The organism is Shewanella indica (genome assembly GCF_002836975.1).
GTDB lineage: Bacteria > Pseudomonadota > Gammaproteobacteria > Enterobacterales > Shewanellaceae > Shewanella > Shewanella indica.
In genome coordinates this window covers 114,193-164,611 of the sequence record NZ_NIJK01000022.1, presented here as the reverse complement: position 1 = coordinate 164,611, position 50,419 = coordinate 114,193, and the positions used below count along the sequence as shown (strand labels likewise).

Sequence of the window (50,419 nt, the reverse complement as noted above, 5' to 3'; positions counted from 1 at the left end):
ACCGAACTGCCACATAGAAAGCTTTAGTTGCCGCTAAAGCCTGGGTCTCACTTTACCCTTTTGGCTTGGTTATTATCCATATAAAGCATTCAAGAGGGATTCACAACGCTTGGCAGTTTTGGTTTGAATCAGCTTTAGTGTTTACGGCACAATAGCTCAGGTTGGGTGGTGGCGTTGTTCACCCCTTAATGCGGCGTTAAATTCCAGGAATAAACGTGAAGTCTATAGATGTATCGCAATTGTCCTATCCGCCAATGAAAGAAGTGGTAGGGAAGGTGAGCGAACTTGCCAAAAGCGGTGAAAAACCAAAAACTGCCATGAAAGGTGGGATTTGGGTTATAAGAGAGGGAATTACCCCTGTCGAGCTTTACTGCTACTTAAATGCGAGATTTGGTCGTCCAAATGGGATGCAAATGCTTCTTCGTTCAGATGATTCAGATAATCTAATCCACTGGCATTACACGTTACATTATAAAGATGAAACGCTTGAAATCATGTGTATGACTTTTAGGTTGGAAGTTATGCATAGTATTGATTTTGATGATCCCTCAATAGCGAAAAACGAGTTTATTAAAGACATAAAGAAAGACTTCTCTACATATGGTAAGAATATTTCAGAATTCAGAAAAAATATAGAGAGATGGCAGCTCTTTATAAATCCATTTTTTAGAATTAAAAGTGTTATTGAGCACCAGCTAACAAAGCTTGAAGCATTGAAAATTGAGGAGCTAGAGCCACTCTCGTATCCCAGTTCAGCAAAAGATTTGGAAAACCTTAAGGACAGGATTAGTCATGTTGGAGAGTTATATACGGAAGCCACAGCGTTAGGATTGAATATAAGAATGCTTGCTCCTGTATATGCCGAGTCTTTCGTTAACCTAATAATATTTTTGCTTGCTGAAGACGATGTGAAAAATGACAAAAGAATGTATGACTCTGTTGTTCGCCAACAAATAGACATTAGAATAAAAGGGCTGCATAGACACTGCAAAGGCTTTTTTCAAGCGGTTGATTATAACAATATAGATGCATGCAAAGAATTTCACACGCTAATGAATAACCGGAATGATTTGTTGCATGGAAATGTAGACCCTAAAAAACTTGCTTATGAAATAGTCTACTTCGATGGAAAAATCCCACTATTTAACGACTACAGAAACTTTAGCTTTTATTCTTGGGAAGCATCAATAAGAAATGTCACACCAGAGCTGGCCATTGGCGATTATCAAGTAGTGCAGAACTTGATTGCCTATATACTTGTCTGCTTGGAAGATAACGTTAGAGGTGAAGTGAGTCGGTTCTTGGAAACCAAAGATCCTGGCTGGAATGAATCCACTAAGAGGCCAGGGGTTTTATTTCCTTCTTATATGGTAGATATGTTTCCAAGATTTGAAGATGAAGAATTTAACAAGCGCGTCAATTAGGACACTCTGACAGTCGGACTTTGGCGAGTAAGTGTCGGCGGTTGACCTTGCACTCTCTTGAATAGAGCCGCGCGAGTCATGAGCCTTGCTGATTTTTAATGAGTTTATCGAATGAACGCAGGTTGGTTGGGATTGTGCCATGGTAATGCACGGTCTCAGCAGACTTATCAGAAACCCAGGCCACGTCAGTGGTCTCCTTGTGTACGTCCAACCCGATAAAAAGTGTGTTAGCTTTAGACATGTCGGCCTCCTATGATTGTTTGCCTATTGGATCAACAAACAGTGTGGCTCTGGTTTAACTAATCCACGAGAAAACACGGAGGCCGACACCTGCACAGGGAATCATTATGTCTAGTTTCAAAGGAGATATCTTGAAGGGCATACCAAGTACACCAACAGACAATATTTATAAATTTATGGCTATATCAGGCTTGTGGTTTATTGCAGGTTTCATTGCGCTATATATCTGGTTGGTAAATACACAGATTCAAATAGATAAAGAAGCGCTGAATTCACAAGCTTACTTCTTCTCAGTAAACATGGAGAGAAAAATAAAAAATCGATTGGACTCAATCGAAAAAGGGAAGCTCGATGAAAATAGGCTTGATTGGGTTCCCGCTTCCTATACTCCAGAACAAGAAGAAATGTTTTTATCAAAAGCGCTTGAGAATCACCAGGAAACAATTAAGAAGAACAAAGATGCCTTAAATAGTGACACTGGGGAAGAGCTTAAACTTGTGGAGCGTTGGGACGTGAGGATTGCGGGTGCTCTGTATATCTTATTTATGGTCGGATTAACTTGGTTTGGATTTTCTAGGTGGGTAAAAAATCACATTATTGATGAAACCGTAAAAACACTAGATCGCGAGATAAAAGAAAAATCCTTAAAAAAGCTTGAACTGGAAATCCAACAATTAAAACTAACAAATCAATCAACTTCGCGCCTACGGCGCCGGACGCGCTAAAGCACGCCTGGCAACTGCAATTCTGCATGAATCTTCGAAAGTGAGCGTCTCAGATAGTCTCATTCCCAAAAACTGTCGTTATTTATCAGAGACTGACCCCTGCAACGATCTCCCTTGCAGCTCAGAAAGTGTTTAGGATGTCCTGTGTATTGTAGAGTAGCTTGAAACATCTGAAGTGTCAGGGCCTCAAATATGACAAATATAGGACAGCCATACCTTTTTGATGTTTCACACAGCTTTGACTAGGCTTTGAAATACCCATCAAAGCTCAGTCGAGGTTGGTTATGACCGTTGCCCGTCGCCAGTTGATAGACGCTGAAAGTACGCCCTTTTACCACGTGATTAACCGTTGCGTTAGAAGGGCATTTTTGTGTGGTGAAGATGCACTGTCGGGGCGCAGTTACGAACATAGACGTGGCTGGATCGTGGATAAAATCAGGCAGTTGTCGTCAATATTCTGCATCGACGTTTGCGCTTATGCGGTTATGAGTAATCACTACCATTTGGTGCTCAAAATCGACCTTGCTACGCAACAATCGTTGTCGTCATTTGAAGTCATTGAGCGTTGGACATTGCGATTTAGTGGCAATCCTGTGGCGGCAAAGTTCCTTAAGCGACTTTTCCCCCGAATTTAAGACCATGTCCTTTCCTTCATTTCAAGTTAGTTTAGTATTTATGGCACAATGGTTTAGGTTCGGTGTTAGCGTTATTCACACCTTAATTTGGCGTTAGTTTTTCCTTAGGAACCTTCAAGTAATGTTAAATACAATAGCTTCTATTCTTTCAGGTAATGCAGGTACCCTTATAGGTGCGCTTATTGGAGCCTTTATTGGAATTGCCTTCATATTAAAGGACTCGGCAGAAAGTAATTGGCGTAAACGCTTTAGGGGAACGGAATACAGGACAGCCATATCTTTTTGATGTTTCGCACAGCTTTGGCTAGGCTTTGAAATACCCATCAAAGCTCAGTCGAGGTTGGTTATGACCACCGCCCGCCGCCAGTTGATAGATGTTGAAAGTACGCCCTTTTACCACGTGATTAATCGCTGCGTGAGAAGGGCATTTTTGTGTGGTGAAGATGCACTGTCGGGGCGCAGTTACGAGCATAGACGTGGCTGGATAGTGGATAAAATCAGGCAGTTGTCGTCAATATTCTGCATCGACGTTTGCGCTTATGCGGTTATGAGTAATCACTACCATTTGGTGCTCAAAATCGACCTTGCTACGCAACAATCGTTGTCGTCATTTGAAGTCATTGAGCGTTGGACATTGCGATTTAGTGGCAATCCTGTGGCGGCAAAGTTCCTTAAGCGACTTTTCCCCCGAATTTAAGACCATGTCCTTTCCTTCATTTCAAGTTAGTTTAGTATTTATGGCACAATGGTTTAGGTTCGGTGTTAGCGTTATTCACACCTTAATTTGGCGTTAGTTTTTCCTTAGGAACCTTCAAGTAATGTTAAATACAATAGCTTCTATTCTTTCAGGTAATGCAGGTACCCTTATAGGTGCGCTTATTGGAGCCTTTATTGGAATTGCCTTCATATTAAAGGACTCGGCAGAAAGTAATTGGCGTAAACGCTTTAGGGGAACGGAATACAGGACAGCCATATCTTTTTGATGTTTCGCACAGCTTTGGCTAGGCTTTGAAATACCCATCAAAGCTCAGTCGAGGTTGGTTATGACCACCGCCCGCCGCCAGTTGATAGATGTTGAAAGTACGCCCTTTTACCACGTGATTAATCGCTGCGTGAGAAGGGCATTTTTGTGTGGTGAAGATGCACTGTCGGGGCGCAGTTACGAGCATAGACGTGGCTGGATAGTGGATAAAATCAGGCAGTTGTCGTCAATATTCTGCATCGACGTTTGCGCTTATGCGGTCATGAGTAATCACTACCATTTGGTGCTCAAAATCGACCTTGCTACGCAACAATCGTTGTCGCCATTTGAAGTCATTGAGCGTTGGACCGGGCTCTTTAGTGGCAATCCTGTGGCGGCAAAGTTCCTCAAGGGCGATAGTCTCTCAGAAGGCGAGCGAATACTGTTGGATACGCTGATTAGCGATTGGCAGGAACGCCTTGGTAGTATCAGTTGGTTTATGCGCTGTTTAAACGAAGATATCGCCCGCAAGGCCAATCGAGAAGATGGTTGCAAGGGCGTATTCTGGGAAGGGCGTTTTAAGTCGCAGGCGCTGCTCGATGAACAGGCGCTGCTGGCCTGCATGATGTACGTGGATTTAAATCCCATTCGCGCAGGTATTGCAGATTCGCTGCAAACTTCTGATTACACATCCATTCAGGAGCGAATAGAAGAAGTTGCTGAGCCAGCAACTGCCAACGCTTCACTTAAGCCACTGCTGCAATTTGATGGTGCAGCCACTGCCACCGAACAAAGCGGCATCCCATTTCACTTTGCCGACTATCTGGAGCTGATTGATTGGACAGGCCGGGCGGTGCGGGAAGACAAGCGTGGCTTTATTGCTTCTTCCAGGCCTAAACTGCTGCTTGAGCTTGGTATCAGCGACGATGCCTGGATAACTTCTGCCAAGGAGTTTCGCCGTCAGTACAGTGGCATGAGTGGCCGATGGGATGCCATGTGTGCGATGAAGGCCAAATATGGTGGTAAATGGTGCCGGGGTAAGCAACAAAGCCAAGCAATACATCCCCATTAACCTTAAACCCTTGGTGATTTTGCAGAAACAGGCTTAAGCCTGCCTTTGGCATGCCTGGCAACCGCTGTTTTTGTATGAAGCACGCAGATTACTCGTCTTAGAGAGTCTACTTCTAATAACTCATCGTCATTTATAAGCGATTGAGACCGAATGATAGGCTTCCTCGTGGCTCGCAAAGTGTTTAGGATGTCCTGTATATGCTAACTGCACGCGGACGCTATCACAAGCGGCAACAAAGACGCCTGTTTATTCTTGTCCCGCTGGCTGGTCTGTTTCAGGGAGCGCTTGTAATCGAACACTCACTGCCCCCATAACCTACAGCTGTCCAACGGGGTGGACGCAAAATGGCGCTCAGTGTAGTCGTGCCCGTCAAGCCAGCTATGTGATGGTTTATGATAAGAATGGCAATATCACCCAGGATGGCAGTCGCCGTTTCACTTACAGCTCTTACGATTTGGTCACCAACATTACTCAAGGTGGGGAATCTACCCGCTTTAAGTATGATGCCAACCGGCAACGCTTCGAGCGTTACGATGTTAAAGTTGAAGCGGGAGTGACAAGCTATCTCACCACCTTATATGTCGGGGGGTATGAGAAAGTTACCCGTAGCGGCGGCAACAAACCGGCACTCACCGAGCAAAAATTGTATGTCGGCAATTTGGTGATAACCAAGCGTAGTAATAACACTGTTGACGAGTTTTACCTGCACAAAGATCATCAAGGCTCAACCACGACGATTACCAATAAGTCTGGTAATGTAGTGCAGCAGTTTACCTATGACCCTTGGGGTAAACAAACCGCCGCCTATAGCCATTCACTGTTGAATGATTATATCGCGCCCGCGGCATCCAAAGGTTATACCGGGCATGAAGGTATAGATAACCTGAATCTTATCCATATGAATGGGCGTATCTATGACCCCACCATAGGACGTTTCTTGCAGGCCGATCCGCATATCCAAGCGCCAACCGATACACAAAGCTATAACCGTTATAGTTATGTTTTGAATAACCCTATGAGTTATACCGATCCGAGTGGGTTCTTCTTCGATAAACTCTGGAAGGCGATTAAGAAATATTGGCGAGTAATAGTAGCTGCAGTTGTTACTTATTTTACAGCAGGCGCAGCATCGGGTTGGGCGGCTAGCTGGGGGGTTGCTGCAGGGACTGCGGGAAATGCAATAGTTGCAGGAGGTATCACTGGTTTTATAGGTGGAGCTGTTGCTACTGGTAATTTACGAGGGGCATTATGGGGTGCATTTAGCGGGGCTGTATTTGGAGCTTTAGGAAACCAAATTCATGGAGCGGAGGGGACTTCTAATGCTTGGTCAACTGGGGAGCAGATGTTAGCTCATGGTTCAACAGGAGGAGTCATTAGTGTCTTACAAGGTGGAAAGTTTGGTCACGGGTTTATCTCTGCTGGAATCATGAAGGGGATTGGGAAAATTCAAACGAGTGCGTCTTTTGGTCGAGTAATGATTCAGACCGTAGCAGGTGGAACAGTATCCAAACTTACAGGAGGTAAGTTTGCAAATGGAGCGATAACATCTGCAATGCAATATGTAGTAAATGAAGTGGCAAATGTTTTAAAAAGTAGAACAGATGTCCTAGAACCTAAAAAACAGAAACCTGAGGTTGTATCTATTCAATCTAGAACTGTTTATTCTAAGTGGATAGGAGATCCGCCTCCAGGTTTAAAGGCTGGGCCTGAAGTAGCATGGAGGTTGGTTGATTCATCTGTATACACTGAATATGAGATTACATATGTAACTACTCAGGTTAAAACTACGCAGGATACAATATTTACACTATGGGAGGAAGATGCTTCTGGTAACGTGAGTGATTTTATAGGGCAACGGGTTACATCAGAAACGTTGAGAACCGATTTTAATGAGTCAGTACATATAAGGTCGATAGGTATAGTTGGTGTTACAAGGTTGCCGGAAGGGGCTAAAATTGTTGATTTACTTTGTATACAGAATAACATGCGGGGGTGCTAGTGAAAGTTCTAATAAGAATATTTTTATACATTTTTGTTGGAGTCGTTATAGGGTATTTTTTGTTTTATAAAGAAAATGTTGAGCCAGTAGGAAAACAATATGGAGTACTAAGAATTCCTATGTTAAGTGGCTGTCCCTTGAAGCCTGACGGGCTTCATGTGGAGGGGGTTGTTAAAGTAGAAGCAATAGACTTTAACTTAAAGGTTGATGGTGTTTTTTCATCTGGGTTTTGGAAAGTTTATCATACAGGTACACCAGTAGAAGCTCTACGGGGAGTTTATGGTTACATCGGGGAGTGTATACCTAGCATGAGTTCTGAGTACCTTGGTGAAGGGGTTTTTGAAAAGGATTTATCCCGTTATTTTGCAATGTCTAATGAATTTGATGTCTACGTTCATATTGATGGAGGGAAAGCTAAAGTGATCTATTTTAAAGAGTAGAAATACAAGATGAGGTGTGGGGTGGAATATGGTAAAAATGGGACACCCAGCATTAATGGTGCAGAGGTTAGCCTCCAACTATGCTTTGTTTACGCAAATGGGTGGAAGATATGAAGAACACGGAAAACAGGACCACACGGAAAACAGGAACGGAAAACAAACGGAAAACAGGACAGCCATATCTTTTTGATGTTTCACACAGCTTTGACTAGGCTTTGAAATACCCATCAAAGCTCAGTCGAGGTTGGTTATGACCACAGCCCGCCACCAGGGAATGGGGTAGTGTTAAATTCCCTGTTAGCGCACAAGGCAATTGAAAATTGCTACGGATAAGTACTCTGATAGCAACTTTGCCACTTAAAATTTAGCCCTTAATAGGCTGTTTTTTATGACTGATTGCCTTGTTTTGGTTTAACCCCGAACACTTCAATGGAGTGTTGTTTACCCTTTAACTTGACCGGTCCTAAATTGGTGAGCTGATACTCGCTGTCATCATTTTCCAGCCTAGCTACCAGCGCGCCGGAGAGCAGCATCCTTTGTCCTAAGGGGTTACACTGATCCTGTAGTCGCGCTAGGGTGTTGAGCACGTCGCTGAAGAAGCTGATCTCCTGTTTTTGCACCCCGACCACAGCTGCAACCACTTGGCCACAGTGAGCAGCCGCCTTGAATTTGGGGACAAAGCCATAGTGTTCTTCAAAATAGCGTCGCTGCCAATTGAGCTGCTGGCTGAATTCAAAGTAGATATTCATACATCTGTCGTTAATGATGCCGTCTTCCAGCGGCCAATGGATGAGCACGGCATCACCCATGTAACGATAGATCTCGGCATCATTGTTGGTGACTGTATCGGAAAGCAAGCTGAAACTGTCCTGTATCAGCCGGGCAAAGCGGTAATCCCCCAGAGATTCGGCATGGGTAGTGGAAGCTACCATATCGAGATAGAGAAATAGCCGCTGTTCATATCTGGGCTTGTGATACTTACCCAGACCTATGTTTAACAGGATCCTGGGGCCTACCAGTAGTCCCATCTGTTCAATAAAGGCGAGCCCGACCCTGACTACCACCAGATAAATAATTAACGCCTGGAATGAGGGACTATAGAGGATATGCACTGTCAGCATCTGCCTCAAGGTTGCCATATGGTTCTCTATGGCCCACATATTCAGGTACTGGGTCATATAAGCCAAAGTGGTGGCACCCAAGAGCAGAAACAGCCCTTTAAAGATGACGGAGAAGACATAGGGCAGGCGATTGATGGCACTGAAGTCGGCTATCAGGTTTGACATCCAGTGCAAGCTACCGAAAATAATTCCCATGTAGGCGGCCAGCGTCGCGAGATCCGCCGAGCCGACAGCCCACTGAGGTAGCTCAGTGGTTTGGGCATAGCGAAAAAATACAAAAGCTGCCATAGCTACTGTCCATGCCATTATGGCAAACAGAAGCTTTTTGGCCTGGCGACGCGCTCTCACGGGGTAACTTCTATCCTAAATTAACGGGCCTTCTCAGGATGCGCTAGTTTATAGAATATACCCCTCTGATTTCCAGTGGTAATTGTGATCTTAATCAAGGCAAGTGCCGATTAGAGGCGATATCAGCCAAAAAAGCGCTCAAGTAACCCTTTTGTGAACTGAGTTTTGAGATAAAAGCCCCTGGGGTTGGTCATCTGGATACTGCCATCCTCGGCAATACTCTCGGTTAACACCTTACTGTTGGCCGCCTTTGGCCTTAACTGTAATACTTCACCGTGCCTGGCCGTGATCTTGCTGACCTTACCCATGCTGATAAGCTCCATGATTTCTTCCCAATCCTGGCGCAATAGCCTGTCTTCCTCGGCGCTTGGTTCCCATAAAAGCGGCGAGCCGATACGTCGGACACCCGGGGGAAGATCCCTGTCCCCCTGAACCGGGATCCACAGTACCCGCTGCAATTTGTGATACACCAGACTCTGTTCCCAGCGCAGTCCTGAAATATTGGTTAGCGGCGCGACACAGACATAGGTGGTTTCCAGCGGCATACCGCGTTCATCTATTGGAATGCTCTTCAGTTCTACCCCAATGTGCAGAAAGTCCTGTTCGGGCTTAGAGCCTGCGGTCGCTCCCAATGCCAGCTCCAGTAGTTGTCCGGTCCAGCCTTTATCACGGCGAAAGTCTTTGGGCACGGCTACCCCTAAAGATTCGGCGAGCTGTCCCAGAGTCAGCCCGGCGATATCGTCGGCGCGCTTTAGCAGTTGTGCCAAGGAGCTTGGCGGCAAGATATTGGTTTTCATGGCGTTGATTTTACCTGAGCGGGATTGGATAACAAGTTTGTGCAAAAAATGGTCATTGCGATGTCGGGTGAAGTCATCCCCAAAATTAATTTTTCTATCATTATGTTTTTATTAACTAAAGTTTTCATCTTCAACTATAGGGGAATGGATTTCCTGAGTTACTCGCCGATTTCCCCTGTGTTGCCAACAAACTTATCCACAGCATTTTGGGATAACTGAACAATTATGGCCGCAATAAAACAAATAATGGTCGGTGTCAACCGGGTTTTGACGCTGTTTTTCAGCTTGAAAGTCGAGTTTTTGTCCGTAGGGTGTGAATAAAGTTTTGTGACATTGCCGAGAAATTGCTTCTGATCGAGTGCGGGTCAAAAAGTGTACTATTGGTGGTTTGGTTGTGGTTGCATTCGTTTTTGTGCTTTGTATCATTATGTATTTTAAGTGTTTTTGTTGGGTTTGTGTCTTTGTCAATTAGGAGGGGAAGGTTGTAAAAAGCAGCGTTTCCAGAAGTTCAGCCGAGTTTCAAACAGAGATATCCACAGTTTTTGTGGATATCCACTCAAGCAGAGATGGTTAATTGTTGATAAAGTGGAAAAGCTTATTTGATTATCCAAAGAAAAAGCCGTAAATAGAGAATTGCTGCCGACGTGGGATTGTGAAACAATCGAATCATTGAAATTTATCGCTTTTTCGGAGTCCATGTGATTGACAGCGACGGTTTTCGCGCAAATGTGGGCATCATTATCTGTAACAGATTTGGCCAAGTAATGTGGGCCAGGCGTTTTGGTCAGCACTCCTGGCAGTTTCCCCAAGGGGGATTGGATGACGGTGAATCCGCCGAAGATGCCATGTATCGAGAGCTGTATGAAGAAGTCGGGCTCAGGCCGGAACATGTGCAGATATTAACATCCACCCGCTCCTGGTTGCGATACAGATTGCCAAAGCGTTTGGTGCGCCAAGACAGCAAGCCTGTCTGTATCGGTCAAAAGCAGAAATGGTTTTTGCTGCAGCTCAAGAGTCAGGATAGTGCCGTTAACTTGAATTCGTCCGGCCATCCTGAATTCGATGACTGGCGCTGGGTCAGTTATTGGTACCCTGTGCGTCAGGTCGTATCTTTTAAACGTGACGTCTACCGGAAAGTGATGAAAGAGTTCGCCACCACGGCTCTGGCATTGCAGACCCGGGAGCCTTCACGCCGAAGGGGACGACAAAGAGCAGCAGGCTGAGGTTTGATATCGAAAGGGGGAACAGGTGTTAAACACGCTCAGGGATATTACTCAGGCAGTTGCGGCCGCAAGGGATCTTGAGGCTGCCCTTGAGCTATTGGTCGGCCAGATAAAGGCCGCCATGAGCACTCAGTGTTGTTCTATCTATATTCTGGATAAAAATGAGTTGGTCCTCTCGGCCACTGATGGTCTTAAGCCCAGTGCCGTTGGCCAGGTTCGCATGCCGTTGACCGAAGGTCTGGTGGGCTTGGTTGCTGAGCGTGAAGAAGCCATCAACCTTGCCGATGCCAGAGCACATCCCAGATTCAAACTCTTTCCCGAAGTGGCTGAAGAGGAATATCGAGCTTTTCTCGCCGCGCCTATTATCTATCAGAAACAGTTGCTTGGCGTTATAGTGGTGCAGCAGCCCAGTGCCCGTCAGTTCAGCGAAGGGGAAGAAGCCTTTCTTATGACGCTGGCGGCGCAGTTGGCCATGGCTATTCGCGGCCTCAAACAAAAGGCCAGCGTCAAGGAAGATCAGCTGCAAATCTTGTTTCAGGGCACACCGGCTTCCAATGGTATCGCCATTGCCCATGCTTTGGTGCTGGGTGGTCAGATATCCCTGGAGCAGCCGAATCAAACCGCAACAGATATCCCCAATGAGCTTGAACGCCTCAAGGCGGCAATCGAGCGTTGCCGTAACACTCTGAGCACCCTGGCACAGCGTTTTGACCGCGAGCAGGATGAAGAGGTGGTGTCTATCTTCTCGGCGCTGCAGCTCTTGCTGGAAGAGGCCAGCCTTGGGGGCGAATATCGCGACGAAGTGCTTGCGGGTTGGTGCGCCGAGTCGGCGGTCAGCCGCGTGTCTTTGCGTTATATCACCCAGTTTATGGCGATGGAAGACCCCTATCTCAAGGAGCGGGCCAGCGATATCCGTGACTTGGGGCAGAAGGTGCTGCGCCAGTTGATTGAGCCGGAACGGTTGGAGCTCAATGCGGATAAGCCGGTTATTCTGGTGACCCGTGAAGCTGATACCACCTTGCTGGCCGAGTTTCCGCGGCAAAAGTTGGCCGGGATAGTGACAGAACTTGGCGGGGTCAACTCCCATGCTGCTATTCTGGCCCGGGCGCTGGGTGTGCCGGCTATCACAGGGGTCGACCAGGTTTTGGCTGCCGATATCGACAAGAAGCTTTTGGTGCTCAATGCCACCCGCGGTCAGCTGATGGTGTCGCCGTCTCCGGCCGTGGTCGGTGAGTACCGCAGTTTGTTGTCCGCCGAGAGAGCGTTACAGCGGCAATACGCCAGAGAACTGAACCTGCCGGCCGAGACGGTCGATGGCAAACGTATTCATCTATACATGAATGCCGGCTTACTCAGTGGTTTGGCCTCGGAAATTGCCGAAGGCGCCGATGGTATTGGGCTATATCGCACCGAAATCCCTTTCATGTTGCAGCAGCGTTTTCCCAGCGAGTCTGAGCAGGTCAAGGTGTATCGCCAGGTGTTGGAGGCGGCATCGGGGCGCCTCGTGGTGATGCGCACCCTGGATGTGGGCGGAGACAAACCCTTGCCTTATTTCCCCATCAAGGAGGAAAACCCATTTTTGGGCTGGCGTGGCATTCGTTTGTCGCTGGACCATCCAGAGCTGTTTCTGGTGCAAATTCGCGCCATGCTCCAGGCCAGCGGCAGCGGCGAGCAGCTGCATATTCTGCTGCCCATGGTCAGTAATCTCGATGAGATAGATCAATCGCTTGAATATATCGAACAGGCTTATTCCGAGCTTAAGTCGGATGTGAATCCTGAGCTGAAAAGACCCAAGGTGGGCATTATGTTGGAGGTGCCGGCGCTGCTGTTTCAACTGGATGAAGTTGCCAAGCGGGTCGATTTTGTTTCGGTCGGCAGCAACGATTTGACCCAATATCTGTTGGCGGTGGATCGCAACAACCCCAGGGTCAGCGCCCTGTTTGACAGTTATCATCCGGGGATATTGCGTTCGCTGAAACAGGCGCGGGAGACCTGCCGTCTATATGGCCTCGCTGCCAGTGTCTGTGGCGAGTTAGCCGGTGAACCCGGTGGTGCCTTGCTGCTGGTTGCTATGGGCTACAACCGCTTGAGTATGAACCAGGGGAGCTTGGCCAGAATAAATTATCTGCTGCGGCGAGTGCGCAGCGATGAACTCGAGCAGTTATTGGCCGAGGCATTGACACTCAAAAGCGGCAACGAAGTGCGGCAACTGGTGCACGATTATTTGGGGCAAAGAGAACTGGCAGCCATTCTCAATTGAACCTGCTATGTCGGGTATGGAATAACAACAAGAATTAAGGAACCTCTGTGGACGCATTTCTCTGGGTATTTGGTGTTTGTCTGGCGTTGGGAGCTTTTGTCGGCTTTATGGCCGGTTTGTTGGGGATAGGCGGCGGCCTTATCGTGGTGCCGGCGCTGCTGTATATTTTACCCAAGGTGGGGGTTCCTGCCGCGCAGTTGCCCCATGTCGCCATTGCTACTTCGTTGGCGGCCATTATTTTGACCTCTTTTTCATCCGCCCGCGCCCACCACAGCCGCGGCAATATTCCTTGGCCGCTGTTTAAATCCATGTTGCCGGGTCTGGCACTGGGGGCCTTGTGTTCGGGTTTTATTGCCGAGTTGATCCCGGCCGATGATCTGCGCCGTGCCTTTGCGGTGTTTGTTATTCTAATGGCCGCCCAGATGGCATTTCCTTTCCGTCCATCAGCGAAAGAGGGCTTGCCGCCATTTCCCGTGTTGCTTATCGTCTCGGCGATGATTGCCATTATTGCCGCCTTGATGGGGATAGGCGGTGGGGTGCTCTTGGTGCCTTTCCTCACTTGGTGTGGGTTGCAGATGCGTCAGGCGGTGGGTTTTTCATCGGCTACCGGCCTTATTATCGCCCTTTGGGGCAGTTTAGGGTATGTTATCGCAGGCTGGAATGCCCCTGATATGCCAAGTGGTACTTTGGGATATGTCTATCTGCCGGCTTTGCTGGGTATTATTGCTTCCTCAATGTTGGTTGCGCCTGTGGGGGTCAAAGCGGCCAGCACCTGGCCGACGCCTGTACTGAAGAAAATATTTGCACTTTTATTGGTTGTTGTGGGTCTTAAACTTATTCTGGCCTGATCTGCGCCTTGGTTAATTTAGGAATCGTCTTTCTGTTATGGCTTTAGAATTTCCCAATATTGATCCTGTGATCGTCTCTTTTGGCCCCTTTGAGCTGTTCGGCCAGACTTTTGAACCGGCTTTGCGTTGGTATGGTTTCATGTACCTGCTGGGCTTTTTGGCCGCTATGATACTGCTCAACCGTATGGCTGACAGATCCAAGGGGTTATGGAGCCGCGAGCAGGTCTCTGATCTGCTGTTCTATGCCTTTCTCGGGGTGATCCTGGGGGGCCGCATAGGTTATGTGCTCTTTTACCATCTGGATTACTTTATTGCCGACCCCTTGTACCTATTCAAGATCAGCGAAGGCGGCATGTCTTTCCATGGTGGTTTGATGGGGGTTATTCTGGCCATGCTCTACATCGCCTGGAAACAGAAGCGCAGCTTCTTTGCGGTGGCGGATATGGTGGCCCCTGTGGTACCTATCGGCTTGGGGGCCGGGCGTTTGGGTAACTTTATCAATGGTGAGCTTTGGGGCCGGGTGACAGATGTACCTTGGGCCATGGTGTTTCCTTCCGGTGGCCCTGAGCCTCGTCATCCTTCACAACTGTATCAATTTGCCCTCGAAGGCGTTGCGCTGTTTATTTTACTGCAATGGTTCAGCAAACGCAGTCCCAAGACCGGAGCCGTGTCCGGGATGTTTTTGCTCGGCTATGGTATCTTCCGCTGCATAGTGGAAACGGTCAGGCAGCCGGATGCTCAACTCGGGCTTTATTTGGGCTTTTTGACCATGGGGCAAATACTGTCAGTGCCCATGATCCTCTTTGGACTCTATCTGTTAATGCGTAATGCGCCGCAGGCCGGCGTGGTGAAGGACAAGCAGTAATGCAGCAATATCTTGATTTAATGCAACATATTTTAGATGCCGGTACCGAAAAAACTGACCGTACCGGCACGGGAACCCGCTCTGTATTTGGCTATCAGATGCGTTTTGACCTCAGTAAGGGGTTCCCCTTGGTGACCACCAAGAAGTGCCATTTGCGCTCCATTATTCATGAGTTGCTCTGGTTCCTGAAAGGGGACACCAATGTTGCTTACCTGCATGAAAATAAAGTGACGATTTGGGATGAGTGGGCCGATGAATCCGGTAATCTGGGACCGGTTTACGGCGCTCAGTGGCGTAGCTGGCCAACGCCCGATGGCGGTCATATCGATCAGATTACCCAGGTGATAGAACAGATCAAATCACAACCTGACTCCAGACGTTTGATTGTCTCCGCCTGGAATGTCTCCGAGCTCGACAAGATGGCGCTGGCGCCTTGCCATGCCTTCTTCCAGTTTTATGTGGCCGATGGCAAGTTGTCCTGTCAACTGTATCAGCGCAGCTGTGATGTGTTCCTGGGGCTGCCGTTCAATATTGCCAGTTATGCGCTGTTGACCATGATGGTAGCGCAGCAGTGCGATCTCGAATTGGGCGATTTCGTCTGGACCGGCGGTGATACCCATCTTTATTCCAATCATATGGAACAAACGGCGCTGCAACTCAGTCGTGAACCCAAGTCTTTGCCACAAATGAAAATTATTCGCAAGCCTGAGTCTATTTTTGACTACCGATTCGAAGATTTCGAGTTGTCAGGTTACGATCCTCACCCTCATATCAAAGCACCAGTTGCCATTTAAAAACAGTTTTTAGCGAAATACCTCGTATATTTCGAGGTGTTTCGCAGAAACTTTCGATTATTCTTACCTAAATCCATCTACTACACTCAAATCAATTATGTTTTTGGGAGTTTAGTATGGAAAAGGCACTTCGGAATTTCCTGAGTCAGGAATCTGCCGGCGGCATCTTGTTATTGATTGCTGTAGCCTTGGCAATGGTCTTGGCTAATTCACCACTAGCCGGCGTTTATCAAGGTTTTTTGGATACCCCGATGCAGTTGCGTCTCGGGGCGCTGGATATCAACAAGCCCTTACTGTTGTGGATCAACGATGGTTTGATGGCGCTGTTCTTTCTGTTGATCGGTCTTGAAGTTAAGCGTGAATTGCTTGAGGGAGCGCTGTCCAGCGTTTCCAAGGCATCTCTACCCACTTTTGCTGCTATAGGCGGCATGCTTGTTCCGGCCGCAGTCTATCTGCTGTTTAATGCCAATGACCCTGTGACCCAGGGGGGCTGGGCTATTCCGGCCGCGACCGATATCGCCTTTGCGCTGGGGATAATGGCACTTTTAGGCAACCGGGTTCCTGTTGCGCTCAAGGTGTTTTTATTGGCGCTGGCAATCATAGATGACCTGGGTGTAATCGTTATTATTGCGCTGTTCTATAGCAGTGATCTGTCGATGATAAGCCTTGTGATTGCTGCTGCTGCGGTTATAGGTTTGATTATTCTGAACCGCCGCGGTGTAACTGCGCTTGGCGCTTATGGCGTGCTTGGGGCCATTCTTTGGGTTGCCGTACTCAAGTCCGGGGTTCATGCCACTTTGGCCGGGGTGATCATCGCCTTCTGTATTCCGCTGCGCGACAAGCAAGGTGGTTCACCGTCCGAGCATTTGGAGCATACGCTGCACCCTTGGAGCACTTTCCTGATCCTGCCGGTATTTGCTTTTGCCAACGCCGGGGTAGCCTTGGGCGGTATGTCGCTGGAGAGCCTGGTATCGCCTGTACCTCTGGGGATCGCTTTGGGTCTGTTGCTCGGTAAGCCGATTGGTGTGGTGTTGTTCAGTTTTATTGCAGTTAAGTTGCGTCTGGCAGAGTTGCCTGAGGGCATTGCCTGGCGCCATATCATGCCTGTGGCTGTGATGTGCGGTATAGGATTTACCATGTCGATGTTTATTGCCTCGCTGGCATTTGAACATGGTGGCGTTGTCTATAGCGATTTGGCCAGGTTGGGGATCCTGATCGGATCTATGTTGGCGGCAGTCGTGGGCTATTTCTGGCTGTCAAAAGTGTTACCTGAAAAAGGAGAAAAGGAATGAAAACAAGCATAATGGCAGGACTCATTCTGGCGGGCTTAGCCCCTTTGGTTCAGGCGTCACAGATAGAAGCCTGTGTTGCAGACAAGGAAGCTGTCCTGTGTCAGAGTTACCTTGAGGGTGTTGTTGATGGTGCGCTTATGTATAAGCCTCAGGCGGTAGGTGCCCGCCTGGACAGCAACGGTTATGAAGCCCGCGCGCTTAAATATCGGGGTGGTAAGCGTTTTCAGGAAGCCAATCGCAAGTATTGCCTGGAGAGGATCCCGGATAGGGAGCAACTGGTACAGGGGATCAGCGAAGCTTTTGAAAGCGGCGAGGTCAAGGATATAGAGACACTGCAGCTTGCCGTGAATAATTTGCTGGACTGTCAGCGTTTGAAGTAAGGAGTCGGGGCAGCCTATGTCTCATTTGAACTATAACCACCTGTATTACTTTTGGATGGTGCATAAGCAAGGCTCAGTGACCAAGGCTGCCGAGACACTCTGTTTAACCCCACAAACCATTACCGGCCAGATACGCACTCTGGAAGAAAGGCTTAAGGGGAGTCTGTTCAAGCGGGTGGGGCGTAATCTGGCCCCCACTGAATTGGGCGAGTTGGTGTTTCGCTACGCTGATAAAATGTTCAGCCTCTCCTATGAGATGCTCGATGTGCTCAACTATCGCAAGGATGAGTCCATTCTGTTCGAGGTGGGCATTGCCGATGCTCTCTCCAAGGCGTTGGCTAGTCGAGTTTTGATGTCGGTTATCCCAGCCAATAGCTCCATGCATCTTGCCTGTTATGAATCGACTCACGAGAGTTTGATGGCCAGGCTCAGAGAACACAAGCTGGATATGATACTGTCGGACTGTGCCGGTGAGTCTCTCAAATATCCGGAAATTCTTTCCAAGAAACTGGGTGAGTGCGGTATTGCCTTCTTCTCGGCGCAGGAGTTCAAAAGTGGCTTTCCTGAATGTTTGGAAGAGGGGCCCCTGCTGATCCCGAGTCGGCGCACTTCCCTGGGCCAGCAGCTCTATCGCTGGTTTGATGAGAAACGCCTTAATGTCACGATTCTCGGCGAGTTTGATGATGCGGCTATGATGAAGGCCTTTGGCTACTTCCGTAAGGGGATATTTGTCGCCCCCTCCATCTATCAGCAGGATATTCTCGAGCACAACATACGTCTGCTCGGTGAAACCATGGAGATCAAAGAGGAATATCATGTGATGTTTGCCGAGCGAATGATCCAGCATCCGGCGGTGCAGCGTTTGCTGGAAACCGATTTTGGTGAGCTATTCGCCGGTCGTGATCTTCAGGTGCAGCAGTTCTGATACGAGTGGATGATTAAGGCGGATATTCGACAGCGCTGACGCCAGAATGTAAACTTGCGACAAAATTCTTGATTGGAGCATGATAGGTGTCTGACTTGATGAGTACCCCCAGGGTAAAGTGGGCATGTCGCCGTGGTATGCTGGAGCTTGATGTACTGTTTCAACCCTTTGTGGAACAGCATTACGAGACTCTGAGTCCTGAGGATAAGGCCTTGTTTGTTCGTCTGCTTGAGTGTGAAGACCCGGAACTGTTTGCCTGGTTTATGGGGCATGAGCAATGTCCGGATCCGCAACTGGCACAGATGGTAGTGCGCGTTCGTGGCCGGGCAGCGCCATAGATTTCAGCTCAGTTCTTCCTTCAGCCAGTATCTGAGTCTAACTGTGCTGGCTGCTGTTTGCCTGAGCAGCTTTTTTGTCTGGCCGGCGCTGGATTATCCTTTTTATTTATCGTTCAAATACCTATGTTTACTGCTAATGCTGGCAGGCTTTGGCCTTGCGCTGTTGCGTTTGCGCCGCTGGCAACTCTGTTTCTGGCTCAATGATTTGGGTGAAGGACAGTTCGTACCCGGTTCGAGTTTTAAGCTCAGTGGCAAACCTTGGGTCAGCCCCTTTGTGGTGACTTTTACTTATCAGGGGGAGGATAACTGCGGGCGTTGCTGGCTGTTTGCCGATATGTTTGACGACACAGACTATCGTCATCTGTGTCGTCTATTGTTGCAGCGCTCAAAGTCCGCTAACTAAACTGATTCCAGCCAAGTTACTCCGGCTGCAGAATGGTAGGCTGCGGATTATCCAGTTTCTGCGGATGATCGATATTACAGTGCAGGCCGCGGCTTTCCTTACGGGCCATGGCGCAGCGGATGATCAACTCGGCCACCTGCACTAGGTTGCGTAATTCCAGCAGGTTGTTTGTGACGTGGAAGTTGCTGTAATACTCCTGGATCTCCTGTTGTAGCATGGCGCAGCGGCGCAGGGCCCGCTCCAAACGCTTGTCTGAGCGCACAATGCCGACATAATCCCACATAAAGAGTCTCAGCTCGTGCCAGTTGTGAGCAATAACCACTTCCTCATCCGAGTTACACACCTGGCTTTCATCCCAGGCCGGGATATTACCGGGCATGGCTATTTTACCTAGTTGGCTTTGAATATCGGTCGAAGCGGCGCGAGCGAATACCAGACACTCCAGCAAGGAGTTACTCGCCAGGCGGTTTGCGCCGTGCAGTCCGGTATAAGCCACTTCACCTATGGCATAGAGACCATTGAGATCTGTCTGGCCATGAAAATCTGTCATTACCCCGCCGCAGGTATAGTGAGCGGCAGGCACCACAGGGATAGGTTCCTTGGTGATATTTATCCCTAAGTCCAGGCAGCGCTGGTAAATGGTGGGGAAATGCTTGATGACAAATTCCGGATCCTTGTGGCTGATGTCCAGATAGACGCAATCGGCGCCGAGGCGTTTCATTTCATAGTCTATGGCCCTGGCTACAATGTCTCTGGGCGCCAGTTCGGCGCGTTCATCGAAGTCAGGCATAAAGCGACTGCCATCGGGACGGCGCAGATAGGCGCCTTCACCGCGCAGGGCTTCGGTCAGCAGGAAATTACGGGCATCTGAATGGTATAGACAGGTCGGATGGAACTGATTGAATTCCATGTTGGCTACCCGGCAACCGGCACGCCAGGCCATGGCAATACCATCACCACTGGCGATATCCGGGTTGGAGGTGTACTGGTAAACCTTGGAACTGCCGCCGGTCGCCAGCGCGACAAACTTAGCCTTGATGGTTTCCACCTGCTCAAGGTTACGGTTCCAGACATAGGCGCCCAATACCCGGTTGCCCGGACGGCCCAGTTTACGGGTGGTGATCAAATCTATGGCGTTGTAACGCTCAAGCACCAGAATATTGGGGTGGGCCTGGGCCATCTCCTGCAGTGTGGTCTGTACCTCTTTGCCGGTGGCATCGGCGGCGTGCAGAATACGTCTGTGGCTGTGGCCGCCTTCACGGGTCAGATGGTAGGCGCTGTCATTGATGCTGCCATCGGGGTTTTCTTCCTTATCAAAGGCAACACCGCATTCAATCAGCCATTGCATGGCGGCGCGGGCATTCTCGGCCGTATAGGTTACCACGGCTTCATCACAGAGTCCGGCGCCGGCGACCAAGGTGTCGGCCACGTGGGATTCTATGGTATCCTCCTCGTCGAAAACCGAGGCTATGCCCCCTTGGGCATAATAGGTCGAGCCTTCGTTGAGAGGACCTTTGGAGAGTAAAATGACTTTGGTTTTTTCAGCCAGGTGAAGGGCGAGAGTCAAGCCCGCTGCACCACTGCCTATGACCAGGACGTCAGATTGGTGTTCAACTACTTGTTTCATCGGGTATCATGAGATGTGACTGGGGGTTCGGTTATGGTAAACCAACTCGCAAGGGATGGATACAACTCAGCTCAGGTTATTCGCAGTACATTTTTTGCAAAACATCAGAACTTTTTCGAAGCACGCTAGTCTACATAAGTGAATATGATTCGAGCGACTGAGAAATCAGCATTATAAGATTTGGGAGAAGTCGGCTCGGATGAGTGGACAAACAAGTGATCAACAACTGGTTGAGCGCGTACAACGTGGCGATAAAAACGCTTTTAACCTGCTGGTACAAAAGTACCAGAGTAAGGTCATCAATCTGATATCCCGTTATGTACGGAATCAGGCTGATGTAGCAGACGTGGCGCAAGAAGCTTTTATCAAGGCTTATCGGGCGTTACCTAATTTCCGCGGTGAGAGTGCCTTTTATACCTGGTTGTACCGAATAGCAGTAAATACGGCCAAGAATCATCTGGTGTCACAGGGGCGCAGAACACCTGCGAACGATGTTGATGCCGATGAAGCCGAATTTTACGATGGCAGTGATGCCCTGAAAGAATTCGCCTCTCCTGAGCGGTTGATGCTTTCAGACGAGATAAAGAAGACTGTTTTCGACACTCTCGAATCGCTGCCGGAAGAGTTAAAGATGGCTATCTCCTTGCGTGAGCTTGATGGTATGAGCTACGAGGATATTGCCAATGTGATGGATTGCCCTGTAGGTACTGTGAGATCCCGTATCTTTCGCGCCCGGGAAGCCATCGATAAGAAGCTCCAGCCTTTGCTGGAAAGATGACCCTTTAATAGAGACAGGTGAGTAATGGATAAATTAGGTCAGGAGTGGGTTTCTGCGGCAGTGGACGGCGAAACCGACGCTCAGACGCTGGCAGAACTGGCTGGTGACACTGCTTCTCACGACAAGTGGCGTAACTATCATCTTATCGGTGATGCCATGCGTGGCGAGTTGCCTTCTGCTATCCCCTTGGATCTGTCCGCCAGTATTGCGGCCGCTATCGACAAGGAGCCGGCGATTGTTGCGCCTGTCACCTCAACTCAGGTACTTGAGGACGTTGAGCCCCAACGTCAGCTTGCTTCCGGCGGTAGAGTGATTCCCATGTTCAAACAGTTTGGCCAGTATGCGATTGCGGCCACTGTTGCCATGGTTGCCATTGTTGGTGTTCAGAACTACAACCAGACACCTGAAAGCCAGGATCCTGCATCCCCAGTGCTTATTACCCGTCCATTGGTGGGCAGTGCTTCACCTGTTAGCCTGCAAACCGGACCGGTTCAGCAGCCACAGGGGTATACCAATGAGCAGTTGATTGAGCAACGTCGCAGGATTAACAGCTATATTCAGGATCATATGTTGCAACAGAGATTGAATGCCGGTGTGGTTATGGATAACAATAGTGAGGTCGTTCCTGTTCCTATGAATCGTTAAGGAAATCTCTTGCGCCTTTTCCTCTTGGCCCTTCTGGCCTTCGCAGTGCCTGCCTTCGCGCAGGATGATATGTCCGCCAAAGCCTGGCTTGAAAAAATGAGTCAGGCTTTGCGCGAAAAAGAATACAAGATTTCGCTCATCCAACTTCAGGCCGATAATATTCGGCCTTTGGTATACCTGCACGGTAAAGTCAACGGTGAGGAAGTGGCCTTTCTCGAACACCTCAATGGGCCGCCGAAAAATGCGGTTCGTGTCGGTAATATAGTGACCTTTATCGAACACGAACAGCCCGCCTATAGTATTAATGCCAAGCGTATTCAAGGAGTGATGCCTGCGGCCTTCTTCGGTGACAGCGGCAATATCGAGGCCGGATATCAATTGGTGTTGGGGGGGCGTAGCCGTATCGCCGGCCGTCCAGGACAGATGATCCGTATTTTGCCCAATGATGAATACCGCTATGGTTTTCAGGTGTGGATGGATATGGAAACCTTCCTGCCGCTGCGCTATGACATGCTGAATCAGGACAAGCAGTTGCTGGAGCAGTTGTTAGTCATCGAATTGATAGAACTGCAAGAGACCGCGCCTCTGCTGGTGGAGGCCTACAAGCAGGAATGGCCGGCGGTGATGAATCCATCAGAGCGGGAAGATGGCCAGAACTGGCAATTTGATTGGCTGCCGCCCGGTTTTCAGGTGGTGGTTCGCGATCATCATCGCCTGATAGGCAGTCATGAGCCGGTGGAATACATTGCCCTCACCGATGGCCTCAGCAATATCTCCGTCTACGTTGCCCGCGCCGGTGATGCGCCCATGCCGGAAGAACTGATGACCCGTAATGGCCTTTCCATGGCGGCTGACCGAGTCGGTAATCTGGAAGTGGTTGCAGTCGGTAAGGTGCCGACACAAACGCTTATCCGTATCGCTTCGGGTTTAAGACTGGAGTGAGGACAGGGTTATGATGGAGCAGGTGGCTAAGGTTATAGGCACAGACAGTGACGGTTGGGTCAAGGTGCAGGTGGAGTTGAAGAGTGCCTGCAATCACTGTTCCAGCAGCGAATCCTGCGGCACTTCGGCAGTTGCCAAGGCGTTTGGCAGTCGGTTGCAGGAGTTTTCCCTGCCCAGCACTGAAACTTATCCCGAAGGCACTTTGCTGCGTTTGGGCTTGCCGGAAAGCGTAGTGCTCAAGGCGGCTCTGCTGGTTTACATGCTGCCTTTGGCCGGGTTGTTTATGGGCGGGTTATTGGGGCGCTTTGTTGCCTCGCTCGCCGGGTTCAGTACAGATGGCGGTGCCATATCCATGGCGATCGCCTTTGCCTTGCTGGCTTGGCAACTGGGCAAGTCTCAGGCACGCAGGATTGAAAACCGGGCTCAACCCGTCATTCTCGCCAATCTTGGCCAAGCCATGGAGAGCGCTTCAGAAACTCACTGCCACTAATCCTGTCCTTCCCACAAAGGCTCAAAGTGTGAATCTAATTGGTATTGGCCCAGCAATCGGGTACAATTTCGCACCTTTGAGCACAGTCTCCCATTAGAATTTAGTCATTGCAGCATAATGAAACATATTAGAAACTTTTCGATTATTGCCCATATCGACCATGGCAAATCTACCCTCTCAGATCGCCTGATCCAGGTTTGTGGCGGCTTAACCGACCGTGAAATGGCTGCTCAGGTGCTGGATTCAATGGATCTGGAGCGCGAACGCGGTATCACCATCAAGGCCCAGAGCGTTACACTCGACTATAAGGCAAAAGACGGTGAAACTTATCAGCTGAACTTCATCGATACCCCAGGGCACGTTGACTTCTCCTATGAAGTTTCCCGCTCGCTGGCGGCTTGTGAAGGAGCCTTGCTGGTGGTTGATGCCGGTCAAGGGGTTGAGGCCCAGACACTGGCGAATTGTTATACCGCGCTGGAAATGGATCTGGACGTTGTTCCTGTACTCAACAAGATTGACCTGCCACAGGCTGAACCCGAGCGGGTGGCGGCCGAGATTGAAGATATAGTTGGCATTGAAGCCAAAGATGCAGTGCGCTGCTCTGCCAAGACAGGTATCGGCATAGACGAAGTGCTGGAAACCATAGTGGCACAAATCCCACCACCGGAAGGTGACCCGGAAGGGCCGCTGCAGGCACTGATTGTTGACTCTTGGTTCGACAGCTACCAAGGGGTTGTGTCCCTGGTACGGATCAAGAATGGCGTGCTCAAGAAGGGCGATAAGTTCAAGGTCATGAGCACAGGCCAGACTTACAACGCCGACAAGGTGGGGATCTTCACTCCCAAGCAGAAAGAAAAAACTGAACTGAGAACCGGTGAAGTAGGCTTTGTTATTGCCGGTATCAAAGAGATCCACGGGGCCCCCGTGGGGGATACCCTGACCCATGCCAAACACGGCGCGGAAAAACCGCTGCCGGGCTTCAAGAAAGTGAAGCCTCAGGTATACGCTGGTGTGTTCCCCATCTCTACCGACGACTATGAAAACTTCCGTGATGCGTTGAATAAACTGAGCTTGAACGATGCTTCACTGCAGTTTGAGCCGGAAAACTCCACTGCTCTGGGATTTGGTTTCCGTATTGGTTATCTGGGACTTCTGCATATGGAGATCATCCAGGAGCGATTGGAGCGGGAATATAACCTGGATCTGATCACCACGGCACCGACTGTAGAGTATGAAGTTGAGCTGACCAATGGCGATGTTGTTTATGTGGATAACCCATCGGAGTTGCCGGCACTCAACTATATCGAAGAGATGCGTGAACCTATCGTTGAAGCCAATATTCTGGTGCCCAAGGATTACCTGGGCAATGTGATCACTCTGTGTGTTGAAAAACGCGGTGTACAGAAGAATATGGTTTACCACGGCAACCAGGTAGCACTGACCTATCATATTCCGGCGGCTGAAGTCGTGATGGACTTCTTCGACAGGCTTAAGTCCACCAGTCGTGGCTATGCTTCGCTCGAGTATAACTTTGTCTACTTCCAGGCAGCCGACATGGTGCGTTTGGATGTGTTGATCAACGGCGACAGAGTCGATGCACTGGCGATGATCATCCACAGGGGCAACATACGCCACCGTGGTATTGCCCTGGTGGAGAAGATGAAAGAGCTGATCCCGCGGCAGATGTTTGATATTGCAATCCAAGCCGCAGTGGGCAGTCAGATTGTGGCCCGTTCGACCGTGAAAGCACTGCGTAAAGACGTAACCGCCAAATGTTACGGTGGTGACGTTTCCCGGAAGAAGAAACTGCTGCAGAAGCAGAAAGAAGGTAAGAAACGGATGAAGCAGCTCGGTAACGTGGAAGTTCCACAGGAAGCCTTCCTGGCGGTATTGAAACTGAACGAGTGATCCTGTGGCGCCGCGGCGCCCTGGATAGCTACATCTCATTTGCGCCGCATTTTGCGGCGCTTTAGTTAGTTTAAGGGGAGACCTGTCCCTGGAACGGCAAATATGGGTAAACTAACTAAAGCTGACAAGACTTATTCCAATTTAATACAAGGCAGGAGTTAAATAACCAATGGCAGCCTATTTTTCCATTATTCTGGTGCTGGTGACCTTGGTCAGCGGCCTTATCTGGGCGCTCGATTCCTTTGTGCTGGCCCCCAAGCGTCAGGCTAAACTGGCACTGGCCCAAGCGCAAAATGGCACCCTGACCGATGAAGTCACTGAAAAAATCATCCAGGAGCCAGGTTATGTGGAAACCTCCAAGTCCATTTTCCCTGTGATAGCCTTTGTGCTAATCCTGAGATCTTTTTTGTATGAGCCGTTTCAGATCCCTTCCGGCTCCATGATGCCAACACTGCTGGTGGGTGACTTCATTCTGGTGGAAAAATTCAGCTATGGCCTGAAAGATCCTGTATGGCGCAGCAAGCTGGTGGAAACCGGCGAGCCGGAGCGCGGCGACATCATAGTATTTAAATACCCTAAAGATGAGCGGGTCGATTACATCAAGCGGGTTATCGGTTTACCAGGCGATAAGATCATCTATCGCAACAAGGAACTCTATATTCAGGAGGCCTGTAAAGAGCAACAACCTTGTCCAGGTCCTAAACTGGTATTGAGAGCACCGGTCAATAAAGGCGAGTTCCAGGATGATGGCGTGGATCTGCTGCGTTTTCGCGAGCAACTGGGTGAGGTGACTCACGATATTCTGATTAACCCGGCCCGCCCTGAGCCATCGGCCTTCTATTACCGTGAGCCAGGCTTTGGCCAAGGGGAGTTTGTCGTACCAGAAGGCCATTACTTCGCCATGGGCGATAACCGTGACAACAGTACCGATAGCCGTTTCTGGGGCTTTGTACCCGAAGCGAATCTGGTGGGTAAAGCCGTGGCAATTTGGATAAGTTTTGAGTTTGAGCGCCAGCCTCAGGATTGGTTACCTACCTGGGTGCCAAGCGGTGTGCGTTTTGAACGTGTAGGTGGTTTGAAGTGAGAGAACCTGTGAAGAATTTTGCCCGTCTGTGTCGTACTCTGGGGTATGAATTCAATAACATGGCACTGCTGGAGCAGGCCATGACTCACAGAAGTGCGGCTAATAAGCATAACGAGCGGTTGGAGTTTCTCGGAGACTCTATCCTGTCGATAGTGATTTCCGATGCCTTGTATCATCAGTTCCCCAGGGCGACCGAAGGCGATCTCAGCCGGATGCGTGCCACCTTGGTACGCGGTGATACCTTGGCGCAAATCGCCAAGGAGTTTAAGCTGGGTGACTATCTGACCCTGGGTCCGGGCGAACTCAAGAGCGGCGGTTTTCGCCGCGAATCCATTCTCGCCGATGCGGTGGAGGCCATCATAGGCGCCATCTACCTGGACTCAGATCTGGAAACCTGTCGGCCACTGCTCTTGGGCTGGTACCAGCAGCGACTGAAGGCGATTCAACCCGGGGTCAGCCAGAAAGATGCCAAGACCCAGTTGCAGGAATACCTGCAGGGTTATAAGAAACCCCTGCCTGAGTATAAAGTGGTGGCGGTTTCCGGCGAGGCGCACGATCAGACCTTTACCGTAGAATGCCGTATCGAAGAGCTGGAGCAAGCCGTATCCGGTACCGGCAGTTCACGCAGAAAAGCCGAGCAGCAAGCCGCTGCTGGGATATTGGAGTTACTGAAAAAATGAGTAAGACCCCAGAGGTACCGGCCCAGGAGCCGAGCCTGGATGAACTGCTGGCCAAGATGAACCAGCCGTCACCGACACCCGCCTATGATGTCACTTACTGCGGTATGGTGGCCATAGTCGGTCGCCCCAATGTCGGCAAGTCCACCTTGCTCAACCGTTTGCTCGGCCAAAAGGTGAGTATCACCTCCCGTAAGCCGCAAACCACCCGCCACAGGATCATGGGGATCCACACCGAAGGCCCATCGCAGATAGTCTTTATCGACACCCCTGGATTGCACATAGAGGAAAAGCGCGCCATCAACCGTTTGATGAACCGCGCCGCCGCCAGCTCGCTGGCCGATGTTTGCATGGTGATCTTTGTGGTCGATGGTCTCAACTGGACCGCCGATGACGAAATGGTGCTCAATAAGCTGCGTCATGGCGGCAATGAGCGCAAGACAGTGCTGGCGGTGAACAAGGTCGACTATATCAAGGATAAAGAGACACTGTTTCCGCACCTGGAAGCCCTGGGGCAGAAATATGCCTTCGATGAAATTGTGCCCATCTCAGCCAAGTCGGGTACCAACGTTGGTCGCTTGATGTCGCTGGCGAAAGAATCACTGCCCGAGAGCGTGCACTATTTCCCGGAAGACTATATTACCGACCGTTCACAACGCTTTATGGCTTCTGAAATCGTCCGTGAAAAACTGATGCGTTTTCTCGGTGATGAGCTGCCTTATGATGCCACGGTGGAAATCGAGCAGTTCAAGATGATGGAGAATGGCGTCTATCAGATCAATGCGCTTATTCTGGTTGAACGTGACGGTCAGAAACGCATGGTGATCGGCAAGAAGGGCGAGCGAATTCGTACTATCGCCACCGAGGCCCGCAAGGACATGGAGCAGTTATTTGATAACAAAGTGTTCCTGGAAGTCTGGGTCAAGGTGAAGTCGGGCTGGGCCGATGATGAACGCGCCCTTCGCAGTCTGGGTTACGGCGAAGACTGAGGCCGACTATGCTGCGAGGCTATGTGCTGCACGCCCGGCCCTATCGGGAATCCAGCATGTTGTTGAACCTGTTGGTGGATGGCTTTGGTCGGGTCGACGCCGTTGCCAGAGTCGGCAGTGGCAAGCGCTCGATAAAGAGCATAGTGCAGCCGTTTCAGCCGCTGCTGTTCCAACTTACTGGCCGCAGCGACCTCAGAACCCTGACTCAAATTGAAAGTGCGTCCCCGGCAGTACCCCTGTCCGGGGACGCTTTATATGCGGCCATGTACCTCAATGAACTCTTGGTGCGGGTACTGGGTAACCACCAGAGTGGCGAAGCGCTGTTTTTCAGTTATCATCAGAGCCTGCTGGCGCTGGCCAAGGGCTTTGAGCAGACAACACTGCGCTATTTCGAGCTCAGACTCTTATCCGAGCTTGGCTGCATGCCCTCGCTACTGAAGGATGCCGATGGCGCCGAGATCCAAGCTGATGGCTGCTACAGATTCATTCCCGAACAGGGATTTATTCCCTTTGTTGGTGATGTCAAGCGGCAAGAGGCATTCCCGGGAAGCACTCTGTTGGCATTGGCAGAAAATCGCCTTCAGCAAGAGGATTGGCAAGCCGCCAAAGCCTTGACCCGGCAATTGCTCCGGCCTCTGCTCGGCGATAAGCCACTGCTCAGCAGGCAGTTGTTTGCCCGCCGGGGGGGAAATTTGCCAAGGGAGCCACAGCCGCAAAACCGAGGGGATAAATGAGCTCTTCAGCCCGCTTTTTTCAAATGCTGCCGTTACAATGGGCAGAGAATAGAAACTGCTTTTATACCGCCGAACAGGCCGGTGCATTCCATGAATTATCAAGGAGTTACAGATGAATCGAATCTTGTTAGGGGTGAACATAGATCATATCGCCACCTTGCGGCAGGTGCGTGGCACCCATTACCCGGATCCTGTGCATGCAGCGGCCGTGGCAGAGCACGCCGGCGCTGAGGGGATCACTATCCATCTGCGTGAAGACAGACGCCACATAGTGGATCGCGATGTCTATCTGCTGGCCAAGACGCTCAAGACCCGGATGAATCTGGAAATGGCGGTCACCGAAGAGATGCTGGATATCGCCTGTGAGGTTAAGCCTGCCTATGTTTGTCTGGTGCCGGAAAAACGTGAGGAGCTTACTACAGAGGGCGGTTTGGACGTTGCCGGTCAGCAGCCGAAAATCGCCGCGGCGGTTAAACGTCTGGCCGAGCAGGGCATTAAGGTATCACTCTTTATCGATGCCAACCGCGAGCAGATAGATGCTGCCGTTGCCGTGGGGGCGCCCGTGATAGAAATTCATACCGGCCGCTACGCCGACGCCCACAGCGCTGAAGAGGAGAGCGAGGAGTTGGCCCGTATCACGGAAATGGCTGCCTATGCTCATGGCAAGGGCCTGGTGGTCAACGCTGGGCACGGGTTGCACTATCACAATGTGAAGCCAATAGCGGCCATTCCCGAGCTGCATGAGCTGAATATCGGCCACGCCATCATAGCCAGGGCGGCGATAGACGGCCTGGACAAGGCGGTCAGAGATATGAAGCAACTCATGCTGGAAGGTCGCAGAGGCGAGTAATGGCTGTGCTGGGACTGGGAACCGACATAGTGGAAATCGCCCGCATTGAAGCTCAGTTGGCACGGGGCGGCGATAGGCTGGCCAAACGGGTGCTGACCGAGGCCGAATATGCCCGCTTTGAGACGTTAAGCGAACCGGCGCGATTTCTGGCCAAGCGCTTTGCGGCCAAGGAAGCGGCTGCCAAGGCGCTGGGAACTGGAATTGGCCGCGGAGTCTCGTTTCAGCATATTCATATCAGCAACAATGCCGATGGTGCGCCCCAGCTTGAATTCAGTGATGGGGCGTGCCAACGCCTGGAAACACTGGGCGCCAAGCGGGCACTATTGTCCATTGCCGATGAACGTCACTATGCGGTGGCGACTGTTGTTCTGAGCGACTGAGCTTCAGTCGGAACAGTAAGCTCAGTTTGACAAGTCGCTCAATCCATTCATTCTAACGGCATACTCGCTCGATTGATGGTGACTGAGGCCAGAGGTAGGTTATTAACTTGCCTCTGGCCTTTTTGCATCAAGATTCGCTTCTTATCAGTCCAGCGATTTCAGCGGCCGATAATGACCAAGGCTGGATGGCAGGGCTATGCCCTGGCTTCGCAACTGGTTGACCCGGTTTTGATAGGCGGCACCTACGAGCAGTTGCAGTGCCAAGTCCACGGCGCGGCGCTGACGGTAATCATCCAGGTAGCTATCCTTGGCCCAGGCGTTGAAGGCACCCAGTGCCGGCCCGGCCCAGATCTGGTAATCCATCTCCCGACCACTTTCCCCTGTGTTGGACCAGCGGCTCGATAGCCCCAGATACCAGCGGAAAATGAGCGCCATCTTGCGCTTTGGATTGCCCTCGGCGCGGCGAATTTGTTCGGGGTCCCGCGCCATAAAGTGGGCAACCGTGCCTTGCCAGATTTCATCCAGATTGGCGCGAAACACCTGAGTTTCCAGCTTTTGGCGCTCATCGGCCGGAATGGCCTCTATCGAGTCGTAGCGGCTGTAGATTTCGTAAAGCTTATTGGCCCGCATGGGGAATAGGGTGCCGCGTTTTACCACTTGCAGCTTGACGCCCATCTCAAACATATCCGCGGCCGGCGCCATGGTGACATCGGCCATTTCCACGGTCGCCAATAGCTTACGGCTGTGCTCGCTGGCACCTGCTTCGATACAGGCCTGATTGATAGAGCCGGTAACAATAAAGGCGGCGCCCATATTGAATGCCGCCAAAGCCGCATCCGGCGTGCCTATGCCGCCACCCGCTCCAACCCGGATAGGTTCTTGGTAGGCGTATTTTGCCTGCATTTGATCCCGCAAGGCGATAATGGTGGGCAGCAGGGTAACCAGAGGACGATTGTCGGTATGGCCGCCGGAGTCTGCCTCGGCGGTAATGTCGTCGGCCATGGGCACCTGCCTGGCAAGTTCGGCCTGCAGTTCAGTGATCCATCCCTGACTCAGCAGCTGCTGGAGGATTTTCTCCGGCGGCGGCGCCATAAAGTGGGCGGCGACTTCGGTGCGGCTCACCTTGGCTATCACCTTGTTGGCGATTAGGGTGTTGCCGTCACTGTCCCGGCTCAGTCCGGCCACCCGATATCTCACTATGTGAGGGGTCAGCGCCAGAAAGGCCGAGGCTTCGACCGTACGCACCCGGTGTTTGAGATAGAGCTCGACCGCACCTTGCTCGAGTACCGGTTCGCTGGGGCTATGGATCAGGTTAAAGGCGTAGGGGCCGCTTGGCAGTGCCGCCTGAATTCGGCTGATGGCGGCTTCCACTCGGGCGGGCACCAGACCGGCGGCGCCGAATGAGCAGAGAATGCCGGCCTTGCCGAGGGCAATCACCAGCTCTTCGGAGGCGATACCGTTGGCCATGGCACCGGCATAATAGGCGTACTTGACTTTGTGGCAGGCGGCAAAGGCCGGATCGCCGAGCGCTGCTGCGCTGAGTGGCGGCACCATGGCGCAAACCGGCAGTGTATTGCCGCTAGCACTCGTCTCGGCAAGCTGCGCCTGATTGGCAAACAGGATTTCACCCTTGGTTTGTCTGGCGACAAACAGTGGCTTATCCAGCGCCTTGATTGCGTTGACGGCACAGTTATCCGTAGCCGCAAAGACATCATCATTATTTGGGTTCAGGGCCCAGGGCCAATTGAAGCTTGTCATCTTGTTGCTCTCATTATCTGTTCGGTTGTCTTTACCTGAGGGTTCAGGCTTCTTCAATGGCCAGAGCCAGATCTTTTATTTCATAAATTCGCAGGCCATCTTTGGCAAGCCAGGCATCGGCTGTCAGTGTGACTCTGTCCGGCGTATCCTCTATGGCTGTGATATGCAGCTCCAGCGACATCTGCCGGTTCAGGGGATTGATCTGACCGCGGTATTTCCACTGTACCTGACTCAGGCAATGGGCGAATCTTGGGTTACTGAATTGGCTCCCAAGCCCGGCGTCCAGAGCAAAGGCACTCAGGAGTTCCAGCATGGCTTCCACCCCGAGCGAGCCCGGCATCACAGGGTCCTGATGGAAATGGAAGCGGAAGAACCAGTCAGCGGCATCGATTTTGCGCTCGCCATAGATGTAGCCCAAGTTGGAATGGCCGCCTTGGCGGCAGATGCGGATAGAATCGACAAAGTTGAGTCGACCGCCCGGCAGGCGCAGGTGTTTTTGCTTCCAAGAGCCATGATAGAGAGCGCAATCGGCAGCGCGAAGATCATAGCTCACATCGGCCTCAAGCCCCTGCTGTTTATCCCAGGGCTCGGTCACCTTGCCATTATCCAGCCCCAACTGGTTTTTCAGCGCCTCGGCCTTGAAGTAACCAAATACTGCCTCGCCTTCATAGAAGGGTTCACCATCGGCGCTGAGCACAAAGCTGAAACTCTGGATGATGTTGGTGCCCGCCTTGACAGTGCTGAGCAGACGCGAGTCGTTGCTGATGGTCTTGCCACGCAGGTCAAGCCGGCGCAGCAGTGTGCCTTTCCCGTCGAGGTTACGGAAGAAAAGCTCAGTGTCGCCATAGCCCAAGGTGGTGCCCATATAGCCGGAAATAAAACCGTTGGGCTGCAGCGCTATCTCCATCAAAATCGAGTAGGGCATATGCGCCGGGTGACTGTTTTCACTGAAGTACCAGGCCTTGGGCGGCACTTCATATTCGCCGATACAGGAGGCCGGAGACTTGAAGTCGCCGCGCTTGCCAATCACCTGTGTCACCCTGGTGGTGAGCTGCAGATCGCCGCAAGGGGTGCGCGGTGGGATAAGCCCGCGGTAGGCGGCAAAGTCGGGGCCGAAGCAGTTCTCAATATCGCCGGTGGCGAACTCGAACATGTGCCAGGGGGTAAAGGGCGCAGTATCGGGCCTGCGATTCGGGTAGTCCGGTGTTACTGGCGCCGGAACATGCCTGACCGGGAGCACGCCGTGAATGGGCTGAGAGTCCGGGCAGCTTTCCTGGCTCATCAAGGGAGCATTGATGGACGCCTGGCGTCCGGCGTTCAGCGCCTCGTTAGCATCATTTCCCGAGGCGGCAGGGTGTTGCGGCTTTCTGCTGTGCTCCTGGTTGCTGTCATCGGCATACCTGTGGCAGTCTTCATCTTCTTTGAGCATGACGCCCAGATTCTGGAAGTCCACCACCACCTTGCCGTCGAGCAAGATCTCAATATTGGCCTTGGCCCAGGGGCTGGGTGTCAGTCCTATTTCTGTGACTTCCATCCGATAGGTGAGACGATTGGATTGCGGCTGTACCTGTCCGCGACAACGCACCTTCTGCGGCGCGCTTTCCAGTGGTTGGAAACGGCCATTGCGGGTGTGTTTGTGCAGGCCAAGATAGAGCATATAGAACTGCAGCAACTGACCGCAGCCCTCGGCCATCAAGGAACCGGCCATCACCTGATCGTCCTTGAAATGACAGGGGAAATACCAGTGATCCGGCTCCAGTTGCTTGTGCCCTTCAACCAGACCCAGGCCCCAGGCGCCGCCGCTTGGTTCGACTCTGCTTACCTCTTCGATCATCAGGAACTTTTCCGAGGCAAAACACAGTGAGGCTTGGCGGTAACCCAAGTCATGAGATGGGCCAAAGCAGGCGCCGATATCGCCGCTCAGCAGTTGCCTCATTCGCTGGTAATCAAATATCTGTTGTTTACAGTGGATCAAGGGCTGGAATTGGCGCTTGTTCGCCATCGCCAGGTTGCGGGCCTTGCTCTCCTCTTCGGTGCGGATGACTCCTTTGCCATCGGCCAGCTCGGCATCGGTGAAGAAACCGGCGCAGCCGTTGTCCATCTTGAGGATCAGACGCTCGCCGACAAAACACTCGTAGGAGAAGAAAAACAGCAGGGTATCGCCGTTGCGGGCGAAGTGATTGATGGAGATGTCGTATCTCAGGGTATCACCGCCACGGGGCAGATCGCCGAGGAAGGTGAGGGTACAGTCGAGCAAACGGTAGACCCGCTCGCCCTTGTTCTCCAGATCTATGCCGAGATAGCTTATCAGCATCAAGTCACACTGGCCCGATTCCACGGCCACCGCCCAGGGGATCTGGCCATCGACCAAATAGGGGGCGTCCTCGGGAATATCATACTCTGTGGTCATGGTGCTCGGTTTGTATTCGCCGAGACGGGCATTGAGTTTAGTCACCCTGGAGACCAGCAGATAATCTGTGGTGGGCAGTCGCACCCGGCGGCTGTAGCTGTCAATCACGGCATACTCGGGGCCGAATACCGGCGCTATGTCGCCCTCGGCGTATTGCACCAGATCCTGATAATTCCAGATACAGGGTTTGTCCTTGGGCACTTGGGATGTCGCTTTGGTGGTAATGGTTTTGGCAACAGCTTCTGCAGCCGTTTGGACCGAGTCATTGGGCGTGCGCGCTGGCAAAGGTGCTACTGAGGCGGAGTTTTGGGCTGTCGAGCGCTTGTCTTCTGAGCCGATATTTTCGGCGCTTAAGCGGTTTTCGGCCGCAGCTCCGGCGCCCAAGAGGGCGCTGGCCAGTGCCAGTCCGGTTTCACGACTCTTGAGAAAGGCCAGGTGCGCTTCACGTGCCAGCCGTAGATTATCTGCCAGTGCCTGCAGGTGCGCTTCGGTAGCGGCTCTATGGGGTGCGGCCGCAATTTTATCGCCGGGCACGGATTGTCTGAGAGCCGATGGGGCGTGCTGATTGTTCACCGGGCTGAGCTCCTGAGAGTGTTCCTGAGAGTGTTTTTGAATGAGTTCCTGAGTGAACTCCAAGGTCAGTTCACTGTTAACTTGTTGGCTGCTGGTGTGTATTACCGGCGTGGCCTGGGCTTGAGTGTTCTTTGCCTGGGCAAGCTTTTGGCGAATGCCGGTCTCGTGTTTAAGCTCGGCGGTGGCGATATGCTGCTCTATGGCGTCACCGCCAAGGGTGATGGTTTGCCACAGCTGGCGGATATTGGCGCCAGCTATCTTTTGACTGGGCTTTTCACTGGCCCCTTGACTGCTCTTTTTATTCTGCGTGCGGAGCGCCTGTTGCAGACGCGCCTTTTGCTCCGCCGACTGTTGCAAAGTAACCGCGGCGCAGCGGCGCTCGCCATCTATCAGCAGGGTGTGGGAGTCTTTATCCCTATCCTGGGTCAGGCGCAGCAGCGAGTGCAGCAAACTGGCCATTCCAGCGGCGGCAAAGCTGTGCCCCATACGCGAGACGGCGCTGTGGCTGGTGGCCGCGAGACGACGAAAAGCCTTGATGCTGGGGCTGTGTTCATCTACCTCAGGCTGTGCGTCCCGGCAAAGTGCTTGCTCCCTTGAGTCTGCCGTAGAGAGAGGCTCTGTAGTTGTTAATTCCACTGATGAAAACGGCTTGAAACTCTGCTCTGTCAGGGCGCCGTAGCGGCCGCTTTGATGCGCAACTGACGGCGTCAGCACCAAGGCGCCGGCGCCTTCACCCGGTAACAGTCCAAGCTGTTGCAGACGCTTGCCAGAGTGCAATACCCGCTCGGCGCTGCCGGCAAGATCCACCGCTGCCACTACTACGGCGTCCAACGCCTCGGTGCGGCAGAGATTGGCGGCGACTTCCAACGCTCGGGGAACCGACAGCTCGGCGGCCGAAATACTGAAAGCCGGGCCGTTGAAATCCCATTGGGAGGCGACCCGGGAGGCCATGATGTTGCCTATATAGCTGGTGTATTGATTGAGGCTGGCGCTGGGCAGTACGCTGTCCATCGCCAAACGCTCGAGTTCGAGATACTCATCCTGGCTTAAGGTGATGCCGGCATCGTTAAGGCTCTGGCTAATCTGGCTATGCAGATTAACCCGGCCGCGGAACTGATGCAGCTCAAGCTCGGTTTCCATGGCGACCAACACAGCCACCCGGCCACCCATGGGCAGATTGGCATCGCGAATCGCATCATCGGCCACCTTGAGCAGCAGTAATTGCTGCGCCACCAGTCTATCTCCCGGATGGGGCGGCAGGCGGAATTTGAGGAAATCCAGTTCAAACTCGTCTATGTAGCCGCCATTGGGCGCCTGTTCAAGCCCCATGCTGGAGAGCAAAGAGCGGTTTCGCTCCAGGCCTTTCCAGCGTTTTTGGGGCAGGGCTCTGGTGGCCGTTTGCCCTTTGGCTATCAGTTTGGCAAGCGTCTCGAGCGAGTCGGCGGCGCCGAAATGCGCGGCGGCGCCCTCAATCGCCAGGCCGTCAGCGCCTTGGTTTGCAGCCGCTCCCGGCGAAGGTTTGGCCCGAATAAACTCTTTGGCAGCATCGGGCCCTGTGAGCAGCAAGTGGGCGTTACAGCCTCCGAATCCGAACACAGACACCCCGGCAACCGGGCCGGGATTGCCCGCTTTGGTTGGCCAGGGGATGGCGCTGCGCACTATATTGTGCTCGCCAAACAAGCCGTTGGGCGAGCTCAGCGGCGCCGATATTCTCACCGAGGCGGGTAACAGCTTGTGTTTCATCGACAGCAGCAACTTGATGATGCCTGCCATGCCGGCAGCGGTCAGCAAGTGGCTGAGGTTGGATTTGACCGAGCCGATTTTAGGCGCGGCACAGCCTTCCAGACGTGGGCCGAAAAACTGCTCCATGGAGCTGAGTTCCACCTTGTCACCCAGAGGTGTACCCGTGGCGTGGCATTCAATCACCTCCACCTGGGATGGCGCGATATTTGCCGCCTCGGCGGCCCGTTCAAACGCCAGTACCTGGCCCTTGCTGGCGGGGCTTAAGACAAACTGGCCGCGACCATCGTTGGAAAGCCCTGTGCCTCTGACTATGCCGTGAATGGTATCGCCATCCCTTTGGGCATCGCTCAGGCGCTTGAGCACCAATACGCCGCAGCCTTCACCGGCAAACAGGCCGCCGGAACTGTTATCCAGCGGGGCGCTTTGGCCCGACTCGGGGAAGGCCTGGAAAATGGAAAAGCCCATATGGATAAAGAAGGGATCGGCGCCGCTGACGGCACCGGCCAACATCACATCGGCGCTGTGGTTGCTGAGATAGTCGCAGGCCAGGCGCAATGCATAGACTGAGCTGGCGCAGGCGGCATCCAGGCTCAGGCTGGGGCCGCCAAGGCCCAGGCAATCGCACAGCAGTTCAGAGCCCTGGGCAGCGATATCCGTATCCCAATGGCGAATGCTTGCATCTGCAGCCGTTCCAGCATCTATGGCTGATGCCAATGGCGGCATGCCGGGGAAACGGCGCCGCAGCGCCGTATCGACACTGTGATGATACAGCGGCAAAAAGGCCTTGTTGGAAGCTCGGGTGGGGAACGAAAGCGTGCCCATCACGGCGCCGCAGCGCGCCAAGTCGGAAGCGTTTTGCGCTGGGGTTAGCTCGGCGCTTTGCAGGGCCTTGCGGGCGCAATCGAGTGCCCACAACAGATGCTGATCCCAGGTTTCGGCACCCGTTGCCATTTCATCCGCTGATCTGGCATAGCCCTCGGGCGAGAAGTTTAGCTGGCGAATATAACCGCCCTGATCACAATAGAAACGGTCGCTCTGGCCTTTTGCGCCTTGATAATCGCTGACTCTGGCGCCCAATTGGCTGTCATTCAGGGCGCTGATGGCATCCCGGCCTTCGCTGAGCAGTTGCCAGAAGGCGTCCAGATCCTCACAGCCCGGGAAGCGGGCGGCCATGCCAACTATGGCAATGGGCTCGGCTTGTTTACTTGTCACTCTGTTCTCACTTTCTCACGTCACTAAGTTATCGGGCCGGGCAAGCTGTGGATACAGCGCAGCTGTGGCCAGTGGGACCCTGTGGCTGATGAGTCGAGCCAGGGCCTTGAGTAATGCTTTGTTGTCGGCGGCGCCGCTATGTTTGCGATCGCAACCAAAGGCCTTGATATCGCTGGAGAGCTGTTTTCCGGCCATCGCCTGGATAATGCTGCTGGTTTGGCTGTCGGCGCCGACCTCCAGAAACAGCTGCGCGCCATGTTTTCGGGCCCGTTGCAGCAGCGACTCCACATTGAGTGGCTGGCTGAAACAAGTCGCTATGGTCTCGGCTATCTGCTTGCGCTCAAGCCTGGCAGGTTTGAGCGGCTGCTCGCTGCCGGCGCTGATATAGATGGGCTGCGGCTGTTCAAGCTCACCCGAGAGTGGCCTGTCATAAAAGACGGTCAATTCGGGCTTTATACGCAGGGCCGCCGGTGTGTGCATGGCGGTGACCCGGTTGGCGGCAACGCCGCGTTTGCCAAGGGCCTTTATCAGTGCCCGGCACTGAGCCTCATCTCCGGCCAGCACGCAGCTTGGCCCCTGACGTATGGCGAGGTAGACCCGTGAGTAAACCGGGTTTTGCAATAATGGCGTGATGCTGCCTGTATCAATGCGCAGCAGAAAACTGTTCCAGCAGATGGCGTCTCTGGCATCGAGTTGCCACTCCTGACGCACGGCTGTGAGCGCGCCCGAGATCTGCTCTGAGAAAATCCGGCTTTCCAGCGTAGGTTTAACCAAAGCAAAAGGCTTGTCCCAGACGCCATTGGCGGCAAACATGGCCGCTTCGCCCATGGAGTAGCCGATGGCAAAGGCCGGGCGGAGCTTGAACTCACGCCGCAGTATCTGCGTCAGCAGCACACTGGCGCCGACCCCGGCAACGGCCTGCTCGGCGAGTGTCATTGTTGGCGCCGGACTGGGTGTGGCCTCTTCTTTATCGCTCAAGGCTGTTTCATTAGAAGCATCGCTCAAGGATGATGTATAAGAAATATCGCTCAAGGCTGCTGGCAGCAGGGTGGATAGGGCGACATTTTCGGCTGTTGCTGCGGCCTCAAAATCGGCATGACTGCGTGGAAAGGCCTGTTTTAAGGCGCCGAGCATGCCATGGTAAGCCGTGCCGACACCCGGGTAGACAAAGCAGAGGCGAGCCGGGCCCAGCGGCTTGGCGCAAAAAACGCTGCCATTTGGCGTAATAAGCTCAAGCTCTGGCACTTCGGCCAAAGACGTTATTTTCCGAAGCTGACCCAGGAGCAATTCGCTCTCGGCAATAAGCTCGGCGGCATCTTTGCCAATAAGCACCAGCGAATAGTATTCGCCGCCCTCGGGCGCTGTGCCTGAAAAGCTCTGCTCCAGGGTTTTCAATTCATCCGTCAGCCAGCGCGCCAGAGCATCTGCGCTCATCGATTGGCTCAGGCGACTTTTGGCCTGCTGCAGCGCAGTTTGCGCCTCACTGAGCAGAGTCTTTGGGCTGGCAATCAAGGTCAGCGGTAAAAGCCAGGGCGCTCCTTGGGGGCAAAGGCCAGAGGTTGATTCTTTTCCAAAAGCCAAGCCGCTTACACCAGAGCTGTTCAGGCAAGAGTCGCTCAAGGCTGTTTTATCACAAGAACCGCTCAAGGCTGTGCCTTGGCTGAGGATCAGTGCCATAGCCGGGGAGCTGAAGACCAGCGCCAGAGACTTGCCTTGAAAAGGCAACCCCGCCATTTTCTGCGCCAGGCGCCGCTTGGCAAATGCCTCCAGTTGCAGGCATAACGGCTCAAGTTCCAGCGATTGCTTCAGAAACAGAGTGTCCCTTTCTTCTATCTCCGGGCGTTTTGCCTGCTGCCAGGCCTGCTTAAGAAGCTGCTGCGGCTTGTGAGCGCCATGGCTTAAGGCCTGCAGCAAGGCTTGGGGATGCAGTCTTGCCTGCGCCGCATCGACTGCGCTTAGCAGCAATAGCCGCTGCTTTGATGGCAGCACCAGGCTCAGGCTTGCCCCGGCCTTGACCTCGGTCACCAGCCAAGGCCAGTCGGGAGCCTGATTGCTATCAAACGCGATAGTGCGCAAGGCAGCCCTAAGCTTGGGCGCCAGGCTTTGCTCCTCTTCGACCAGGCACAGTGCCAGCCGCAGCGGCTTTACTTCAATGTGAGGCATAGGGCCTATCGCTTTGCTCAAGGCCTTTCTCTATTACCTGTGGCGGCCTTGGCCGGTTCAAAGGCGGCATTGAGCCCCTTGCTAATGGTGACCTTGGCATTTTCCAGCCCGGTTTGCAGTTGGCCCTCGGCGTTGAACAGGGCCAGATCGGCGCTGAGCTGACGGCTGGAGTGCTTGGTCACCTGCAGGCGAATAAGGCCGGTGTCATTTTCAGGCAGCAGGGCGTTTTGCCAGAGCGCCGCCAGGGAAGAGGGCAGGCTGGCGGCATCGTATTTGAGCCGGGCCCAGATCAACATGGCCTGCAGCAGTGCGTCTTGCTGGATCAGGGCGCGCTCTTCGCTCGATGCGGCATCCGGTAGCCGGTATCGGCAGCTAAGCCCTTGATCGTCAAACTGCAGCACCTCAGTAATGGCCTGCAACTGCGGGCCATGGAACAGGGCGCCGCTGTGATAAAGCTCACTGCCTTGACGCACTTGGAGCTCACCTTCGCCGATCTCGGGCCCACTTTCACCTGTTTCGGGCATAGAAACATGTGCCAGTGGCTGACTGGCGGGCTGCTGCATTAACGGTTGCTGCATTAACGGCAGCAGGGTCGCCTGATACTGAGGCCGCTCATCACAGCTGATGCTCGCCTGCAGCTCGCCGTCGGCTCCCAGAGTCAGGCTGAGCTGCAATCGCTTTTCATCACTGTCAAACACCACGCCTTTGAGCAGCTTATAGTCCACGGCGCGCCAATCGCCGCCAAAGAGGCTCTGGGCACTTTGCAGCATCCACTGGAGCGCGCAGACAGTCGGCCATACCGGATTGCCGCCTATGCAGTGATCTTTCAGCAGCGCCAGCTCCTGGCGCTTGATGCTGCGACTCAGGGTTTGCGAGCTAGCTTGGGCCTCTGGCACATCTGTGTGGTTCAGGCCTTGTTTGCCCCCCGGGCCTTGCATACTGGAGCCAATCAACAGCTGCGGCTCCGAGCGGGCCAGAATCGCCTCGGCAAACAGCTTGGCACCGGCTTCTCTTGGGATCACATAGACGCCGCGGGACTCAAACATCTGCTTCAGCGCCGCATTGACCATGCCGCCATCCCAGGGGCCCCAGTTGAAACTGATCACTCGGGTGGTCGGCAACTCATGATGCAGCCGATGAGCGGTTTTATTGAGAATTTCATTGGCCATGGCGTAGTCGCTCTGGCCTGTGTTGCCGTAGAAACCGGCGGCGGAGGAAAACAGCGCCAACAGTTTTAAGTGCTCGGCGGCCTTTTTGTTTGGCGCCAAGGTACTGAGCAAGGCGGAGAGGCCGCCAACTTTAGTGCCTGTAACCAATTCGAGTTCGGCGAGGGTCTTGTCGGCGATGTGTTTATCGGCCAACACCCCGGCGCCGTGAATCAGCCCGCTGATAGGCGCCAATGCCTGAATGGGCGCCAGTGTGGACGCGACCGCATCCGGGTTACTGACATCCAGGCTCAGGTATTCGGCGCTGGCACCTATGGCCTCAAAGCGCTTGAGCGCTGCGTGTATCTCAAGCGCGTTGACCAGAGGTTTTATCAGGGCTTCCACTTCCTTGGGCGAGGGCTTTTGCCCCTTGGCCAATAGCGCGGTGATTGCGGCTGCTTTTAGCTGACCGCTCTCAAGCCCCTTGGCCCAATCGGGGAATGCTTCCAATGCCAAGGCCTTGCTGCGACCGGCGAGAATAAAGTGACTGCCACTTTGGCGGGCCAGCGCCAGGGCGCAGTCCAGGGTGACGCCTTTTGCGCCCCCGGTCACCAGTATTTTATCTGAACTATCGAGTCTGCATGGCGCCAGGCTTGTATCGGCAGCATTCTGGTCATCGGCCGAAGTCGCTACCAGGGTCACTCTGCCGGCGGCGCTTTTGCCCCACTCCAACGGATCCTGACTCGGGCTGTAGAGCGCATCCATGACTTGCGAGGCCAGCGCCGAGGCATCAAGCTCAGGAGCAAGATCCAACGCGCGGCAATGCACCTGAGGCCATTCCTGCGCCAGGGTCTTGGTTAAGCCAAACAGGGCGCTCTGATTCAATTCACAGGGCTGACCGCTGAAACCCAGCTGACCATCCATACGCGCCACAGTGATAAAGGCGCGGCGGCCTTTTGTCGGCGTTTGCCAGGCTGGGCTCAAATGCTTGGCGAACAGGAAGCTCAGTTGTACCTGAGTCTTGGCCGTGATGTTGAGCGGCATCAACTCTTCGAGTTGTTCCCGCGGCAGTTGTGGCTGCAGATGGATATAGATGGCCACTTGCTGTTCGAGTCCGGCGATGAGCGCCTCGACTCCGGCATCATCATTGCTGGCCAGAGTCAGGATTGGCAGTTTGCTATCCAGCGCCGATTGCGAATCGGTTGCCGCCGGGCGCACCAGAGTGACATTGATGCCACTGTCTGTCAGTTTCTTGGCCAGGACACCGGCGTTGTGGCCGTCATCGAGCAGCAGCGCACAGCTGTTCGCGGCAAACAGAGCCTCGGCGCTTGCGCCTGAGAATCTATCTGCCGCCGGCAGCTTTTTTAGGCTGATTCCCGCATGGGGCGGCAAGGCCACACTCGGCTGAGTGTTTGGCGTCTCATCGGTTTGGGTTAGCGGCTCGGCGGCATGCTCAGCGTTTGAACCGGCAAAACAATCTATGATCTGCCCCAGGGTGCGGCATTCGCTTAAGCTTGCGGCGTCCAGCTGTGGCAGCTCTGGCAATTGGTCCTGCACTGTGCCGAGAATTTCCACCCGCTTGATGGAATCGATACCGAGATCGGCCTCCATATCCATCCCCAGTTCGAGCATTTCGGCCGGGTAGCCGGTCTTCTCAGCCACTACCTGCAGCATGATTGCCGTGATATCACTCTGATTTGAAACTGGCTCAGGCTGCGCGCTTGAATCCACTCCGGCGCTTTGCTGCAGATAATCGACTATCTGCCCCAGGGTGCGGCATTCGCTTAAGGTGGCGGCATCCAGAGGCGGCAGCTCAGGCAATTGGTCCTGCACTGTGCCGAGAATTTCCACCCGCTTGATGGAATCGATACCAAGATCGGCCTCCATATCCATCCCCAGCTCGAGCATTTCGGCCGGGTAGCCGGTCTTGTCCGCCACCACTTGCAGCATCAGTGCCGTCACATCACTAGCTGTGTTTGATTGAATCGGGCTTGGCTGAACGCTTGAATTCACTCCGGCGCTTTGCTGCAGATAGTCGACAATTTGCCCCAGGGTGCGGCATTCACTTAGAGTTGCGGCGTCCAGCGGCGGCAGCTCAGGCAATTCATCTTGTACTGTGCCCAAGATCTCCACCCGTTTGATGGAATCGATACCAAGATCGGCTTCCATATCCATCCCCAGCTCGAGCATTTCGGTCGGGTAGCCGGTCTTGTCGGCCACCACTTGCAGCATCAGTGCCGTGACATCATTCTGATTTGCATGAGCAGTGTTTGATTGAGCTGCGTTTGATTGAGCCCGGGGTGGCTGAACACTGGTGTTCACTCCGGCGCTTTGCTGCAGATAGTCGACAATCTGCCCCAGGGTGCGGCATTCGCTTAGGGTGGCGGCGTCCAACTGTGGCAGCTCAGGCAAGGCATCCTGCACTGTGCCGAGAATTTCCACCCGTTTGATGGAATCGATACCGAGATCGGCCTCCATATCCATCCCCAGCTCGAGCATTTCCGTGGGGTAGCCTGTCTTGTCGGCCACCACCTGCAGCATCAGTGCCGTCACATCACTAGCTGTGTTTGATTGAGCCGTGTTTGACAGGGCTGGGCTCGGCTGAATTGGCTCGGGTTGCACACTGGAATCCACACCGGCGCTTTGCTGCAGATAATCGACGATCTGTCCCAGAGTGCGGCATTCACTCAAGGTGGCGGCATCCAATTGTGGCAGCTCAGGCAAGGCATCCTGCACTGTGCCGAGAATTTCCACCCGCTTGATGGAGTCGATACCGAGATCGGCTTCCATATCCATCCCCAGCTCGAGCATTTCCGTGGGGTAGCCTGTCTTATCCGCCACCACTTGCAGCATCAGCTCTTCAACACCTGTGCTTGGCTTGGCAGTGGTTACGGCTATGGTTGGGACAGGGACAGGGACAGTGGCTTGAGGCCGGCTCTGTAGCGCTTGGCTGGGTTGCTGTAGCGCTTGGCTGGGTTGCTGTGGCGAGCTTGCTGCTTTGACTGGCGCTGCGGCGTGAGTTATAGGCGCTGCAGCCTGGGCGGGCATAGGCTCTGACACTGGTACTGCTTGGGCCTGCTCTATCTTGGTCAACACAGCGCCGCCCTGAAGTTGTTGCAACAACTGCTGGGCACCGAGATTTTGCGATTGAATAAAGTCGTTGTGGATCTTCAACGTCTCGGCCTGGTGCTGGTGGAACATGGCCAGGGTCTGGTTGAGGCTGTCAGGAATCGCTTTACCGGCCGTTGCCAGTTTTACTTGCTCGGCGAGCAGTTGCTGTACACTGTTGCCATATTGCAGCGGGATATTCAGAAACTGCTGATGCAGCTCGGCCAACTGTTGCTGGGTGCTGAAAAACAGCTGTAATCCGCTGCCGCCGCTGTTCGCTGGGTGACCATTTGCTGCCTGTGGCGCTGTAGCTTGGCTCGGTTGACTCGGGTTTTGGCTTGCGGCCGCAACTGGGATCTCGACGATTTTTTCCACGACTTTCTCGACTATTTTTGTCTGTTGACTGATCCGGCCCTCTTTGAGTGAGGCCGCCATCTTCTGGGCGGTCGCCGGGCTGATATAGTTACTGGCACCGAGCTTGATAGTCATCGGTGAGGCTTTGTGTTTGGCCTGGGTTTGTACGGCGCGATAGGCATCGGGATCTGTCAGGGGCAGGCCCGCCAATGCCAGGCTGAGCAGGGCTTGCTTCAGCTCAGTGTCGGCGGCCAGTGAATCGATACAGCTTGGGCTGTCCAGCGACAGGAACAGGCATTCGGCGGCGCGATCGCCCAAGGTGGCTTGCGCCAACCTGGCCAGGGTGTTTTTCGGGCCAAACTCGACAAATATTCTGGCGCCGTCCCGGTACATGCTCTCTATCTGCTCACTGAAGCGCACCTGCTTGAGCATATGCTGCTCCAGGTTGGCTCTGAGGCTTTCGGCATCCTGTGCCAGCTTGTCACCTGTGGCATTGACATACAGAGGCGTTTTCGCATCGCTCAAGCCCTGGCGGGCAATCGCCTTGGCAAAGGGTTGCTGCGCATGGGCCACCAGCGGAGTGTGGAAGGCACCGGATACCGGCAGCGCTATGGCGCGCAAACCTGCCTCGTTCAGCTTGAGGTTGAGCCGGGCTACCGCTTCACTCGCGCCGGCAATCACAAGCTGAACCGGGCTGTTGATATTGGCTATCTGCACCTCGGGTTCAGTCTGCAACAGTTGCTCGAGCGTATTTCGCTCAGCGGCTGAAGGCAGAATAACGGCGCTCATGGCGCCCGGATCTTTATCTTCGGGGACACTGGCCATGGCATCGCCTCGGGCGAAGGCCAGCGCGTAATAGCTCTCACGGCTCAAGGCACCAGCGGCGCGCAGTGCCGACAGCTCACCAAAGCTGTGACCGGCCAGCATATCCGCCTGGAATCCGGCCTGGCAAAGCAGAGTGAACTGTCCCATGCCGAGGGCGCCAATGGCGCTTTGGGCAAAGCGGGTATTGGCCAGTGCCAGTTCATCCTCTTTGCTGGCCTGGGGCGAGAATTTGGCTATCGGGAACACCCGCGCCGACAAGGGGCCCATGCCGTACTTGTCGGCTACGCCCTGGCGGGAAAACTCACGGTCGGCGGCGGCAAATTCGGCGCGAAGCTCGGGATAGAGCTGGGTTAGCCCAGAGCCCATCTGTAGATACTGACTGCCTTGACCGGCAAACAGGGCGGCGGTCAAGGCCTCAGTCAAAGGCCCACTGCGGTACTCGACTCCCTGCTGTAGCCAACGGGTTTGCGGCTGTTCTTCAGCCGTGCTTTGCAGCTTGTTCAAGGCCTGTTGCAGCTTTTGCTGCAGCTCTATGGTGTCGCAGGCAAGCAGTCCCAGCCTGGGGCCTTGTACCTGTGTCTGGCTGCCGAGGCGATAGGGCGCGCACAGGGTTTCAAGGTCGTCATGGGCATCTGACTCCAGCGTCTTGAGCAGAGCGCTTATCTCTTGCTCCAGCGTAGGTTTGTCTGGTGCGCAAAACAGCAGCGGCAAAGGCGTGCGTCTCAGGCGCGAGGGGTGCTTGGGTAATTCGGGGCTGTGCTCTTCCAATACCAGGTGGAAGTTGGTGCCACCAAAGCCAAAGGAGCTGACGGCGGCGCGCCTTGGCGTACCGTCGGTTCTTGGCATCCAGGGGCGGGTTTGAGTGTTGAGATAGAAGGGCGATTGCTCCACTGCCATCTTGGGGTTGGGCTGCTTCACATTGATGGTGGGCGGCAACACCTTGTGGTGCAGCGCCAATGCCGCCTTGATCATCCCGGCAGTGCCGGCGGTCGACTTGGTATGGCCCACCTGGGACTTGATTGAACCCAGTGCAATGTGCTGCAGCTCAGGATTATCCTGGCTCATTACGGCGTTGAGGCCGCTGAATTCGGCCACATCACCGGCGGCAGTACCTGTGCCGTGGGCTTCCATCAGGCCCAGAGTATGGGGCGGGAACCCGGCATCATCATAGGCCCGCTGCAGCGCCTTGGCCTGGCCTTCGGGGCGCGGCGCGTAAATGCTCTTGAACTTACCGTCGCTGGAGGCGCCAACCCCCTTGATCACCGCATAGATGCGGTCACCGTCGCGCTCGGCATCCTCCAGGCGTTTCAGCGCCACCATGCCTATGCCTTCGCCTATCATCATGCCGCGGGAGTCGGCGTCGAACGGCTTTATCTGCTCGTCGCTGGTAAAGGCCGGGGTCTTGGAGAAGCTCATGTACATATAGGCGGAGTTGTCGGTGCAGACGCCTCCGGTGAGCATCATATCGCTGCGGCCCTCGGTCAGCTCGGTGAGCGCCATTCGCATTGCCGCCAGCGAGCCGGCACAGGCGGCATCGACCACACAGTTCATGCCGCCGAGATCGAAACGGTTGGCAATCCGACCGGCGATAACATTGCCGAGTGACCCAGGGAAGGAGTTTTCCTCCCAGTGTATATATTGGTCCTGGAATTTGCGGATCAGCATTTCGCTGTCCTGCTCACTGACGCCACTCTCGCGAAACACCTTTTTCAGCACAGGGTATTGCAGCCTGGCATTGAGGCTTTGGCTGATCTTCTGGCCACCGCCAATCCCCAAGGTGATACCGATGCGGTCGCGGTTATAGTCCGAGCCTTCATGGATACCTGCATCCTCCAACACCTCTTTGGCTACCACCAGCGACAGCAGCTGCGAGGTGTCGGTCAGTTCCAGGATATTAGGCGGCAGACCAAACTCCATCGGGTTGAAATCCACTTCCGGGATAAAGCCGCCGCGCTTGCAGTAACTCTTGTCGGCGGCTTTCTTGTCGGGGTCAAAATAGTCTGCCACTTGCCAGCGGTCGGCGGGCACTTGGGTGATGGCATCTATCTTGTCGCAGATCAGATCCCAAAACTGGTTCAGATAACGACTGCCGGCAAACAGGCTCGCCATGCCGACTATGGCAATCGGCGTGTCTTTCAGCCTTTTGTTGAGGCGTTTGTCTATCTGAGAGGCTTGTGCTTGGCTCATTGAGCATCTCCATTGGTGGCTGCAAGTTGCGGCCTGGGTTTGCGCCCTGCCTTGGCGGCAGCGGGAAACCTGGATTGGAAAATATGATAGTTGCGTACCAGCAAGCGGCGCAGTGCAAACGGGGCTCGCTTGAGGACGTAGGCTATGTAGCGGTCGGCGGCGTGGGTGTCGTCATCCTGATAGATGTCGACATAGACCCAGCCGCTGACGGGATCCATCCCTATGAGTACCGAATGGGTCTGTTGGCCAATGGGAATACTCATGGCTTCGACCTGAACCACAGTGTGTTCATCGGTACTGGGCAGCATCAACGCATCGGCGAGCGTTTGGCTGTTGAGGGTGTAGGTTTGCATCTTGCTGCCGCTGTAGACCGGCAGCTTATTGAAGTGTTTCGGCGGCAGCGAGTGCGCAGCATCAATATTGTCGAGCCGGGACGCGCCGTGGCGTTTCAGACAGCGGGCCAGCCCGGAGCGCGAAACATGGGGATTGATAAACTCTTGGGTGACTTGCAACAGCCTGTCCAATGGCAGCTTGAGCTGCCAACGCAGTCCGACAACCACATATTCCTGAATATCGCTCAGGGTAGTATTCAGATGATGCGGGGTATGGGATTGATCCTGGGTCGACTCGCGTTTACGCCACTTGCGAACGGTTGCTTCACTGATATTCAGTAACCGTGCCAGTTGGCTGACATTGAGCTCCGACTCCTGGATAAAGCGGCGCATTTCCGGGGTGGTGGTGGCATTGCGATGGCGCCGTTTTCCGGTTTGAGTTTGCTTCATAATCAGCTGGGACTGGGCCCTTGGGCTTCCTTTCTCGCCTGTCTGCTATGGTTGCAAACTTCCACAATACTGAGCGTCAGGCTGTTATTTCAGTAACAGGTGAAGCAGATTACCAGTGCCTGCCGCTCGATACAATCATCTGGGACTGAAAATCCTGCTTTTGTTTTAAGGCACTTACTCGCAAATGAGTCCGGAATGACTTGTTGTTGATTTGTTTTTAAATTGATATAACTTGGTTGTTTTGGTTTTTTGTGCTGTAAAAATGGATATCTGATACCTATTTATCCCTAATCCCCTGTGGTGTGTTGCCGCTTATATTGCAGCTTATGTTACAACTTGGGTATCTGCCTTTAGGGCAGCTGGATGAACTGGCATCAGCAACAGAAATGGAGAGTGTCAGGTGTATTTAACAAAAAATAATCTACTGGGAATGGCGAGTGCGGCCTTGTTTACAGTACTTGGCGCCGGTTGCAGTGGTACCAGTGCCACGACCGCCGAGTTGTCGCCAGAGGATGCGGCCCGTCAACAAAGACTCGATGAACAGGGATACCGCTGCGACCGGGTTAGGGTTACCGGCAGCAATATTCCCAACCGCCGCTGTACAACCGCCCAGCAGCGGGAAAGAGAGCGGGAAGAGGCGAGAGCCTATGTCGATAAAATGAATCAGCAAAACATGAATGATTAGCACTTGAGACCGAGGGGGAGGCCAGGGCAAAATAGCCTACTCCCCCTTGGTTTTGGAGCCTCCCATCAACGCCGTTCAGCTCTTTTTGTATCCCTTAAGCCCCAGTGAGCCTTTAAAACTCAAAGACCTGGCGCTGTGCCTGACGCCGGCCGAGCGGGAAAAGTTTGCCCGAATAAGCCATAAAGAGGTAAAGCAACGGGCAATAACAAGCCGCGCCTTGCTGAGAAAGACCCTGAGTACTCAAGCGCCGCTTGCAGCCCGGGAGTGGTGTTTCGATTATGGTCCCCAGGGTAAGCCGCGCCTTTGTGATGAGCAGTTTCAACAGACTCAGCTGCATTTTAACCTCAGTCACAGCGGTGATTGGCTGCTGTTGGCATTGCTGAAACATCCTTCTCCTGAGTTGCAACTTGGCGTCGATATAGAGCGTTTACGGATGCGCACGGCTATCGATACTGTGATGCGCCACTATTTTGCGCCTTTTGAGCTGCAGCAGTTACGAAATCTGGATGATGCCGCGCGGCGAGAGGCGTTTTTCGACCTCTGGGCCTTGAAAGAGTCTTATATCAAGGCGACCGGCAAGGGGTTGGCGCAGCCGCTTGATGGGTTTGCGTTCGACTTGAGTTCCGGGGAAGCATGCTCGGCCGAGCGGCCTGCCGAGATTGCTTCGATGCGCCGTGGGCTTTTGTTAAAGCCTAAGGAAAACACCCGATGGCAGAGTTGGCTTGGCCATATGGAGCCGGGTTATCGATTGGCCCTGACCATAGGGGCGCCTGCAGCCATCAACTGGCAACTGCAGTGGCACCTTGGCCAGTAGCACTCTGAAATAGGTTACCGGTCAGGAGCGAAAAAGCGGCCTTAAAGCCGCTTTATGTTCGATTACTGTCTAGCCAGGCGTTGGCTTTCCGGCACGTGCTCAAAGTCACTGCGGAAAGGGTTGATGTCCAATCCACCTCTGCGGGTGTAGCGGGCGTAGACGGTCAATTTACTGCAATGGCAGAAACGCTTCAGATCGGTGAATATTCGCTCCACACACTGTTCGTGGAACTCGTTATGCTGGCGGAAAGAGATCAGATAACGCAGCAGCTTTTCCCTGTCTATCTTGGGGCCCTGGTAGCGGATCATCACGCTGCCCCAATCAGGCTGCGAGGTGATCAAACAGTTGGACTTAAGCAGGTTGGAGTTCAAGGTCTCGGCGACTATCTGCTTGTCGTCTGTGCTTTCTTCGAGCCATTTGGGGTTGAACTCATAGTCGTTGACTTCAATATCCAGATCGTCAATGC

The 50,419-nt window shown here is 53.2% G+C and carries 36 protein-coding genes and 3 pseudogenes (1 of these 39 cut by a window edge); 30 read left to right on the top strand and 9 right to left on the bottom strand.

Going from position 1 to position 50,419, the window contains the following annotated elements:
* The first annotated feature begins 215 nt into the window (after positions 1-215).
* From CX650_RS05575 to CX650_RS05545, 7 genes and pseudogenes are all read left to right on the top strand, one after another.
* Entirely contained in the window at positions 216-1,424 is a 1,209-nt protein-coding gene (locus CX650_RS05575; RefSeq protein ID WP_101095229.1) for a hypothetical protein, read from the top strand.
* Positions 1,425-1,771: 347 nt separating this feature from the next.
* Positions 1,772-2,389: a hypothetical protein gene (locus CX650_RS05570; protein ID WP_101095228.1), complete on the top strand. Its 618-nt coding sequence runs from the start codon at positions 1,772-1,774 to the stop codon at positions 2,387-2,389.
* Positions 2,390-2,673: 284 nt separating this feature from the next.
* Positions 2,674-2,914 (top strand): annotated as a pseudogene (locus tag CX650_RS20315) (transposase); the annotation flags it as partial.
* A 456-nt stretch (positions 2,915-3,370) separates the two neighbouring features.
* Positions 3,371-3,611 (top strand): annotated as a pseudogene (locus CX650_RS05560) (transposase); the annotation flags it as partial.
* A 456-nt stretch (positions 3,612-4,067) separates the two neighbouring features.
* Positions 4,068-5,057: a transposase gene (locus CX650_RS05555; protein ID WP_101095227.1), complete on the top strand. Its 990-nt coding sequence runs from the start codon at positions 4,068-4,070 to the stop codon at positions 5,055-5,057.
* Positions 5,058-5,442: 385 nt separating this feature from the next.
* Positions 5,443-7,056, top strand: a complete 1,614-nt coding sequence (locus tag CX650_RS05550) for an RHS repeat domain-containing protein (protein ID WP_101095226.1) — start codon at positions 5,443-5,445, stop codon at positions 7,054-7,056.
* Entirely contained in the window at positions 7,056-7,496 is a 441-nt protein-coding gene (locus CX650_RS05545) for a hypothetical protein (protein ID WP_101095225.1), read from the top strand. The genes CX650_RS05550 and CX650_RS05545 overlap by 1 nt, the downstream gene beginning before the upstream one ends.
* Positions 7,497-7,882: 386 nt before the next feature.
* Here the strand turns inward: CX650_RS05545 and CX650_RS05540 are convergent, their stop codons facing one another.
* Positions 7,883-8,965, bottom strand: coding sequence for an adenylate/guanylate cyclase domain-containing protein (locus CX650_RS05540; protein ID WP_039034192.1), 1,083 nt, complete (start codon positions 8,963-8,965; stop codon positions 7,883-7,885).
* Between the two features lie 122 nt (positions 8,966-9,087).
* A complete protein-coding gene (gene mutH, locus CX650_RS05535; protein WP_101095224.1) occupies positions 9,088-9,762 on the bottom strand; it encodes a DNA mismatch repair endonuclease MutH in 675 nt (224 codons plus the stop codon).
* A 698-nt stretch (positions 9,763-10,460) separates the two neighbouring features.
* Between mutH and rppH the strand changes: the two genes are divergently transcribed.
* The 10 genes from rppH to CX650_RS05485 all read left to right on the top strand — a co-directional run bounded on the left by rppH (position 10,461) and on the right by CX650_RS05485 (position 19,090).
* Positions 10,461-10,985, top strand: a complete 525-nt coding sequence (rppH, locus tag CX650_RS05530; protein ID WP_025010542.1) for an RNA pyrophosphohydrolase — start codon at positions 10,461-10,463, stop codon at positions 10,983-10,985.
* Positions 10,986-11,010: 25 nt separating this feature from the next.
* Entirely contained in the window at positions 11,011-13,245 is a 2,235-nt protein-coding gene (gene ptsP / locus CX650_RS05525) for a phosphoenolpyruvate--protein phosphotransferase (protein WP_101095223.1), read from the top strand.
* A gap of 47 nt (positions 13,246-13,292) precedes the next feature.
* On the top strand, positions 13,293-14,093 hold the full coding sequence (locus CX650_RS05520; protein ID WP_039034195.1) for a sulfite exporter TauE/SafE family protein: 801 nt from the start codon (positions 13,293-13,295) through the stop codon (positions 14,091-14,093).
* Between the two features lie 37 nt (positions 14,094-14,130).
* Positions 14,131-14,958 carry a prolipoprotein diacylglyceryl transferase gene (gene lgt / locus CX650_RS05515; RefSeq protein WP_039034196.1) on the top strand — a complete coding sequence of 276 codons (828 nt, stop codon included), beginning with the start codon at positions 14,131-14,133 and terminating at the stop codon, positions 14,956-14,958.
* Entirely contained in the window at positions 14,958-15,752 is a 795-nt protein-coding gene (gene thyA / locus CX650_RS05510; protein ID WP_039034197.1) for a thymidylate synthase, read from the top strand. Before lgt ends, thyA begins: the two co-directional genes overlap by 1 nt.
* A gap of 116 nt (positions 15,753-15,868) precedes the next feature.
* Positions 15,869-17,044, top strand: coding sequence for a Na+/H+ antiporter NhaA (nhaA, locus tag CX650_RS05505; RefSeq protein ID WP_039034198.1), 1,176 nt, complete (start codon positions 15,869-15,871; stop codon positions 17,042-17,044).
* The gene (locus CX650_RS05500) at positions 17,041-17,424 is read left to right on the top strand and encodes a hypothetical protein (RefSeq protein ID WP_039034199.1); all 384 of its coding nucleotides are present in this window, start codon (positions 17,041-17,043) and stop codon (positions 17,422-17,424) included. The genes nhaA and CX650_RS05500 overlap by 4 nt, the downstream gene beginning before the upstream one ends.
* A 16-nt stretch (positions 17,425-17,440) precedes the next feature.
* Positions 17,441-18,349 (top strand): transcriptional activator NhaR, encoded by a 909-nt coding sequence (gene nhaR, locus CX650_RS05495; protein ID WP_039034200.1) that lies wholly within the window; start codon positions 17,441-17,443, stop codon positions 18,347-18,349.
* 98 nt (positions 18,350-18,447) lie between these two features.
* Positions 18,448-18,687 carry an FAD assembly factor SdhE gene (locus CX650_RS05490; protein ID WP_028779782.1) on the top strand — a complete coding sequence of 80 codons (240 nt, stop codon included), beginning with the start codon at positions 18,448-18,450 and terminating at the stop codon, positions 18,685-18,687.
* Entirely contained in the window at positions 18,668-19,090 is a 423-nt protein-coding gene (locus CX650_RS05485) for a protein YgfX (protein WP_101095222.1), read from the top strand. The genes CX650_RS05490 and CX650_RS05485 overlap by 20 nt, the downstream gene beginning before the upstream one ends.
* 16 nt (positions 19,091-19,106) lie before the next feature.
* Here CX650_RS05485 and nadB read toward each other — a convergent pair whose 3' ends face one another.
* Entirely contained in the window at positions 19,107-20,717 is a 1,611-nt protein-coding gene (gene nadB / locus CX650_RS05480) for an L-aspartate oxidase (RefSeq protein ID WP_101095221.1), read from the bottom strand.
* A 199-nt stretch (positions 20,718-20,916) separates the two neighbouring features.
* On the opposite strand from nadB, the gene rpoE reads away from it, so the two are divergent.
* From rpoE to acpS, 11 genes are all read left to right on the top strand, one after another.
* Positions 20,917-21,495 carry an RNA polymerase sigma factor RpoE gene (gene rpoE, locus CX650_RS05475; RefSeq protein ID WP_025010551.1) on the top strand — a complete coding sequence of 193 codons (579 nt, stop codon included), beginning with the start codon at positions 20,917-20,919 and terminating at the stop codon, positions 21,493-21,495.
* A 24-nt stretch (positions 21,496-21,519) separates the two neighbouring features.
* On the top strand, positions 21,520-22,140 hold the full coding sequence (locus CX650_RS05470; protein WP_101095220.1) for a sigma-E factor negative regulatory protein: 621 nt from the start codon (positions 21,520-21,522) through the stop codon (positions 22,138-22,140).
* A 9-nt stretch (positions 22,141-22,149) separates the two neighbouring features.
* The gene (locus CX650_RS05465) at positions 22,150-23,082 is read left to right on the top strand and encodes a MucB/RseB C-terminal domain-containing protein (RefSeq protein WP_101095219.1); all 933 of its coding nucleotides are present in this window, start codon (positions 22,150-22,152) and stop codon (positions 23,080-23,082) included.
* 10 nt (positions 23,083-23,092) lie between these two features.
* A complete protein-coding gene (locus CX650_RS05460) occupies positions 23,093-23,572 on the top strand; it encodes a SoxR reducing system RseC family protein (RefSeq protein WP_025010554.1) in 480 nt (159 codons plus the stop codon).
* A gap of 117 nt (positions 23,573-23,689) precedes the next feature.
* Positions 23,690-25,480, top strand: coding sequence for a translation elongation factor 4 (lepA, locus tag CX650_RS05455; RefSeq protein ID WP_100142031.1), 1,791 nt, complete (start codon positions 23,690-23,692; stop codon positions 25,478-25,480).
* 169 nt (positions 25,481-25,649) lie between these two features.
* Positions 25,650-26,564: a signal peptidase I gene (gene lepB, locus CX650_RS05450; protein WP_101095218.1), complete on the top strand. Its 915-nt coding sequence runs from the start codon at positions 25,650-25,652 to the stop codon at positions 26,562-26,564.
* Positions 26,561-27,244, top strand: coding sequence for a ribonuclease III (gene rnc, locus CX650_RS05445; RefSeq protein WP_101095217.1), 684 nt, complete (start codon positions 26,561-26,563; stop codon positions 27,242-27,244). Before lepB ends, rnc begins: the two co-directional genes overlap by 4 nt.
* Complete coding sequence (era, locus tag CX650_RS05440; protein WP_039034209.1) at positions 27,241-28,230, top strand: GTPase Era; 990 nt, start codon at positions 27,241-27,243, stop codon at positions 28,228-28,230. Before rnc ends, era begins: the two co-directional genes overlap by 4 nt.
* An 8-nt stretch (positions 28,231-28,238) precedes the next feature.
* Complete coding sequence (recO, locus tag CX650_RS05435; RefSeq protein WP_101095216.1) at positions 28,239-28,964, top strand: DNA repair protein RecO; 726 nt, start codon at positions 28,239-28,241, stop codon at positions 28,962-28,964.
* A 112-nt stretch (positions 28,965-29,076) separates the two neighbouring features.
* Complete coding sequence (gene pdxJ / locus CX650_RS05430) at positions 29,077-29,814, top strand: pyridoxine 5'-phosphate synthase (protein WP_071477137.1); 738 nt, start codon at positions 29,077-29,079, stop codon at positions 29,812-29,814.
* Positions 29,814-30,194: a holo-ACP synthase gene (gene acpS, locus CX650_RS05425; protein ID WP_101095215.1), complete on the top strand. Its 381-nt coding sequence runs from the start codon at positions 29,814-29,816 to the stop codon at positions 30,192-30,194. Before pdxJ ends, acpS begins: the two co-directional genes overlap by 1 nt.
* 144 nt (positions 30,195-30,338) lie before the next feature.
* On the opposite strand, the pseudogene CX650_RS05420 reads toward acpS, so the two are convergent.
* The 5 genes and pseudogenes from CX650_RS05420 to CX650_RS05400 all read right to left on the bottom strand — a co-directional run.
* Positions 30,339-31,769 (bottom strand): annotated as a pseudogene (locus tag CX650_RS05420) (PfaD family polyunsaturated fatty acid/polyketide biosynthesis protein); the annotation flags it as partial.
* A gap of 226 nt (positions 31,770-31,995) precedes the next feature.
* On the bottom strand, positions 31,996-37,890 hold the full coding sequence (locus CX650_RS05415; protein WP_268248588.1) for a hotdog fold thioesterase: 5,895 nt from the start codon (positions 37,888-37,890) through the stop codon (positions 31,996-31,998).
* Positions 37,891-37,905: 15 nt separating this feature from the next.
* Entirely contained in the window at positions 37,906-40,074 is a 2,169-nt protein-coding gene (locus CX650_RS05410; RefSeq protein ID WP_101095214.1) for a PfaB family protein, read from the bottom strand.
* Positions 40,071-47,672 (bottom strand): type I polyketide synthase, encoded by a 7,602-nt coding sequence (locus CX650_RS05405; protein ID WP_101095213.1) that lies wholly within the window; start codon positions 47,670-47,672, stop codon positions 40,071-40,073. Before CX650_RS05405 ends, CX650_RS05410 begins: the two co-directional genes overlap by 4 nt.
* Positions 47,669-48,454 carry a helix-turn-helix domain-containing protein gene (locus tag CX650_RS05400; protein WP_039034214.1) on the bottom strand — a complete coding sequence of 262 codons (786 nt, stop codon included), beginning with the start codon at positions 48,452-48,454 and terminating at the stop codon, positions 47,669-47,671. Before CX650_RS05400 ends, CX650_RS05405 begins: the two co-directional genes overlap by 4 nt.
* Before the next feature lie 400 nt (positions 48,455-48,854).
* Between CX650_RS05400 and CX650_RS05395 the strand changes: the two genes are divergently transcribed.
* Together CX650_RS05395 and CX650_RS05390 are read left to right on the top strand one after the other, a co-directional pair.
* Positions 48,855-49,139 (top strand): hypothetical protein, encoded by a 285-nt coding sequence (locus tag CX650_RS05395; protein WP_129978400.1) that lies wholly within the window; start codon positions 48,855-48,857, stop codon positions 49,137-49,139.
* 46 nt (positions 49,140-49,185) lie between these two features.
* Positions 49,186-49,953 (top strand): 4'-phosphopantetheinyl transferase family protein, encoded by a 768-nt coding sequence (locus tag CX650_RS05390; protein WP_101095212.1) that lies wholly within the window; start codon positions 49,186-49,188, stop codon positions 49,951-49,953.
* 62 nt (positions 49,954-50,015) lie between these two features.
* Here CX650_RS05390 and queF read toward each other — a convergent pair whose 3' ends face one another.
* Positions 50,016-50,419 carry the 3' end of an NADPH-dependent 7-cyano-7-deazaguanine reductase QueF gene (queF, locus tag CX650_RS05385; protein ID WP_186300084.1) on the bottom strand. 454 nt of this gene lie beyond the right edge of the window, so only the last 404 of its 858 coding nucleotides appear in the window; its start codon lies off the right edge, out of view; its stop codon occupies positions 50,016-50,018.

Excerpts from the sequence above, each read along its gene's own strand:
- CX650_RS05550 (WP_101095226.1), top strand. The coding sequence starts at position 5,443 with ATGGTTTATGATAAGAATGGCAATATCACCCAGGATGGCAGTCGCCGT.
- acpS (WP_101095215.1), top strand. The coding sequence starts at position 29,814 with ATGGCTGTGCTGGGACTGGGAACCGACATAGTGGAAATCGCCCGCATT.
- CX650_RS05405 (WP_101095213.1), bottom strand. The coding sequence starts at position 47,672 with ATGAGCCAAGCACAAGCCTCTCAGATAGACAAACGCCTCAACAAAAGG.
- lgt (WP_039034196.1), top strand. The coding sequence starts at position 14,131 with ATGGCTTTAGAATTTCCCAATATTGATCCTGTGATCGTCTCTTTTGGC.
- nadB (WP_101095221.1), bottom strand. The coding sequence starts at position 20,717 with ATGAAACAAGTAGTTGAACACCAATCTGACGTCCTGGTCATAGGCAGT.
- thyA (WP_039034197.1), top strand. The coding sequence starts at position 14,958 with ATGCAGCAATATCTTGATTTAATGCAACATATTTTAGATGCCGGTACC.
- CX650_RS05400 (WP_039034214.1), bottom strand. The coding sequence starts at position 48,454 with ATGAAGCAAACTCAAACCGGAAAACGGCGCCATCGCAATGCCACCACC.
- rpoE (WP_025010551.1), top strand. The coding sequence starts at position 20,917 with ATGAGTGGACAAACAAGTGATCAACAACTGGTTGAGCGCGTACAACGT.
- mutH (WP_101095224.1), bottom strand. The coding sequence starts at position 9,762 with ATGAAAACCAATATCTTGCCGCCAAGCTCCTTGGCACAACTGCTAAAG.
- CX650_RS05555 (WP_101095227.1), top strand. The coding sequence starts at position 4,068 with ATGACCACCGCCCGCCGCCAGTTGATAGATGTTGAAAGTACGCCCTTT.
- lepB (WP_101095218.1), top strand. The coding sequence starts at position 25,650 with ATGGCAGCCTATTTTTCCATTATTCTGGTGCTGGTGACCTTGGTCAGC.
- CX650_RS05500 (WP_039034199.1), top strand. The coding sequence starts at position 17,041 with ATGAAAACAAGCATAATGGCAGGACTCATTCTGGCGGGCTTAGCCCCT.
- recO (WP_101095216.1), top strand. The coding sequence starts at position 28,239 with ATGCTGCGAGGCTATGTGCTGCACGCCCGGCCCTATCGGGAATCCAGC.
- CX650_RS05470 (WP_101095220.1), top strand. The coding sequence starts at position 21,520 with ATGGATAAATTAGGTCAGGAGTGGGTTTCTGCGGCAGTGGACGGCGAA.
- nhaA (WP_039034198.1), top strand. The coding sequence starts at position 15,869 with ATGGAAAAGGCACTTCGGAATTTCCTGAGTCAGGAATCTGCCGGCGGC.
- CX650_RS05570 (WP_101095228.1), top strand. The coding sequence starts at position 1,772 with ATGTCTAGTTTCAAAGGAGATATCTTGAAGGGCATACCAAGTACACCA.
- pdxJ (WP_071477137.1), top strand. The coding sequence starts at position 29,077 with ATGAATCGAATCTTGTTAGGGGTGAACATAGATCATATCGCCACCTTG.
- CX650_RS05460 (WP_025010554.1), top strand. The coding sequence starts at position 23,093 with ATGATGGAGCAGGTGGCTAAGGTTATAGGCACAGACAGTGACGGTTGG.
- nhaR (WP_039034200.1), top strand. The coding sequence starts at position 17,441 with ATGTCTCATTTGAACTATAACCACCTGTATTACTTTTGGATGGTGCAT.
- CX650_RS05490 (WP_028779782.1), top strand. The coding sequence starts at position 18,448 with ATGAGTACCCCCAGGGTAAAGTGGGCATGTCGCCGTGGTATGCTGGAG.
- era (WP_039034209.1), top strand. The coding sequence starts at position 27,241 with ATGAGTAAGACCCCAGAGGTACCGGCCCAGGAGCCGAGCCTGGATGAA.
- lepA (WP_100142031.1), top strand. The coding sequence starts at position 23,690 with ATGAAACATATTAGAAACTTTTCGATTATTGCCCATATCGACCATGGC.